General features: G+C 72.5%; 56 protein-coding genes and 1 pseudogene (2 of these 57 running past the window's edge). 28 read left to right on the top strand and 29 right to left on the bottom strand.

Going from position 1 to position 55,525, the window contains the following annotated elements; translation table 11 throughout:
* On the bottom strand, window positions 1-473 hold the 5' portion of the coding sequence (locus tag OG370_RS20090; protein WP_328466207.1) for a helix-turn-helix transcriptional regulator. 394 nt of this gene lie to the left of the window's left edge; only the first 473 of its 867 coding nucleotides appear in the window; the start codon lies at window positions 471-473; its stop codon lies beyond the left edge, outside the window.
* 228 nt (window positions 474-701) lie between these two features.
* Between OG370_RS20090 and OG370_RS20085 the strand changes: the two genes are divergently transcribed.
* Both OG370_RS20085 and OG370_RS20080 read left to right on the top strand, forming a co-directional pair.
* Complete coding sequence (locus tag OG370_RS20085) at window positions 702-1,754, top strand: aldo/keto reductase (RefSeq protein WP_328466205.1); 1,053 nt, start codon at window positions 702-704, stop codon at window positions 1,752-1,754.
* Between the two features lie 93 nt (window positions 1,755-1,847).
* Window positions 1,848-3,329: an MFS transporter gene (locus OG370_RS20080; protein WP_328466203.1), complete on the top strand. Its 1,482-nt coding sequence runs from the start codon at window positions 1,848-1,850 to the stop codon at window positions 3,327-3,329.
* A 77-nt stretch (window positions 3,330-3,406) separates the two neighbouring features.
* Here OG370_RS20080 and OG370_RS20075 read toward each other — a convergent pair whose 3' ends face one another.
* From OG370_RS20075 to OG370_RS20055, 5 genes are all read right to left on the bottom strand, one after another.
* Entirely contained in the window at window positions 3,407-3,916 is a 510-nt protein-coding gene (locus OG370_RS20075; RefSeq protein ID WP_328466201.1) for a hypothetical protein, read from the bottom strand.
* A 244-nt stretch (window positions 3,917-4,160) separates the two neighbouring features.
* A complete protein-coding gene (locus tag OG370_RS20070) occupies window positions 4,161-4,493 on the bottom strand; it encodes a helix-turn-helix domain-containing protein (RefSeq protein WP_328466199.1) in 333 nt (110 codons plus the stop codon).
* A gap of 36 nt (window positions 4,494-4,529) precedes the next feature.
* On the bottom strand, window positions 4,530-4,745 hold the full coding sequence (locus tag OG370_RS20065; protein WP_443060711.1) for a DNA-binding protein: 216 nt from the start codon (window positions 4,743-4,745) through the stop codon (window positions 4,530-4,532).
* Between the two features lie 61 nt (window positions 4,746-4,806).
* Window positions 4,807-5,406, bottom strand: a complete 600-nt coding sequence (locus OG370_RS20060) for an HdeD family acid-resistance protein (protein ID WP_328466197.1) — start codon at window positions 5,404-5,406, stop codon at window positions 4,807-4,809.
* Between the two features lie 115 nt (window positions 5,407-5,521).
* Window positions 5,522-5,890 carry a DUF4267 domain-containing protein gene (locus OG370_RS20055; RefSeq protein WP_328466195.1) on the bottom strand — a complete coding sequence of 123 codons (369 nt, stop codon included), beginning with the start codon at window positions 5,888-5,890 and terminating at the stop codon, window positions 5,522-5,524.
* A 95-nt stretch (window positions 5,891-5,985) separates the two neighbouring features.
* Here OG370_RS20055 and OG370_RS20050 point away from each other — a divergent pair, with 95 nt between their 5' ends.
* Window positions 5,986-6,567 (top strand): TetR/AcrR family transcriptional regulator, encoded by a 582-nt coding sequence (locus tag OG370_RS20050; RefSeq protein ID WP_328466193.1) that lies wholly within the window; start codon window positions 5,986-5,988, stop codon window positions 6,565-6,567.
* 37 nt (window positions 6,568-6,604) lie between these two features.
* Here the strand turns inward: OG370_RS20050 and OG370_RS20045 are convergent, their stop codons facing one another.
* Window positions 6,605-8,206 (bottom strand): PE-PGRS family protein, encoded by a 1,602-nt coding sequence (locus tag OG370_RS20045; protein WP_328466191.1) that lies wholly within the window; start codon window positions 8,204-8,206, stop codon window positions 6,605-6,607.
* A 342-nt stretch (window positions 8,207-8,548) separates the two neighbouring features.
* Between OG370_RS20045 and OG370_RS20040 the strand changes: the two genes are divergently transcribed.
* Window positions 8,549-9,523 (top strand): phosphotransferase family protein, encoded by a 975-nt coding sequence (locus OG370_RS20040; protein ID WP_328474260.1) that lies wholly within the window; start codon window positions 8,549-8,551, stop codon window positions 9,521-9,523.
* 607 nt (window positions 9,524-10,130) lie between these two features.
* On the opposite strand, the gene OG370_RS20035 is transcribed toward OG370_RS20040, so the two are convergent.
* Both OG370_RS20035 and OG370_RS20030 read right to left on the bottom strand, forming a co-directional pair.
* A complete protein-coding gene (locus OG370_RS20035) occupies window positions 10,131-10,796 on the bottom strand; it encodes a nitroreductase (protein WP_328466189.1) in 666 nt (221 codons plus the stop codon).
* Between the two features lie 120 nt (window positions 10,797-10,916).
* On the bottom strand, window positions 10,917-13,070 hold the full coding sequence (locus tag OG370_RS20030; protein ID WP_328466187.1) for an acyltransferase family protein: 2,154 nt from the start codon (window positions 13,068-13,070) through the stop codon (window positions 10,917-10,919).
* Window positions 13,071-13,344: 274 nt separating this feature from the next.
* Here OG370_RS20030 and OG370_RS20025 point away from each other — a divergent pair, with 274 nt between their 5' ends.
* The 8 genes from OG370_RS20025 to OG370_RS19990 all read left to right on the top strand — a co-directional run bounded on the left by OG370_RS20025 (window position 13,345) and on the right by OG370_RS19990 (window position 20,900).
* Complete coding sequence (locus OG370_RS20025) at window positions 13,345-14,313, top strand: S8 family peptidase (RefSeq protein ID WP_328466185.1); 969 nt, start codon at window positions 13,345-13,347, stop codon at window positions 14,311-14,313.
* On the top strand, window positions 14,310-15,059 hold the full coding sequence (locus OG370_RS20020; protein WP_328466183.1) for a GAF domain-containing protein: 750 nt from the start codon (window positions 14,310-14,312) through the stop codon (window positions 15,057-15,059). Before OG370_RS20025 ends, OG370_RS20020 begins: the two co-directional genes overlap by 4 nt.
* Window positions 15,060-15,114: 55 nt before the next feature.
* Entirely contained in the window at window positions 15,115-15,258 is a 144-nt protein-coding gene (locus tag OG370_RS20015; RefSeq protein WP_328466181.1) for a hypothetical protein, read from the top strand.
* Between the two features lie 279 nt (window positions 15,259-15,537).
* Window positions 15,538-15,702, top strand: coding sequence for a hypothetical protein (locus tag OG370_RS20010; protein ID WP_328466179.1), 165 nt, complete (start codon window positions 15,538-15,540; stop codon window positions 15,700-15,702).
* Window positions 15,703-15,930: 228 nt separating this feature from the next.
* A complete protein-coding gene (locus OG370_RS20005) occupies window positions 15,931-17,172 on the top strand; it encodes a radical SAM protein (protein ID WP_328466177.1) in 1,242 nt (413 codons plus the stop codon).
* Complete coding sequence (locus OG370_RS20000) at window positions 17,169-18,362, top strand: glycosyltransferase (RefSeq protein ID WP_328466175.1); 1,194 nt, start codon at window positions 17,169-17,171, stop codon at window positions 18,360-18,362. Before OG370_RS20005 ends, OG370_RS20000 begins: the two co-directional genes overlap by 4 nt.
* A gap of 100 nt (window positions 18,363-18,462) precedes the next feature.
* On the top strand, window positions 18,463-19,269 hold the full coding sequence (locus tag OG370_RS19995; RefSeq protein ID WP_328466173.1) for a class I SAM-dependent DNA methyltransferase: 807 nt from the start codon (window positions 18,463-18,465) through the stop codon (window positions 19,267-19,269).
* A 131-nt stretch (window positions 19,270-19,400) separates the two neighbouring features.
* Window positions 19,401-20,900, top strand: a complete 1,500-nt coding sequence (locus OG370_RS19990; protein WP_328466171.1) for an MFS transporter — start codon at window positions 19,401-19,403, stop codon at window positions 20,898-20,900.
* An 80-nt stretch (window positions 20,901-20,980) separates the two neighbouring features.
* Here OG370_RS19990 and OG370_RS19985 read toward each other — a convergent pair whose 3' ends face one another.
* The 6 genes from OG370_RS19985 to OG370_RS19960 form a co-directional block, all read right to left on the bottom strand.
* Window positions 20,981-22,051: an SIS domain-containing protein gene (locus OG370_RS19985; protein WP_328466169.1), complete on the bottom strand. Its 1,071-nt coding sequence runs from the start codon at window positions 22,049-22,051 to the stop codon at window positions 20,981-20,983.
* Entirely contained in the window at window positions 22,048-23,316 is a 1,269-nt protein-coding gene (locus tag OG370_RS19980; protein ID WP_328466167.1) for a Gfo/Idh/MocA family protein, read from the bottom strand. The genes OG370_RS19985 and OG370_RS19980 overlap by 4 nt, the downstream gene beginning before the upstream one ends.
* Window positions 23,317-23,421: 105 nt before the next feature.
* A complete protein-coding gene (locus OG370_RS19975) occupies window positions 23,422-24,258 on the bottom strand; it encodes a carbohydrate ABC transporter permease (protein ID WP_328466165.1) in 837 nt (278 codons plus the stop codon).
* Window positions 24,255-25,142, bottom strand: a complete 888-nt coding sequence (locus OG370_RS19970) for a carbohydrate ABC transporter permease (protein ID WP_402444500.1) — start codon at window positions 25,140-25,142, stop codon at window positions 24,255-24,257. Before OG370_RS19970 ends, OG370_RS19975 begins: the two co-directional genes overlap by 4 nt.
* A gap of 141 nt (window positions 25,143-25,283) precedes the next feature.
* Window positions 25,284-26,669 (bottom strand): extracellular solute-binding protein, encoded by a 1,386-nt coding sequence (locus OG370_RS19965; RefSeq protein ID WP_328466161.1) that lies wholly within the window; start codon window positions 26,667-26,669, stop codon window positions 25,284-25,286.
* Window positions 26,670-27,090: 421 nt separating this feature from the next.
* Window positions 27,091-28,305, bottom strand: a complete 1,215-nt coding sequence (locus tag OG370_RS19960) for an ROK family transcriptional regulator (protein ID WP_328466159.1) — start codon at window positions 28,303-28,305, stop codon at window positions 27,091-27,093.
* A 230-nt stretch (window positions 28,306-28,535) separates the two neighbouring features.
* On the opposite strand from OG370_RS19960, the gene OG370_RS19955 reads away from it, so the two are divergent.
* The 3 genes from OG370_RS19955 (at window position 28,536) to OG370_RS19945 (ending at window position 31,732) form a co-directional block, all read left to right on the top strand.
* Window positions 28,536-29,636: a Gfo/Idh/MocA family protein gene (locus OG370_RS19955; protein ID WP_328466157.1), complete on the top strand. Its 1,101-nt coding sequence runs from the start codon at window positions 28,536-28,538 to the stop codon at window positions 29,634-29,636.
* Between the two features lie 137 nt (window positions 29,637-29,773).
* Window positions 29,774-30,772, top strand: a complete 999-nt coding sequence (locus OG370_RS19950) for a Gfo/Idh/MocA family protein (RefSeq protein ID WP_328466155.1) — start codon at window positions 29,774-29,776, stop codon at window positions 30,770-30,772.
* Between the two features lie 60 nt (window positions 30,773-30,832).
* On the top strand, window positions 30,833-31,732 hold the full coding sequence (locus OG370_RS19945; RefSeq protein WP_328466153.1) for an N-acetylglucosamine kinase: 900 nt from the start codon (window positions 30,833-30,835) through the stop codon (window positions 31,730-31,732).
* Between the two features lie 133 nt (window positions 31,733-31,865).
* Here OG370_RS19945 and OG370_RS19940 read toward each other — a convergent pair whose 3' ends face one another.
* Complete coding sequence (locus OG370_RS19940; RefSeq protein WP_328466151.1) at window positions 31,866-32,390, bottom strand: flavoprotein; 525 nt, start codon at window positions 32,388-32,390, stop codon at window positions 31,866-31,868.
* Window positions 32,387-33,592 carry a helix-turn-helix domain-containing protein gene (locus tag OG370_RS19935; RefSeq protein ID WP_328466149.1) on the bottom strand — a complete coding sequence of 402 codons (1,206 nt, stop codon included), beginning with the start codon at window positions 33,590-33,592 and terminating at the stop codon, window positions 32,387-32,389. The genes OG370_RS19940 and OG370_RS19935 overlap by 4 nt, the downstream gene beginning before the upstream one ends.
* A gap of 650 nt (window positions 33,593-34,242) precedes the next feature.
* Between OG370_RS19935 and OG370_RS19930 the strand changes: the two genes are divergently transcribed.
* Genes OG370_RS19930 through OG370_RS19920 form a run of 3 tightly spaced genes read left to right on the top strand, consistent with a single transcriptional unit; the run spans window position 34,243 to window position 35,716 of the window.
* Window positions 34,243-34,686, top strand: a complete 444-nt coding sequence (locus OG370_RS19930; RefSeq protein ID WP_328466147.1) for a DUF6907 domain-containing protein — start codon at window positions 34,243-34,245, stop codon at window positions 34,684-34,686.
* Window positions 34,683-35,594: a helix-turn-helix domain-containing protein gene (locus OG370_RS19925; protein ID WP_328466145.1), complete on the top strand. Its 912-nt coding sequence runs from the start codon at window positions 34,683-34,685 to the stop codon at window positions 35,592-35,594. The genes OG370_RS19930 and OG370_RS19925 overlap by 4 nt, the downstream gene beginning before the upstream one ends.
* Window positions 35,591-35,716 carry a hypothetical protein gene (locus OG370_RS19920; protein WP_328474902.1) on the top strand — a complete coding sequence of 42 codons (126 nt, stop codon included), beginning with the start codon at window positions 35,591-35,593 and terminating at the stop codon, window positions 35,714-35,716. The genes OG370_RS19925 and OG370_RS19920 overlap by 4 nt, the downstream gene beginning before the upstream one ends.
* A 235-nt stretch (window positions 35,717-35,951) precedes the next feature.
* On the opposite strand, the gene OG370_RS19915 is transcribed toward OG370_RS19920, so the two are convergent.
* Both OG370_RS19915 and OG370_RS19910 read right to left on the bottom strand, forming a co-directional pair.
* The gene (locus tag OG370_RS19915) at window positions 35,952-36,683 is read right to left on the bottom strand and encodes a DUF4232 domain-containing protein (protein ID WP_328466143.1); all 732 of its coding nucleotides are present in this window, start codon (window positions 36,681-36,683) and stop codon (window positions 35,952-35,954) included.
* Between the two features lie 190 nt (window positions 36,684-36,873).
* On the bottom strand, window positions 36,874-38,385 hold the full coding sequence (locus OG370_RS19910) for a hypothetical protein (RefSeq protein ID WP_328466141.1): 1,512 nt from the start codon (window positions 38,383-38,385) through the stop codon (window positions 36,874-36,876).
* A 219-nt stretch (window positions 38,386-38,604) separates the two neighbouring features.
* Between OG370_RS19910 and OG370_RS19905 the strand changes: the two genes are divergently transcribed.
* The 3 genes from OG370_RS19905 to OG370_RS19895 all read left to right on the top strand — a co-directional run bounded on the left by OG370_RS19905 (window position 38,605) and on the right by OG370_RS19895 (window position 40,780).
* Window positions 38,605-39,195, top strand: coding sequence for a snapalysin family zinc-dependent metalloprotease (locus OG370_RS19905; RefSeq protein WP_328466139.1), 591 nt, complete (start codon window positions 38,605-38,607; stop codon window positions 39,193-39,195).
* Window positions 39,196-39,875: 680 nt separating this feature from the next.
* A complete protein-coding gene (locus OG370_RS19900; protein WP_328466137.1) occupies window positions 39,876-40,058 on the top strand; it encodes a hypothetical protein in 183 nt (60 codons plus the stop codon).
* On the top strand, window positions 40,055-40,780 hold the full coding sequence (locus tag OG370_RS19895) for an alpha/beta fold hydrolase (protein WP_328466135.1): 726 nt from the start codon (window positions 40,055-40,057) through the stop codon (window positions 40,778-40,780). Before OG370_RS19900 ends, OG370_RS19895 begins: the two co-directional genes overlap by 4 nt.
* Before the next feature lie 30 nt (window positions 40,781-40,810).
* Here the strand turns inward: OG370_RS19895 and OG370_RS19890 are convergent, their stop codons facing one another.
* Entirely contained in the window at window positions 40,811-41,323 is a 513-nt protein-coding gene (locus OG370_RS19890; protein ID WP_328466133.1) for an HAD domain-containing protein, read from the bottom strand.
* 126 nt (window positions 41,324-41,449) lie between these two features.
* Between OG370_RS19890 and OG370_RS19885 the strand changes: the two are divergent.
* From OG370_RS19885 to OG370_RS19875, 3 genes and pseudogenes are all read left to right on the top strand, one after another.
* Window positions 41,450-41,992: pseudogene (locus OG370_RS19885) on the top strand (SigE family RNA polymerase sigma factor); the annotation flags it as partial.
* 317 nt (window positions 41,993-42,309) lie between these two features.
* Window positions 42,310-43,563, top strand: coding sequence for a hypothetical protein (locus OG370_RS19880; protein ID WP_328466131.1), 1,254 nt, complete (start codon window positions 42,310-42,312; stop codon window positions 43,561-43,563).
* A gap of 74 nt (window positions 43,564-43,637) precedes the next feature.
* Window positions 43,638-44,258: a hypothetical protein gene (locus OG370_RS19875; protein WP_328466129.1), complete on the top strand. Its 621-nt coding sequence runs from the start codon at window positions 43,638-43,640 to the stop codon at window positions 44,256-44,258.
* A 78-nt stretch (window positions 44,259-44,336) separates the two neighbouring features.
* Here OG370_RS19875 and OG370_RS19870 read toward each other — a convergent pair whose 3' ends face one another.
* Entirely contained in the window at window positions 44,337-45,695 is a 1,359-nt protein-coding gene (locus tag OG370_RS19870) for a metallophosphoesterase (protein WP_328466127.1), read from the bottom strand.
* Window positions 45,696-45,800: 105 nt separating this feature from the next.
* On the bottom strand, window positions 45,801-46,259 hold the full coding sequence (locus OG370_RS19865) for an ACT domain-containing protein (RefSeq protein ID WP_328466125.1): 459 nt from the start codon (window positions 46,257-46,259) through the stop codon (window positions 45,801-45,803).
* 716 nt (window positions 46,260-46,975) lie between these two features.
* Here OG370_RS19865 and OG370_RS19860 point away from each other — a divergent pair.
* The 4 genes from OG370_RS19860 to OG370_RS19845 all read left to right on the top strand — a co-directional run bounded on the left by OG370_RS19860 (window position 46,976) and on the right by OG370_RS19845 (window position 50,708).
* Window positions 46,976-47,344, top strand: a complete 369-nt coding sequence (locus OG370_RS19860; protein WP_328466123.1) for a hypothetical protein — start codon at window positions 46,976-46,978, stop codon at window positions 47,342-47,344.
* A gap of 140 nt (window positions 47,345-47,484) precedes the next feature.
* The gene (locus OG370_RS19855) at window positions 47,485-48,882 is read left to right on the top strand and encodes a DUF4331 domain-containing protein (protein ID WP_328466121.1); all 1,398 of its coding nucleotides are present in this window, start codon (window positions 47,485-47,487) and stop codon (window positions 48,880-48,882) included.
* A 64-nt stretch (window positions 48,883-48,946) separates the two neighbouring features.
* Entirely contained in the window at window positions 48,947-49,264 is a 318-nt protein-coding gene (locus OG370_RS19850) for a hypothetical protein (RefSeq protein ID WP_328466119.1), read from the top strand.
* 169 nt (window positions 49,265-49,433) lie between these two features.
* Window positions 49,434-50,708, top strand: coding sequence for a chitinase (locus tag OG370_RS19845; RefSeq protein ID WP_328466117.1), 1,275 nt, complete (start codon window positions 49,434-49,436; stop codon window positions 50,706-50,708).
* A gap of 117 nt (window positions 50,709-50,825) precedes the next feature.
* On the opposite strand, the gene OG370_RS19840 is transcribed toward OG370_RS19845, so the two are convergent.
* The 7 genes from OG370_RS19840 to OG370_RS19810 all read right to left on the bottom strand — a co-directional run.
* Window positions 50,826-51,353 carry a hypothetical protein gene (locus OG370_RS19840; protein WP_328466115.1) on the bottom strand — a complete coding sequence of 176 codons (528 nt, stop codon included), beginning with the start codon at window positions 51,351-51,353 and terminating at the stop codon, window positions 50,826-50,828.
* Window positions 51,337-51,828: an RNA polymerase sigma factor gene (locus OG370_RS19835; RefSeq protein WP_328466113.1), complete on the bottom strand. Its 492-nt coding sequence runs from the start codon at window positions 51,826-51,828 to the stop codon at window positions 51,337-51,339. Before OG370_RS19835 ends, OG370_RS19840 begins: the two co-directional genes overlap by 17 nt.
* A 110-nt stretch (window positions 51,829-51,938) precedes the next feature.
* Window positions 51,939-52,568, bottom strand: coding sequence for a class F sortase (locus OG370_RS19830; RefSeq protein ID WP_328466111.1), 630 nt, complete (start codon window positions 52,566-52,568; stop codon window positions 51,939-51,941).
* Window positions 52,565-52,915: a sortase-dependent protein gene (locus tag OG370_RS19825; RefSeq protein ID WP_328466109.1), complete on the bottom strand. Its 351-nt coding sequence runs from the start codon at window positions 52,913-52,915 to the stop codon at window positions 52,565-52,567. The genes OG370_RS19830 and OG370_RS19825 overlap by 4 nt, the downstream gene beginning before the upstream one ends.
* Window positions 52,916-53,105: 190 nt before the next feature.
* On the bottom strand, window positions 53,106-54,290 hold the full coding sequence (locus OG370_RS19820) for an outer membrane protein assembly factor BamB family protein (protein ID WP_328466107.1): 1,185 nt from the start codon (window positions 54,288-54,290) through the stop codon (window positions 53,106-53,108).
* 279 nt (window positions 54,291-54,569) lie between these two features.
* Entirely contained in the window at window positions 54,570-55,223 is a 654-nt protein-coding gene (locus OG370_RS19815) for a hypothetical protein (protein WP_328466105.1), read from the bottom strand.
* Window positions 55,220-55,525: the 3' portion of an RNA polymerase sigma factor gene (locus OG370_RS19810; protein ID WP_328466103.1), read on the bottom strand. Its footprint extends 273 nt past the window's final position; the window shows 306 of its 579 coding nt (coding positions 274-579); the start codon falls outside the window, past its right edge — the gene reads right to left on this strand; it ends in the stop codon at window positions 55,220-55,222. The genes OG370_RS19815 and OG370_RS19810 overlap by 4 nt, the downstream gene beginning before the upstream one ends.

Raw genomic sequence — 55,525 nt, 5'->3', positions numbered from 1 at the left:
CGCTCGCCCGGGGGCAGCCGGGCGAAGTCGCAGCCGATCAGCCCGCCCAGCCGGTTCCACGCCAGGACGTCCATGGCCCGGCCGTAGACCACGGCCGCGACGCCGTCCATCGCGTCGATCATGACCTGCAGCCCGAGCCGTACGACCTGTGGGGTCTCTTCCCCGACCTGGCAGCGGGTGGTCGCGGTGTGCGCCGCGCGGTGGGCGACGTTCCGCAGGTATTCGTGCTCGGCCGCGGTCAGCCGCAGCCCGCGGGCGAGGGAGTCGAGCACCTCGGGCGAGACGTTGCCGCCGCGGCCCTGCTCGATGCGGGTGTAGTACTCCACGCTGATCCCCGCCAGGTGGGCGGCCTCGTCACGGCGCAGCCCGCGCACCCTGCGGCGGGTCCCGCCGGGCGGCAGGCCGAGCCCGGCCGGGTCGAGAGCCGCCCGGCGGGCCTTGAGGAACGCGTTGATCTCCGGCTCGGCGTGCATGGCCCCATTCTCCGGCATGCCCGGTCCGGCCCGCCCAGCCAGGCCCTGCGGGTACCAGCCTCGGCCCGGTCTGGTCGCCGCCCGGCCCGACCGGCAGGGTCGAACCCGGCTCCGGTGCAACGGAGTTCGCCACCCGGCCCACCCGGCCCACCTGAACACCGGACCCACCTGAACACCGGACCCACCCGAACACCCCGACCACCCGAACCCCCCGAAGGCAGGCACCCCATGGATCGCAGGACACTCGGCGGCACCGGCATCTCCGTCAGCGAGTTCACCCTCGGCACGATGATGCTCGGCGCGTGGGGCACCAAGGACCACGAGGAGGCCGTCCGGATCGTGCACACCGCGCTCGACGCGGGCGTCAACACCATCGACACCGCCGACATGTACTCCGACGGCGAGTCCGAGGTGATCGTCGGGAAGGCGCTCAGAGGCCGCCGGGACGACGTGGTGCTCGCCACCAAGTTCCACTACGGGATGGGCCAGGACGCCAACCACCGCGGCAACTCCCGCCGTTGGATCGTCCGCGCGGTCGAGGACAGCCTGCGCCGGCTCGGCACCGACTGGATCGACCTGTACCAGGTGCATCGCCCCGACCCGGACACCGACATCGACGAGACCCTGTCGGCACTGTCCGACCTGGTGCGTTCCGGCAAGGTCCGGGCGATCGGCTCGTCCACCTTCCCGGCCGCGGAGATCGTGGAGGCCCAGTGGGTCGCCGAGAAGCGCGGCCACCTCCGCTTCCGCGCCGAGCAGCCGCCGTACTCGATGCTGGCCCGCGCGGTCGAGCGGGACGTGCTGCCCGCCGCGCGGAAGTACGGCATGGGCGTCCTCACCTGGAGCCCGCTCGCGGGCGGTTGGCTGTCGGGCAAGTACGGCGGACCCGACGGCGCGGACCCCGCCGGGGCCACCCGCTCCGGCTTCCTGCCGCAGCTCTTCGACACCGGGCTGCCCGGCAACGCGGCCAAGCTCGCCGCGGTCACCGAGCTGCGGAAGGTGGCCGCCGACGCCGGGCTGACCCTGCCCGCCCTCGCCACCGGCTTCGTGCTCGCGCACCCCGCGATCACCTCGGTGATCATCGGCCCGCGCACCCGCGACCAGCTCACCTCGCTGCTGGACACCGCGGGGACGGTGCTGAGCGGCGATGTCCTCGACCGTATCGACGAGATCGTGCCGCCCGGCACCGACCTCAACCACGACGTCACCCACTACGACCCGCCCGCGCTCACGGACAAGGAGCTGCGGCGCCGGTCACCCGCACGAATCTCGATCGGGTGACTTCGGCCGCTGCGCCTGACGGGACCGCCACCGATGGCGGTCCACCATGGTGACAGCACGCCACATTTCAGCCGAACGAGGAGAAAACGACCGATGCGACAGGGTCCCCTGGCCGGCCGCTATCCCGCGGTGGCGGCGATGGTCGTGTTCGCCCTGGTGCCGTACCTGGCGCTCTCGGCGGCGCTGAGCAGCATCACGCCGCTGATCGCCAAGGACCTGCACATGAGTGCCGAGGCGCTCAGCGTGACGACCGGCATGGCCAACGCCGGGTACGCGGTCGGCACGGTGCTGGCCGTCCAGTTCGCCCAACTGCTGCCGCAGCGGCGGATGCTGCTGGTCTACGGCAGCGCGCTGGTGATCGGCTCGGTGCTCGCCGCGGCGGCGACCGCCCCGGCGATGTTCGTCGTCGGGCACGTCCTGCAGGGCCTGTGCACCAGCCTGCTGCTGATCGCCGCCGTGCCGCCGCTGATCATCGGGTATCCGGCGGCCCGGCTGCGCACGACCGCCGTCGTGATGAACATGTGCATCTTCGGCGCGGTCGCGCTCGGGCCGGTGCTCGGCGGCGTCCAGGCGTCCGCGCACGGCTGGCGGCCGCTGTTCTGGGCGATCGCCGGCGTCGCGGTGGCGGCGCTGGTGCTGTCGTTGCTGACCTACCAGGAGGTCCCGCCGGCCGCGCCGGACGCACCCATCGACTACATCGCCCTGTGCCTGGCCACCGTCGGATGCGTCTCCGCGTTCTTCGGCGCCTCGGAGCTGACCGCCCACCGCTTCGCCGAAGCCCGTACCTGGGGGCCGCTGATCGGCGGGCTGCTGCTGATCGTCGTCCTCTTCGTCCACGAATACACGAGCAGGCATCCGCTGCTGTGCGTGGAGAGCCTGCTCAGTACGCTCCCGGTGGCCGGGATCGTGGCCGCGATCTGCGCGGCGGCCGCGTCGGTGTCGGCGATCTCGCTGACCCAGATCTCGCTCGCGCACCGGATCACGCCGCTGCACCTGGGGCTGGTCTACCTCCCCGAGTTCGGCGGCGCGGTGCTCGCGGCGGTGTTCTTCGGCGCCGCGTTCCGTACCCGCCTGCTGCACTACTTCGTCCTCGCCGGCCTGCTCTTCCTGGGCGCCGGCGTCCTGGTCATGAACGCCGCCGCCCCGCCGACCTCCACCCTCGTCGCGGTGGGCTCGGGCCTGGTCGGTGTCGGGGTCGGCGCCTCGGTCGTCCCCGCGCTGTTCATCGCGGGCTTCTCGCTACGCTCCAGCAACGTGCAGCGGGTCTTCGCGATCGTCGAACTCGTCCGCGCGGTCGCCGCGTTCCTGATCGCCCCGGTGCTGCTCTACGTCGCCGCCACCATCGGGGCGAACGCGGGCTCGGGCACCAGGACGGCGCTGTGGATCTGCTTCGGGATCTCCCTCGCGGGCGCGCTGATCGGTGTCGCCCTCTACTACCTCGGGCGGGTCCGCCCGCCGACCCCCTCGGTCGACGGCTGGCTCAGCGGCGAGCGCACCGGCTGGGACTCCCCGCCCCTGCTCGCCCGCTTCTCCCGCTTCGCCCGTGCCGGCGGGGACGACGACCCCTGCCCGTAGCCCTCGGCGACCGTGGCTTTCGGCGCCCCCGGGGGCCGCGTGCGTACGATGCCGCGGCACCCGGGCGCCCGTGCTGCCTACGGGTGGTAGATCTCCTCCATGGCGGTGACCTGGTTCTTGCTGTTGACACGGTAGTAGAAGTCCGCGTTGGTCAGCTTGTGGGAGACCAGCCAGCGCGGGGCGACCTTGTGCGGGGACGTGTCGACGTTGAGGTTGAGGACCTTGACGGAGGCGGTGGAGGGGACGACGAGGGAGCGGGCCGCGCCGCTCGGCGTGTAGACGACGTCCTCGTCGTTGTGCGTGTTCACCTTGCAGGTCTCCGGGGTGACGCGGACCGTGACCTTGCCCTTGACGAGCTTGGCGGAGTGGTACGCGAAGAAGTGGTCGTAGCCCTTCGGCTTGTAGCACGCCTTCCAGTTGCCGCCCGCCGTCGCGGACACCTGCGCGGACGCCTTCGCCACGGTGCCGACCGCCTTGGCGCCGCCCGACGGCGTGCCCGAAGCGGCATAGGACGACCCGCACGCGGTGCCGAGGAGCACGGCGGCTGAGCCCAGGACGACGGTGGTGAGCGCGGTACGGCGGTTCATGTTTTTCCCCTATGCGACGATCTGGTCATGTGCGTCGACTGACACCCATGAGGAGGGTGAGCCGTCGCAAGGGGTTTCCGCGGTGCGTTCCCTGTGACGAGACGGTGACAGCTGTCATACGACCGCGACGAACACCCGCGCGAGCCCGCGCGAGCCCGCGCGAGCCCGCGCGAAACCGCTCCCGCCGCGAACCCGTTCCGGCCGTGCTGCCGGACGATTCCGAGCGGGACGTCAACCGCCCGACTCAAGCGGCATGTGCCGTGAAGACGACGGACGAGGTGTCGCCGTCGACGGCGATGTTGAGAGACGCGTCGAGGGCATTGGCGAGGCGCGCCAGGAGCGGGAGCGTGGGAACCGTGCCGCCCAGCTCGAGCTTGGAGACCTGCGGCTGGGTCCTGCTCGCTCGCCTGACGAGTTCGCTCTGGGAGACGCCCAGCTCGGTCCGGCGGTCGTGGACGGCCTGTCCGAGGTCGAACGCCATGCGGATCTCGGTGCGCATCGCTTCGACCTCAGGCGCGTCCGTACCGCCCTGCGCGATGGCGCGCTCGCGCGCGAGCTTCCACCGACTGTGGTTCATCGGCCCTCTCCCTTGGTGATCTCGCGACTGAACTCGTCATGCGCGGAGTGGCGCTCCGCCTCGCACACTTTCATTGCTTGCTTGCTTGCTTGCTTGCTTGGCGCGGGCGACCTCGGCATCTTCGCGCATCCTCGTCTTGCGGAACACGGTCAGGAGGACGATACGGCGGTTGTCTGCGAGCCAGTAGGTCAGGCGGATGGCGTTGGCGTCGTGCCCCAACCCGAAGCGCAGTTCCCGTAATCCGTCGCCCAAGTAACGGGAGTAGGGCTCGCCGAGGGTGGTCGGGGCATCGAGAAGGCGCTCTGCCGCGTGCTCAGGCGGGGGTGGGGGCGGGCGGGCGGGGGTGGGTGGTCAGGGAACGGAGGCTGATCGCGTGGACGACCTCGGCCACGCCCAGGACGATCAGCCAGACGCCGGAGACGATCGTGAGGGCGGTCAGCGAGCCGAAGGGGGAGACGATCAGCACGATGCCCGCCACGAGCGTGATCGCGCCGAAGAACACCTGCCAGCCGCGGGCCGGCAGGTCCTCGGTGGAGACCGCGACGGCGATCATCATGATCCCGCGCAGCAGCCAGCCGAAGCCGATCCACAGCGCCAGCAGCAGCAGTGACTCCGCGGCGCCGCGGAAGCAGATCAACCCGAGCAGCACGCTCAGCGCCCCGGTGACGAAGGACAGCGCCCGCATGCCGCCGGGCACGTGCGGGCCGAAGGCGCCGGCCAGTTGGAGGATGCCGCTCGCCACCAGGTAGACGCCGAACAGGATGCCCACCACCAGCAGCGTCGAGTGGGGCCAGGCGAGGACGATGACGCCCAGGACGATCGCGGCGATCCCGGCGGTGAGCAGCACCTGCCAGGCGGATCGGGCGAGCGCGCCGAGCGCGCCTCCTGGGACATCGCCGGAGAGATGGGTCATGGCACTCCGCCTTTCGCGCACCGGCCGTGACGGGCCAGGGGTCGTTCCACCGTCGCACGACCGCCGGAAGTCCGCAGGTCGAGGCGGTGGGGGGGGGCGTACGGCGGCGGCCGGCTCAGACGGCGAAGAGCAGGCCGGCGCTGATCAGGAGGGTGACGGCGGTGGCGAAGTGGATGCCGAACGCGACCGCCCGGGTGCCGCCGTGGCGCAGCACTATCAGGGTGTCGGCGAGCGGCAGCAGCGCCACCACCAGCATGAACCAGGCTTCGGCGCGGGCGCCCACCAGGATCAGCAGCACCAGGCCGAGCACGCCGTACGTGCCGTCCCGAACGCCCTTGACGGTGAGGAAGGCGGCATCGCCGTCCGGCTTGGCGGGCACGCCGTAACCGGCGGCGGAGGGCCGGGGCTGGAGCAGGAACCGGGCCCCGATGAAGAGCACGAAGAGGTTGAGGACGACGGCGAGGGTGTACGCGGTGGCGGTCATGGCGAATCTCCGTTCCAGCGATTCTAGCGGTGCTAGCGACAGGAACGAAGCTAGCAGATCGACGGCACGAATTCTAGCGATGCTAGAATCGGGTCATGTCGATCCAGACGCGCCGGGAGCGCGAACGAGCGGAGCGCGAGCAGTTGATTGTCACGACCGCGCGGGAACTCGCGGAGGCGGAGGGCTGGGACGCCGTCACCACCCGGCGGCTCGCCACCGAGATCGAGTACAGCCAGCCCGTCCTGTACAGCCACTTCAAGGGCAAGGGCGCCATCATGGCCGCCGTCGCCGTACAGGGCAGCGCCGAACTCGCCACCGAGCTACGGGCGGCGCGCACCGCGGCCCACGGCGCCCGTGCGGCCCTCACCGCGGTGGGGGCGGCGTACACCTCCTTCTCGCGGCAGCGCCCGGCGCTCTACGACGCGATGTTCACCCATGCCGTCGAACTGCCCTTCGCCACCCCGGAAGCCCCCGCCGCCCTGCACGACGCCTTCGGTGAGATCCTCCGGGCCGTCCGGCCGCTCGCCGCCGGCGACGACCCGGGCGTCCTCACCGAGACCTTCTGGGCCGGACTGCACGGCCTGGTCACCCTCACCCGCAGCGGCCGCCTCCCCGAACCCGCCCGCGCCCACCGGCTTTCCCTGCTGATCGCCCGCTTCGCCCCCGCACCGGACTGAGCCCGCCTCTGACCGCCCGCGGGACGCGGAACGCGGTTCAGCCCCGCTCCACCCGCGGCCGCCGATCCAGAAGACGGTGCATCACGGCCTCGGGTATGCCGGGATTCGCGGCGGCCTGGGCCGCGGTCGCGGTGTCGCACAGCAACTCGGCGACGGCACGCGCGGGCAGCCGCGGATCGGCGGCTGCCGCACTCCTGATGCCGCGTTCCGGATCGTCGAGCAGGCGGATCACCGACGCGGCGGACAGTCGCGGATCGTGCAGAGCCCGTCGGCGGACATCCGGGTCCGGGTCCCGGCCGAACCGCTCCACCAGTTCGGCCGGCGCCTCGGGATCGAGGAGCGCGAGTGCGCGCTTGAGCGGGTCGGGGTCGTCCGCAAGGCGAAGAACCTGCCCGCGGGGGAAGTTGGGGTGCGCGACCGTCCGCGCGGCCGAGTAGCCGTTCCAGCTCTGCACCAGCTCCAGCAGGACCTCGGCCGGGGCCTGGGCGCAGTGTTCGGCCAGGAAGAGCCGTACGACCCAGTCCTCGTCGTGGGTCAGCAGGTCGATCACGTCGGGTGGCAGGTCCTTGATGCACGCGGCGCTGCGACGCAGCATCACGTGCGCGGAGGTGGTGCAGCGGCGTACGGCGTCGTCGTCGCCTCTCAGCTTCAGCACCCAGGGGAGCGGGTTGCAGCGTGCTCTCGGGTCGAACTCGACGGTGACGGAGGCGCGTTCGGCCTCGGTGAGGTCCGGCCGGAGGGAGACCGCCCAGCGGATGCCCGGATCGTCGTCCCGGCCGAGGAGCGCGACCAGGTCGGGGTCCAGGTGCGGGTTGCGCGCGGTGGCATGCCGCAGCCGGGTGTCAGCGCCGTGGACCAGTCGCTCGGCCAGTTCACGGGCGAGCACGCAGCTCTCGGCGGCACGTTCCCGGTGGCTGTCGTGGGGGAGCGCGGCGAAGCCGGCCGTCGGCAGCGGTGCGGAGCGGTGGTGCCGCAGGACGGCCTCGGCCCGCACGCCGTCGTCGGGGTCGGCGAGGAGGGCCGCCCGGGCCGGGGCGTCCAGGTGCGGCCAGGCACGCGGCGCGGCCCGCACCCGGACCTCGGTGTCCGGGTCGGCCGCGAGCGCGGTGAGATGCCGGACCGGCAGGTCGCCGTGGAGTGCCAGCTCGGCGCGCACCCGCGGGCTGGGGTCGTCGGCGAGCCGGGCGTACGCCGCGTCGGTGAGCGCCGATCGGCCGTCCACGGCACAGGTGAGGATGATCCAACGGTGCTGGGGGTCCGGATCGCGCAGCAGTCGGGATCGCTGTTCGGCGTCGAGCTGCCAGCGCTCGGCCAGCCCCTTGCGCACGCGCCACTCGGGATGCGCGAGCCAGGACGCGATCACCTCCTCCGGGAGCTCGCGGTGGATCAGCCAGCTCTGGAACCGTTCGTCGGGTGCGACGTCGAGCAGGCGATGCAGCACGGACGCGGGTGCCGCGGTGTTCCTGGCGAGCCCGTCGCGCCAGGACCCGCGCAACTCGTCCAGGGCGTCGGGCCGTTCGGGAATGGTGTCCCAGCCGGTCCCGTGCCCGTCCGGGCGTTCCACGGCCGGGCCCTGTGCGGGCGTGTCCGGACCGGCGCGGCCGAGCAGATCGTCCCGTGCGCTGTTCTCCTCCGTCATGGCGGTCATCCTCGTCCATGGCCGCCACCATGGGCCGTTCCCGGCAAGTCCGGCATCCGCGCCCGGGTCCGCCCCCTCCTCACCAACCAGCTCGCCGCTGACCTTGGCTCGGGTGCGGCCACCTCGCGCTGCACCCGCACCACGCCCGTCACCAGGTGTACGGGGTGCCCAACTCGACCGCCACGAGTTCCCCGCGGGCAGTCCACGAGTCCCTGTCCGTGAGTGATCCTGGCTCGCGGGGACCCGGATGCGGTTGAAGTCAGTCGCCTCCTCGCTGGTGCTCCCGTAAGGTTCGCGGGTTGTCGTGATGGAGAGGTGGTTCGGGACGTGGCACCCAGGGCAGTGACTCGGGAGCAGTTGGCGGGGGCGGCGCGCGCCGCGCTGGGTGGCGGGCGGCGGTTGGAGGGGGTCGAGCGGGTCGCAGGCGGCAGCAAGAAGGGTGTGTACCGCCTGGTGATGGACGACGGGAGCACGGCGATTGCCTATTTGTGGGACGACACCGAGAACTACTGGCCGGCGGTCGAGGGCGACGACGACCTCACTGACCCGTTCTCACCCGGCCTCGGGCTCGATCTGTTCCAGGCCGCGCACGCGCGGCTGGACGGGCTCGGCGTCCGCGTCCCAGCAATACGTCTCCTCGACCGCGACGGTGCCTACTGCCAAGCGGACCTTGCGATCGTCGAGGACCTTCCGGGGGCGAGCCTTGAGAAGTTGATCGCGCGCGACCCGGGCGCGGCGGCTGTGGTCATGGTCCGGCTTGCGGAGTCGCTGGAGGCGATGCGAGGTTACCGGGCATCGGCGTACGGCAAGGTGGCCGTGGTCGATGGTGGAGGAACGTCGCGCGGTACGTCGTGCGAGGGTGTGGTTCTTGACCGTGCGCTGCGGGACCTTGCCGAGGCGGCCTCGCGCGATCCGCGGATCATGGGTGTCCGCGGCCGACTGGAAGAGCGGCTGCTGGGCCTGGCGGCGGCGGTGCGGCCGCGCACGGAGTACGCGGTCGTGCACGGCGAGTTGGGGCCCGACCATGTGCTGGTGGACGCGGACGGGAACCCCGTGGTGATCGACATCGAGGGATTGATGTACTTCGATGTCGAGTGGGAGCACGTTTTTCTACGAATCCGTCTGCCTGGCGTCTACCAGCCGCTGGAGGTGGACGGCTTGGACCAGGACCGGATCGCGCTCTACATGCTCGCACAGCGACTTTCGCTGACGGCGGGTCCGTTGCGGCTACTCGACGGGGACTTCCCCGACGGGGCCTTCATGGCGGGCATCGCCGAGTACAACCTGAAGCAGGCACTGAAACTGGTCAGCGCCTGAGCTTACCCATGCGTCTCAGTTCTCAGCGGGGGCCAGGGGCTCGCGGCGGGTGACGTGCGGGCCACGGGTGGGGGCGCTGAAGGCGAACTTGGCGTGTTTCAGGGCTGGAAGAGCGACCGGAGGGCCACTGCGCGTTCGTGGGCGCGCGAGCCTTTGACCGCGGTGACAGCATCGGTGATGTCGGGCGGCTGGTAGAGGAAGCGGCCCGGCGCCGCATCGTTCACAACAGCCCTGCTGGTCAGCGTATTTGCCACGCCAGTGCGTACAGGCGTCGCCTACTTGGCGCCGGCTCCATGAAAGGCAGTGCACAGCAACCTCGGAGACCTCGTAGTCGAGATCCGGGGCCGACAGCCCGGTCTTGTTCAGGACCGTGGTCACGCTGACGCGCCGGTAAGGCAGTGCGTCGGGGATGGCCGCGTCGACCTGGTCCTGTCCGGCGGCGTCGCGGGCGGCCACGCGCTACTTCAGCACTCGGGGGAACCCGCGCGTACTCCAGTGGGGAGTTACTTCCCCCGGTCGCGCCGTTCGCCGGTCGGCCCGTGCGGCGTTCGCCGGTGCGGCGAACTCCCCTGGCCCGCATGGCCGTTCACGGCCGCCGCGCCGGCTGTCACGGGCCGATGAAGCGGACCGTCTCCGTCATGTCCGCGCGGTCCGTGCGCAACGGCGGGACGCGGTCCCGCTCGTGGCCCACGGCGAGGCCGCACAGCAGGACGAGGCCGTCGCCGGCGCCGGTGGTCTCGCCGACCGTCCTGCGGTACATCGTCCACATCACCTGGGGGCAGCTGTGCAGGCCCTCCGCCCGCAGCAGGAGCATGACCGTCTGCAGGTACATCCCGGCGTCGGCCCACTGTCCGGGGCCCATGGTCCGGTCGAGATAGCAGAACAGGACGACCGGGGCGCCGAAGGCCGCGGAGTTCAGGGCGGCGATCTTCGCGGGGCGGTCCGCGTCGTCCCGCGCGACGCCGAGCGCCTGGTACCGCTGGGCGGCCGCGGCGGCGAAGCGGTCGCGGTAGGGCGGGACGAGCTCGGCCGGGTACATCGGGTACTCCCGGTCGTCGCCGGGGTCGCCCGCCCGGGCCCGGGCCGTCGCGCGCCGCTTGAGCGCGGCCAGCGGCTCGCCGGTCACGACGTACACGCGCCAGGGCTGGAGGTTCCCGCTCGACGGCGCCCGCGTCGCCGCGGCCAGCACGCGTTCGAGCACGTCCCGGGCCACCGGTTCGTCGCTGAACGCCCGCACGGCCCGGCGGCTGTCCACGGCTTCGTACACGTCCACGTCCGCACGTCCTCCCGCTCGGTGACGGGTGTCCCCGTATCCCGTCCGGTGCGCGACCGTATACGCCCGCGCACGAGGGGACTTCAGCGGGCGGGCGGGCGCGCTCCCAGGTCCGCGCGTTCACGGGCCGGTGCGCAGCGGCGTGGCGAGCAGGGACGACAGGCGGCGCCCGAGCGCGGGGGTCAGCGCCTGGGAGTAGCCCTCGGCCATGTGGCTGTCGTCGCGGTAGACGAACGTGTCGGCGGCGACGACCGGGCAGGTGCCGGCGCTCGGGCACAGCCAGGGGCGCGGGTCGATGACGCCGACGTCCTGGGCGCCGGCCGCCGCCCGGGCCGCGGCCGCGACCACCGGCTGCTTCGCCGAGCCCGCCACGGTGTTCGCGCACCGCCGAAGGTCCAGCGGGTGGGCCGCCGCGCAGTCCACCGGGTCGCCCTTCGGCCAGGGCGTGTCCAGCAGGGCCACCACGCGGGCCCCGGTGGCGCGCAACGTCCGGAAGGTGCGGGCGTACCCGTCGGTCCACTGCCGCAGCGGGTCCTTCGCGCGGGCGGCGGGCGTGGCCGAGTCGGAGGACGAGGTGACCACCAGCCAGGGGTGCGACTGCGCGATCCTGGCCAGCGCGTGGGCGCGCCAGGTGTCGCAGGAGGTGTACGTCCCGCTGCCCCGCTTGACGGGCACGTCGGCCACCTTGCAGGACGCCTTGGTCAGCGACACCAGCTTCCAGTGGTTCGCGCGCGCCAGCCGGTCCATCGGCTCGAACCACTGCGCCGCGTGCGAGTCGCCGAACAGCACGACCACCTTCGTCGAGTCGAGGTCCCCGTACGCGCACTCCGGCGATTCGGTCGCGTCGTACCCGACATGGCAGTCGTCCTGGTAGACGGGCGACCGGACCGAGGTGACCTGCTCCAACCGCGGCGTGAGGTTGCTCGGCAGCGCGTCGTTCGGCGCGGCCAGCAGCCGCGCCAGGCTCGCCTCGGGGTCCGGCGCCGCCGCCAGCGTGCCGGCGAGCGAGGGCGCGTGCCCGCGGGTGGCGATCGCCGGCGGGAAGAGCTGCGCCACCAGCGACACCGCCACGGTGCCCGCGGTGATCCCGAGCCCGACCGCCAGCGACCGGCGGGGGCGGGCGCGCAGTGCCCGGTGGAAGCGCACCGGGTTCTCCACCAGCCGCATCGTCACCCAGGCCAGGAGCAGCGCGACCGCCGACAGCGCCAGCGCCAGGCGGACGGACCCGGATCGGTGCAGCGCGGCGGGGCCGATCACCAGCAGCGGCCAGTGCCACAGGTACCAGCCGTACGAGAGACCGCCCAGCCACGTCGCCGGGCGCAGCCCCAGCAGCGCCCCCGCGCCGGCCCGTCCCGCCGCGCACCCGCCGCCGACCACCGCGACGGCGGCCAGCACCGGCAACAGGGCGCGGCTGCCGGGGAAGACCGTCGCGTCGTCGAACCGGACGGCCGCGTAGCCGATTCCCGCCAGGCCCGCCCACGACGCCGGCGCCGCCACCCACCACGGCAGCCGCTCCAGCCGGCCGGTCGTAAGCGCCACCAGGGCGCCCGCGCCGAGCTCCCAACCCCGCGTCTGCGGGCCGAAGTACGCCCACGACGGCGAGTCCGCGGTGGTCGTCGCGCTCCACCACAGCGACACCAGGCAGAGCGCCCCCAGGGGTATCGCCAGCACGGCCGGCGGCAGCGCGAACCGGCGGGCCAGCTTCCAGCCGGCCAGCAGCAGGAGCGGCCACACCAGGTAGAACTGCTCCTCCACGGCCAGCGACCAGAAGTGCTGGAACGGCGAGGGCGGGCTGTTCTGCGCCAGGTAGTCCGTGCCGGTCGCCGCCATCCGGATGTTCACCGCGTACAGCGAACTGCTCAGCGCGTCCGCGACGTACTGCCCGAACCGGGCCTTGTACAGGTAGAGCCGGCTCCCGGCGAGGGTGGCGACCACCACGAGCGAGGAGGCGGGCAGCAGCCGCGTCATCCGGCGCCCGTAGAACGCGGGTATGGACAGGCCGCCGGTCGAGGACAGTTCGCGCAGCAGCGCCGAGGTGATCACGAAGCCCGACACCACGAAGAAGACGTCCACGCCGACGTATCCGCCCGCGACGTGCCGCACTCCGGCGTGCGAGAGCACCACGAGCACGACGGCGACGGCCCGCAGCCCCTGGATGTCCCCGCGCAGGGCCTTCCGCGCGGGTGGGGTGCCGCTGGGGGAGCCGTTTCGGGAGTCGCTCCGGGTCTCGCGCGCTCGGCGCCGCTGCTCGGTGGCCGGGGAAAAGTTGCTCACGGGTGTACGACCGCCCGGCCGCCCCTTCGTTGCCCCGATCGCCAAAGCGTCACCGGCCCGCCGTTCCCCGTACATCCGGCGCGGGCGAGGCGCGGAGCTGCGGGTTAACCGGATGTGAACCGGATACCAGCCACCGCCGAACCGCGGCCGCGAAGACTGGGCCTCCGGGATGCGCACGACCCGAACGACCCGCACGACGCACACACCGCACACGGCACACGGCACACACAGGACACGCAGGAGCACCGTCGAGGCGCTGTGGAAGGGGCGGCCCATGGCTTCCGAGCCTGGTGAAGCGGGCGGGCCGCCGCATGGGACGACCCCGGGCAAGCCGCCGGCCGGAGTGCCTGAAGCGGCGCGCGAAGGGGCTGCCGACGCGTCGCCCGCGGAGCTATCGGCCCACGCGCGGGTGGTGGCCCGGCAGCGGATTCGCTTCGCGCACGCCTCGGTGGGCGGCGCGATGGACGTGTCCCGGGTGGCCGCGGCGCAGCCGGTGGAGCGCGGCTGGGCCTGGGGCGGCGCGACCGGGCGCGGGGTGCGGGTGTGCGTGATCGACAGCGGCGTGGACAGCTCGCATCCGGCGATCGGCGGCAGCGCCGAGTCGTACGTGGCAGAGCCCGACACGCCTGCGCCGGGGGCGCGTTGGGACGTGGTCCCGGACACCGCGGGTGACCTGGCCGGCCACGGTACGGCCTGCGCCGGCATCATCCGCTCGCTGGCGCCGGAGTGCGAGCTGACCAGCGTCCGCATCCTCGGGTCGGGTCTGCGGGGCAGCGGCGAGGCGCTGGTCCGGGCGCTGGAATGGGCGGTGGAACGGCGGTTCGCCGTCGTCAACGTCAGCCTGTCCACGCGCCGCGAGGAGCACAAGGAGCGGCTGCACGACCTGGCGGACGCGGCGTACTTCGCGGGCGTGACGCTGGTGTCGGCCGCGCACAACAGCCCGGTGGACAGCTATCCGTGGCGCTTCCCCTCGGTGCTGTCCGTGGGCGCGCACGCCGAGCCGGACCCGGAGTACGTGGAGGCCAACCCGGACCCGCCGGTCGACCTGTTCGCGCGGGGCGTGGCCGTCGAGGCGCCCTGGCCGGGCGGCGGCAAGCGGGTGGTGTCCGGCAACAGCTTCGCCGCCCCGCACGTGACGGGCCTGTGCGCGCGCATCCTGGAGCGCCATCCGCGCTTCCGCACACCCGAGTTGCGCCACGTCCTGACCGCCACCGCGGGGAATCTGAGGAGGAGCCAGGGATGAGCGGTCCGCAGCGCGCAGCACAGTCGCCGTCGTACGACGAGATCCTGCGGTCGACGGTACGGCTGGCCCGGCTGTCCTTCTCCGCCGCCGCGGCCTCGGTCTTCCTGCGCGACGAGGACCAGGGCCTGCTGGTCTTCGAGGCGTCCTCGGGCGTGGGCGAGGACCGGCTGGTGGGCGCGGCGATCCCCGCGGGGCAGGGCATCGCGGGCTGGGTGGCGGCCACGGGCGAGACCGTGATCGTACGAGGCGTCGCCGACGACGACCGGTTCGACCGCGACTTCGCGCTCAGCACGGGCCTGGTGCCCGACGTCCTGATGGCCGTCCCGATGGAGCACGCGGGCGAGATCATCGGGGTGCTCGAAGTGCTCGACCCGAAGACCGACGGCGTCGGCGACCTGGACGCCATGGACCTGCTCTCCGAACTCGCCCACCAGAGCACGGCCGCGCTGGCGCTGCTGCTGACCCACCGGCGCACGGCCGGTACGGGGCTTACGGGGGACGCCGGTTCGGCCACGGGGGCCGGTACGGACACCGGCCGGGCCACGGAGTCCCGGCCCACCGCCGAACCCCTCGACCGGATCAGGTCCGCCCTCGCCGGAGCCACCGGCGGGCGTGCCGACGCCGGCCACGCGCTGCTCGCCGCGCTCGCCGACCTCCTGGACCCGACGGCCGGTCCGCCCCGTGGCCCGACCCCTGGCCCGACCCCGGACCCGACCCCGGACCCGGAAACCGGCCGGGCACCGTAGGAACCCTGTTCGGCACACGCACCTCCACGCACCCCACAGCTACGAGGAGGAATTCATGCAGGATGATCCGGAGCGGTTCGACGGTATGTCGTCCGCGCTGTGCCCGCTCTATGTCGACCCCGTTCTGATGGAGGTCGAGGCGCATTCCGCGGACGTCGGCGCCGACGATCCCGGCGAATCGGGAGAAGCCGCGGAATAGCTCCGCAGAAAGCGGATCGTCACTCGCGGAGTACTCGGGAAGTGGGCTCTTTGCTGGCTCTGGCCTGCTCTTTTGCCGTTTCCTCGGGAAATTCACATCACATTTCACGGTGGGATGTTCGGAGTCGGAATTCCTCTTGCTGTTTTACGGCGGGAGGTCGGAAAATGCGGCGAAGCACAAGGGGAATCGACTTATTGACACCGTGGTGGGGCTGCCGTAATCTCGGAAATCGGGGGCGCTCAGCACCCCGAAAACACCTTTACTTCCCTGGAGGAATTCATGTCTGGTGGGGCCGAGAAATTCGAGGGCGTCGAGGTCATCTGCGGCGTGTACGACAAGGACGCCGCGCCCGCGCTCTTGGGCAACGACGTCGAGGGCCACTCCGCCGAGCAGCTGCCGTCGGACGGCGTCATCTGTGGCGTGTACGACAAGGAAAACGCCTGAGCCACAGGGGAGCGGGCGCCGGCGCGCCCGCACCGCCGTTGACGCACCGCCGTTGACGGCACCGGTCCCGGAGGGCCCGGACCGGCGCGTCGCCGCGAGGCCGCGCGCCCGGTCCGGGACCCCTCACGTCGGCCCCCTCGTCAGGCCCCTCGGCCCCTCGTCCGGGACCTTCGTCCCGCCCGTCAGCCCCGCCCGTCACGCCCCTCGACAGGAAGCCCACGGCGAACGATGAGAGTCCTCGAAGGAAAGTCCGGTGTCTGGTACCTCGGTCCCGGCTCCACCGTGCTCATGCCGAAGCGGTTCCACGACGGCGGGCGGCTGACCGCCGAAGGACAGGCCGAGTTGGAGCGGTTCGGCGTCGAGCAGCCCAAGCCGACCGCCCGCTACAGCCTCACCGTGGTCACCTCGACCGCCTGCAACCTCGGTTGCCCGTACTGCTTCCAGAACACCGAGGCCGCCCGGCCCGGCCGCTTCGACCCGCCGCGCATCCCGCGCGAGGTGCTCGACGGCCCGATGATCGACAAGATCGTGGCCTTCACCGAACCCCGCCTGCGCGCCACCGGACTCGACCGGCTGTTCGTGCTGCTGTTCGGCGGCGAGCCGCTGCTCAACCGCTGGGGGTGCACCGAACTGCTCACCCGGCTCTCCCGGTTGGCCCCGCTGACCGCCTCCATGGTCAGCAACGGCGTCCTGCTGACGCCCCGGACCGCGCGCCGGCTGGAGGAGGCCGGGCTGCGTTCGGCTCAGATCACCCTGGACGGGCCGCGCGAGCTGCACGACAGCACCCGCTTCACCCGGTCCGGACGCGGCACCTTCGACAAGGTGCTGGACAACTGCGCCGCCGTGCAGGAGGCCACCGGCCTGCGGCTGTCGCTGCGCCTCAACACCACCGCCGAGGGGCTGCCGTTGCTCGGCGGCCTCGTCGCCGACCTCGTCGGCCGGATCGACCCGGCGCGCTGCACCTTCGACATCGCCCCGGTGCTCAACTACGAGGGCATGTTCGACCCGGTGATGAAGCGCTCGGCGGACGACGTCGAGGTGCTGCTGCGCGCCTACGCGGACGCCCTGGAGCTCGGGTTCACCGTGGGCTGGCCGGGCGGCAGCGCCTGCGGCTTCTGCGGCGAACGCGACGGCGGCACCGGCGCGGTGATCAACGCCGACGGCACGCTGTACAGCTGCTGGGAGACGATCGGCAAGCCGGGATACGAAGTCGGCAGCGTGGACGACGGCTACCGGGAGTACCCGGCCGACCGGTGGGTGAGCTGCGGCGAGTTCGCGGTCAGCGCCACGACGGCCGCGCAGTCGCGGGCGTTCGACGACGCGCTGACGGTCGGCCTGCTGGAACTGCTGCGCGACCACAGGCGCCGAACCGCCGCGGCGGCGGCGACCGCCGCACCGACAACGTCCCCGGCCGCGAACGGAGTCGGCGCACGGTCCGGGCCCGGGTCCCTGGCGGTGACCGGCTCGTGAAGGTCCTGCTGTGCCCGCTGAGCAGCGGCGGCTTCCTGCACCCGGCGACGGCGGCGGCCCTGGAGCTGCACCGTCGCGGGCACGACGTCACGCTGTTCGCCGCGGGCGCGGCGGGACGAGCGGCTGCCGCCGCCGGGATCGCGGTCCTGCCCGCGGCGACGGAGCGGGAGCCGTACGCCTTCGACGTGAGCCGCTGGTTCCGGGACGGCGAGTCCCAGTACCGGGTGGTGCGGGACGCGGCGCGGGCGCTGCGGCCCGATGTCGTGGTGACCTCCGTGCTGTGTCCCGGTGCGCTGCTGGCCGCCGAGGTCCTGGACCTGCCGGTGGTCGTGCTCGGCCTGACCTGCCACCTGTGGCCGTACGCGGGCCCGGCGGTGAACGGGGACGCGGCCGACTCGGACGCCGACTCGGACGCGGAGGATCGGCGTTGGCGGCTGGCCGAGACCCTCAAGCACCACCAGGCGCTGCGCGACCGGTTGGGGCTGCGCACACCGCAACCCAACGACCGCGCAGGGCAGTTGATCGGCCGGGCGTTCCTGCTGCGCGGGCACCCCGGCCTCGAACTGCCGGGAGCGGTGCTGCCGCGGGGCGTACGGCACGTCGGCCCGCTGTGGTGGGAGCCGTCCTCCGACGACGACCCACCCTCCGCCGGCGCCTCGCCGCACTCCGCCGACGACGCCCTCGCGGACCACCTGGACCGGGTCGGAAAGCCGCTGGTCTACGTCCACTTGGGGCGCACGTTCGGCGGCGAGAGCCTGTGGCGCTGGATCGACGCCGCCTTCACCGGCACCGGCCACCAGGCCGTCGTGGAGCTGGCCCGCACCAGCACGCGTGCGCCCGCGCCCGGGTCCGATGTCGTCACGGTCCGCCGGCCGCGGATGGGCGATCTGCTGGCGCGGGCCGAGGCCGTCGTCAGCAACGGGACCAGCGCTCCGGTGCTCGGCGCGCTGCTGCACGCACGGCCGTTGCTGCTGCGGCCGAACGGCGGTGAGCAGCGGCTGCTCGGCGCGGCGTGCCTGCGCGCCGGGGTCGCGGCGGAACTGCCCGTGCACCCGGCGCCCGGCGACGCGGTGAGCCGCGCGGTCGGCGACGTGCGGTTGCGCGCCGCGGCCCGCACCCTCGGGACCGCGCTGGCCCAGGCCAAGAGCGCCACGGCCGCGGCCCAGGAGATCGAGGAGGCCGCCAGCTGACCACGCCACGGCCTCGCCCGACGGGGCGCCGACGCACCTAGCCCACAAGCCCTTTAGCCCGCCTGAGCCCCGCCCCGTCCCGCCGGACCGAGGAGCGCACGTGACCTCCACCATCCCCACCGACCACGCCGCCGTCGCCTACGACGCCACCGCCCCGTTCTACGACCTGCTGTCCCAGGGCGACGACTACACCGTCTTCGGGAACATCCTGGAGACGCTGATCAAACGCGCGGACCCGCCGGGGAACAGACTGCTGGACGCCGGTTGCGGCACCGGCCGCAGCACCGTCGCCTTCGCCGAGCGCGGCTTCGACCCGGTGGGCGTGGACATCAGCGCGGGGATGATCGGTGTCGCCCTCGACAAGTACGCGGACCGCGGCATCGAGTTCCATGTCCACGACCTGCGGCTGCCGTTCACCGCGAGCGGCAGCTACGACGTGGTGCTGTGCATGAGCGACATCGCCAACTACCTCGCCGACAGCGCCCATTTGACCGACGCGCTGGCGAGCATCGGCAGCGTGCTGCGGCCCGGCGGCGTGCTCGTCTTCGACGCCAACACCAGCCGCGGCTACACGCTGATGACGTCCACCCACGTCTACGAGTACGACGGCCTGTACGCCACCATGAGCGGGCGCTTCCTGACCCGGGGAGGCGACCCGAAGCGGTTCCGCATGGTCATGAACGCCTTCCGCAGCATCCCCGGGCAGCCGGACACCTGGCACCGGGAGCGCGTCGAGCACCTCCAACGGCACCACAGCCGCGCGGAGTTCGCCGCCGCGCTGGATGCCGGCGGGCTCGACCTGGTGGCCGCCCACGGCCTGGAGCGCGACGGCTCCCTCTCCGACGGCGTGGACGAGGAAGCGCACACCAAGGGCCTGTACGTCGCCAAGCGCCGCTCCGGCGCGTGACCCGGCGCCCGACCCGCCCGACCCGCCCGACCCGCCAGGTCGTGTGATCCGACCACCGGACCACGCGCCCAGACCCGCTCGACCCGCTGTCCGACGCATGGACGATCCGGCTCACGCCCCGGGGGCATGACGTGATCAACCGCAGTTTCACCCTGATCTGGGTCAGCCAGGCGCTGTCCGACGTGGCCAGCGAGATGACGTCCCTCGCGCTGCCGCTGGCCGTCCTGGCGGCGACCCGCTCCGCCGTGGACGCGGCGCTGGTCGCCACCGTCGTCGGCATCGCCCAGCTCCTGGCGAAGCTGCCCAGCGGGCTGATCGCGGACACGTACAACCGCAAGGCGCTGATGCTGCTGTGCGACGCGGGGCGGGCGGCCGTCGCGCTGCTGCTCGCGTGCGCGCTCGCCACCGGGAACCTCACCACCATCGTGGCGGTCGCCTCGGCGGCGACGATCGCGCTCTTCTCCTCGGTGTTCGGCCCGGCCGAGTCCGGGGTGCTGCGCCAGGCCGTGCCGTTGGAGCGGCGCCGGGAGGCGATCACCCGGAACATCGTGCGCAGCAACATCGCCATCGCGGTCGGTCCGCCGCTCGGCGGTCTGCTGCTCGCCGTCGGGGCGCCGATGGCGTTCGTCGCGGACGGCTGCTCGTACCTGCTGTCGCTGGTGCTGGTGACGCGCGTCGCCTACCGGCACATCCCGCGCCCCCGGGCCGCCTCGCGAACGGGAACGGGAACGGGCAAGGGCGCGGGCGCCGCGGCGGCGAGTCCGCTGCGCAGCACCGCCACCGAGCTGACGCTGGGCTTCGGCTGGGTGTTCCGCCGCAGCGGTCTGGTGGTGCTGGTCGTCTTCGCCGCGTACGTCAACCTGCTCGGCCGCTCCATCGAGTTGCTGGCCGCGTTCGGTGTCTCGCACGACGGCGCGCACCCGGTCTCGGCCGGGCTGGTGCTGACCGCGGCGGGCGTCGGCGGCATCGCCGGCGGCCTGTGCGCGGGGTGGATACTGAAGCGGCTGAAGCCGACCACGATCGTCGCCGCGGCGTCGGTCGCGTGGCTGCTGATGATGCCGTGCGCATCCACCGGCGACGAGTTGACCAGCGCGGTGGCCGTCGGCCTCGTGGTGTTCTCGCTGCCGTCGGTCGGCTCCCTGGTGGGCCTGACGATCAGCGTGGAGGCCCCGACGCATCTGCAGGGCCGGGTCGGCGGCGCGGTCACCCTGCTCGCCATCAGCATCGCGTGGGCCGGGCCCGGCCTCACCGGCTTCCTCATCGCCGGCCAGGGGCCGTTGACGGCGTCCGTGGTGCTCGCGGCGCCGATGGTGGTGCCGCTGATCGTGCTGGCGGCAAGTCCCCGGCTGCGGGCGGCCGTTCGCAAGATCGGCACCGTCGCGGCCCCGGACCCGGAACCGTCCTCCGCTGACGCGGGCGACACGGGAGACGGCGCGGACGGCGCGCCCGGCGCGGCTCCCGTCGAGGAGGACGTCATGGCGCACGCCTACGCGTCCGCCGACGACGCCGGAGGCACCCCCTCGCCGTCCCCGGCAGCCGCCGCCCGCACGCGACTTGACGAACTCCCGGACGCCCTCGGCCCGTTCACCATGCTCGCCCTCGGTCTCGGCCGGGCCCGCCCCCTGCCGTGACCCACCGGCACCCACCCGCCCGGCACGTCGAAGGACCCCAAGAACCCGTTGGACTCTCGGGGCCCCTCGCGCGCGGCGGCCTACAGTTCCGCCAGCGCCGCGATCTTCGTGTCCTCCCGGGCGAACGCCACCTCGTCCACCGGGTTGCCGCGCACCGCCGCCGTGGCCGCGACCAACTCCTGGAGCACGCACACCTCCACCAACGCCCGCTGCGGAGCGGTCAGACGGGCCGGGACCGTCACCGGTCGCACGCCCGCCGGGACGGGCGCCGAGCCGTCCGTCACCGCCAGCACACCGGTGGGCTTCTGCGTCAACTGGCGGGCGAGGGACAGTTCCCGCGCGCCGCCCACCACCACATGGCTGGTGTGCTCGCTCGCGCAGTCCATCGGCCCGTGCAGGTACGCCCGGGTGCCGTACGCCGCCGACGGCACGAGCGGCCCCTCGCGCAGCAGCAGCGCGACGGCCTCGGCCGTGGTGAGCTGCGGCGCCGCCGCCACGATGTCGGCCGAGCCGCGGGCGAGCGGTCCTGCCGCGAACTCGCCGAGCACCTCCCCGTTGCGTGCCACCGACTCCTCGATCAGGTCGGGGAGTTCACGCCAGCGGCCGTCCACCGCACCGTCCACCGAGCCGCTCGCCGCGACCTCGGCGAGCATCGCGATCGCCGCGTACGTGACGACGAAACCGACGGTCGAGACCCGGCTGTCCGGCTGCGCGCCGAGCGTCAGGGCGGCGCCGGCGGCCTCCCGCAGCGGGCTGTCGTCGGCGTTCGTCACGGCCAGTGTGGGCACCCCCGCCCGGCGGAACCGGGTCACCAGGTCCGCGGTCTCCCTGCTGCGCCCGCTCTGGGACAGGGCGACGACCACGTCCGGCCGGCCGGCCGCCGCCGGGTAGTCCGAGCAGTCCGTGCGCCAGGCATCAACCCCGGCCGCGCGCAGCGCGTACAGCGGCGACGCCAGCGCGGCGGAACTCGCCCCGATCCCTGCGAACAGCACGCGCCGCCACTCGGGCCGCCAGACGCCGTCGGCGAGCCGCGCGGGGAGCGTGGCCACGGTCTCCCGCAGCGCGGCGACCTCGGCCAGCCGCCCTTCGTCGTAAGTGCGGCCGTACACGGGGCCGTTCGAGGCGGTGGGTCCGGCCGGGGCGGCGGTCATGCCTGCGCCCCCTTCTCCTCGCGCGGGTGCCAGGCGCGCCGAGCGATCGCGGGCACGTAGTCGCTCAGGTCGACGGGGAAGCGCACCACGGTCTCGGTCTCCGCCGCGTAGTAGGCGGCCATCAGCAGCTCGGTCACCGCGACCCCGCTGTCCAGCGACTCCAGCGGCGTGCGCCCGTCGGCGAACGCGCGGGTGATGTGCGTGTTCTCCGCGGTGTAGCCGTACGCGGCGGGCTCGTCGGCGATCACCGGCATCAGGCCCTGCTCGGCGTTCTGCTTCTCCAGCATGTCCTCGCCCGCGGCCTGTTGGAGCGCCCGCGAGAAGAACACGTTCGCGTCGCCGCTCAGCGAGTTGGCGTTCATCGAGTACTCGGGGCCGAGCAGCTCGAACGACAGCCGCATGCCCGCCCCGACATACCCCCAGGACGTCATGGCCTCCACGATGACCGGCTCGCCGTCGCCGTTGACGAAGGTGAACGTCGCGTTGGCGTAGTCCTCGGACGGGGTGGTCCGGTAGTCCTGCACCCCCGGGTGGGTCTGCTCCAGTTGCGCCGCGTACCGGTCGCGGCCCCAGCGCAGCGAGGCGACGGTGGCGGTCACCGACACCGGCCGCAGCCAGTCCGAGGGGTCCTTGCCGGGCGGGGTCAGCAGGAAGCGGCCGGCCTCCAGGGAGTGGCACATCAGGTCGTTGAGGACGCCGCCGCCCTGGGCCTCGCTGTCCCAGAACCACGCGGAGTGCGGGCCCGAGTGCTCCTCGGTGCAGCGGGCCAGGTACGGGGTCCCGGAGCGTTCGGCGCCGCGCGCCCACATCAGGTCGCGGGTGCGGGTCAGCCGCGGCGAGTAGACCTGGTTCTCCAGGTAGGCGTGCGGGATGCCCGCTTCGTGCACCAGCGCGGCGACCTGCCGGGCCTCGGCGAGGTTGCGGCCGAGCGGCTTCTCCACGGCGATGCCGCGCAGCGACGCCCGCCCGGCGACGACCTCGTCGCAGATCGCCTTGACCACCTGGACCCGGGTGTGGTTGGGGGTGAGCACCCACACCGCGTCGACCCGCTCGTCCCGCACCAGGGCGGCGATGTCGTCGTACGGCGTGACGTCCTCGCCGACGCGCAACTCCTCCGCGTAGGAGGCGAGTTCGCGGGCCCTTTCCAGGTCGCGGGACTGGGTCGCGACGATGTCGGAACCGCGGATCGCCTGCCAGGACCGTACGTGGAAGTGGGCGATGAAGCCGGAACCGATGATGCCGATCCCGAGGGTCTTTCCGTTCATGGACTGTCCTTCATGCGTCGTGCGTGGTGGTGCGTGGTCCGTGTGCGGACGTGCGCTGCTGTGTGCTGCCGCGAGGTGGCGCGGGGGTGGGTGCGGGTCGGCGCCTCACCCCTTCACGCCGGTCAGCGTGATGCCCTCGACGAAGGTGCGCTGGGCGAGGAAGAAGACGAGGACCACCGGGAGCGTGGCGAGGGTGGTGACCGCCATGATCACGCCCCAGTCGGTGGAGTGGGAGCCGTGGAAGGAGGCCAGGCCGTAGGAGACCGTCCACAGGTCCGGGTTCTCCGAGGTGTACAGCAGCGGCCCGTAGTAGTCGTTCCAGCACTGGAAGAACATGAAGATCGAGGCCGCGGCGATCCCGGGCTTCGCCATCGGCACCATGACGCGGGTGAGGATGCCCCACTCGCCGTTGCCGTCCATCCGCGCCGCGTCGATGTACTCGGTCGGGATGGACAGGAAGAACTGGCGCAGCAGGAAGATGGAGAAGGCGTTGCCGAACAGGTGCGGCAGGATCAGCGGCCACATGGTGCCGACCACCCGGAACTGCGCCCACATCACGTAGATCGGCACCTGCGTGACCTGCGGCGGCAGCAGCATCGCGATGATCACCGCGAAGAAGATCGCCCCGGCGAAGCGGATGCGCACCTTGGCCAGCACGTAGGCCATCGGCACCGACGAGATCAGCATGAAGAGCGTCGAGGCGCCCGCGTAGAGCAGGGAGTTGCCGAACCAGCGCAGCAGGGGCGCGGTGTGGAACGCGGTGGAGTAGTTGGACCACTGCCAGGGATGGGGCCACAGCGCGCCGGTCAGGGTCTGGTGTCCGCCCATGAAGGAGGTGAGGACCACGAAGGCGACCGGGACGAGGAAGATCAGGCCGAGCGCGATGAGTAGCGCGTGCTCGGCGACGTACGCGAGTGTTCTTCTGACGGGCACGGTGCTCATACCCCCTTCCGCCGGAAGAGTCCGGCCTTGCGCAGGAGGACCGCCATCACGGCCGCGGCCACGACGAACAGCACGACGGCCATGGCGGCCGCGTAGCCGAGTTGGAAGCTGCTGAAGCCCTGCACGTACATCCACTGGGTGTAGGTGAGCAGCGAGTCGTTCGGATAGCCGAGGAGCTGGTCGGCGCCCGCGTCGATGCCGGTCTTGCCGTTGGCGACGCTGGAGGCGACGGCGGCCTCGGTGAAGTACTGGAGCGCGGCGATCACACCGGTGACGGCCGAGAACAGCAGCACCGGGGAGATGTTGGGCAGGGTGATGTACCAGAGCTTCTGCCGGCCGCCGGCGCCGTCCAGCTCCGCCGCCTCGTACTGGTCCTTCGGTACGTCGAGCAGCGCGGCCAGGAAGATCACCATGACGTCGCCCATCATCCAGACGCCGAGCAGCAGCAGCGACGGCTTGGACAGGGACGGGTCGTTGAACCAGAGCGGCCCCTTGATCCCGAAGGTCTTCAGCAGCGTGTTCACCGGCCCGGTACCGGGGTTGAAGAGGAACACGAAGCCGACGACGGACGCGACCGGCGGCACCAGCGCCGGCACGTAGAACAGGGTGCGCCAGAAGCCGGAGGCGCGCTTGCGCCGGGTCAGCAGCAGGGCGATGCCGAGCGAGCAGACCATCCGCACCGGCACGAGGATGACCACGAACCAGAGGGTGTTGCGGGCGGCGTGCCACACCCGCGGGTCCTGGGTGAACAGGTAGGTGTAGTTGCGCAGCCCGATCCACTTGGGGGAGCTGGCCAGGTCGTAGTTGGTGAAGGACAGGTAGACGTTGGCGCAGAGCGGATAGAGGAAGAAGACCAGCAGCCCGATGGTGGCCAGCGCCATCATCGACCAGATGGCCATCCTGCCGCGCAGCGCGCGGTACCGTCGGGCGCGCGCGGCGCCGGTTCCGTACCCGCTGTCGGGGGTGCCCGCACCGGCCGGCCGCGGGTGGGCGGCGGTGCCGAAGGCTTTCACATCACTCATGGGTCACTTCGCCCGTCGCAAGCTGAGCGCGTTGTTGATGTCGCGGTCGACCTTCTTGAGGCCGCCGGTGAGGTCGCCGCCGGAGCCCTCCTGGTAGGTGGTCCAGAAGTTGTCCATCGTGGCGGTGAGGGTGGAGCCGATCTCGGTGACCGGACTGGTGGCGCTGGCCGGGCTGCCGGACGCGTCGATGAACGTCTGGTACTGGACCGGGGCCTGGAGCTTCGGAGAGGCGGCGGCGCTCTTCAGGGTCGGGATGTTCTTCACGCCGTTGGCGAGCTTCACGGCCGCGTCGGTGTCGGCGGCGATGTACTTCACCAGCGCCCACGCGGCCTCCTTGTGCCGGGAGCGCTTGTCGATGCCGATGTCGGCGGCCGAGACGAAGCCGCCGCCGTACTTCTGGCCGCTGCCGTCGAGGACCGGGAACGGCGCGGTGCCGTACCGCAGCTTCTTGGCCTGGTCCTGGATGAAGGCGACCCGCCACTCGCCGTCGAGCGTCATGGCGATCCGGCCGGTCTGGAAGGCGTTGTTCGCGGACCACTCGTCGCCGAGCCCCGCGGTGAACGTCTTGAGCTTCCCGTAGCCGATCTTCTTGACGAACGCGCGCTGCCAGGCGATGAGCCGGCGCCACTGCGGGGACGAGGCGACGGCCGAGTCGCCGTCCTTCATCCAGGTCACCCCGGCGGTGCCGCCGAAGGTGGCGGAGGTGTTCTGCTGGAAGCCCACCAGCGGGTTGAAGCCGAGGGTTTTGATCGAGCCGTCGCTGTTGTACGTGGTGAGCTTCAGCGCCATGTCCTCCAACTGCGCCAGCGTGCGCGGCGGCTGGGTGTAGCCGGCCTTGGCGAGCAGCGCGGTGTTGAAGTACAGCCCGTACACGTCGGAGGTGGTCGGCAGCGAGCAGCGGCGCCCGTCGAACGCGGTGGCCTGGGCGAAGATGCCCTGGAAGTCGGCGGTGCTGACGCCGTCGCGCCGCATGTACGGCGTGAGGTCCGCCATGGTCTTGCAGGCCGTGCCGAGCGTGGCGTTGACATTGGTGATCATCGCGTCGACGTCTCCGCCGGACGAGACCACCTGGGTGATCTTGGTGTCCTGCTGCCCGCTGTGGACGTGCACCTTGACGTCCGGGTACTTCTTCTCGAAGTCGTCCACCACGGACTGGATCACCTCGGCCTCGCGGCCCGAGTAGTGGTGCCAGAGCTGCACGGTGCCGGACAGATGGGCGGGCGGGGTGGACGCGACGGGGCCGTCCCCGCCGCCGACCGCGCAGCCGGTCAGGCTGAGGGCCGCGGTGGCCGACAGCGCGGCGAGCGCGGTGCCGAGGCGAGGTGGCCGCCCTGGCCGGTGTGGCCGCGGCGGCCGCCGTACGGGGCGGGGTGATATCGCCGATTTCATCGCAGAGCCTTCCTGCCGAAGTGCGCGACGTGTCGTCGAGTGCGCTCCTCCGATACGGGCGCGGGTCACGGGCGTGGGCGCCGGACGTTGACACGGGAACGGGTCGGGCACGGGATACGGGTTGCGGGCATGGGGACAGGGACAACGGGGGTACGGGGCGGGGCCGGGCGCGGGTCCTGGCGCGGGTCCGGTGCGTCGGGGACGACGCGGCCGGGGAGGCGGATACGGACGCGGGCGCGGGCACGGGTGGGAACGGGGCGGCGGGGCCGGCCCGGTGACGAGTCGCGGGGTGCGGGTGCCGGCGGTGACCGGCGGTGTGGAGAGGTGGTGAGGTGGAGACGCGGAGGAGGAGCGGTGGGGCGGTGGGTGCCTTACGGGTGGTGGGGCGCGGGCTGCCGGCGGGCGGTTCCCGGGCCGGCGGTCAGCTGATGTCGCGGAGCTTGGCCGCGATGATCCGCGACCTGTCCTGCTCGGAGGTGGCGCCGCCCGCGCGGGCGATGAGCGCCTCGCGCAGCCGCTCGCCGAGTACGGCCCGCGCGCCGCCGAGCACGGCGTCGTCCTCGACCTGGGTCACCTGTACCGCCGGGTCCCAGCGGGTGTGGTTGCGGATGGCCGTACGGGTCAGTTCGGCCAATCGCGCGCCGCCCGACCGCCCCACCGGGCCGCCGAGCACGACGAGTTCGGGATCGAGCACCCCGAGCACCGGGATGACGCCCAGCGCCAGCCGGGGCGCGTACACCTCCAGCACCGGTCCCGGCAGCGGCGCGCCGCCGAGCACCTGCTCGAAGACGTGGTCGGAGCAGCCGGTCTCGCGGCCGACCCGGTCCAGTCCGGCGGCCCCGAGCAGGGTTTCGAGGTCCACCGCGTCGGTGTCCGGGTCGAGCACGCCGCGCGGCACCGGCAGGTTGCCGATCTCGCCGGCGCCGCCGGACGCGCCGTGCAGGACCCGGCCCGCGACGTCGACCGCGAGGCCGATGCCGTAGCCGACCCACAACAGCGCGACGGTGGCGTCCGGTTCGAAGGCGGCGGCCCGGCGTTCGGCCACCGCCGCGAGGTTCACGTCGTTGTCGACCTGCACCTCGCAGCCGAGCGCCGCCTCCAGCTGGTGCCGGATGCTCTTGCGCGACCACCCCGGCAGCGCCTGCACGGAGCTGAGTTCGTCCGAGCGGGGATCGACGCTGCTGGGTACGCCGACGCAGACGTGCCGGATGGCGGCGAGGTCGACGCCGGCCGACTCGCAGGCGCTGAGCACCGCGCCCGCCACGTCGCGGGCCGCGCTGCGGTCGGCGGACATGCCGGCGGCGGCCTCGCTCGCGACCGGATGGTCCGAGCCCTTCAGGTCGACGAGCGTCGAACGCACGCCGTCCTGGTCGACGTTGACCGCGACACCGTAGGCGAGGTCGTTCTGCACGCCGTAGAGCGCGGCGCTCGGGCCCCGGCCGATCGACTCCTCCCCGACGACCTCGATGAGGCCCTTCTCCTCCAGCCGGGCGATCATCTGGGCCGCGGTCGGCTTGGACAGTCCACTGCGCTCCCCGATGCCGTTCCGGCTGAGGGGGCCGTGGTCGAGCAGCAGGCGCATGGCCGTGGCGGCGTTCTGGTCCCCGAGCCAGGACGGGGTTCCTCTGACGGCCATGAGTGCTCTCTCTCGCCCTGCGGTGTGGTTGCCAGGAACGTATCAGAAACCTTCTTTATAGAAAGGGGTCGCGCAGCCTGTGATCGTTTCGTTATGAGCGACGCCGATCCGGGGGTGACCAATCGTGCATAGAGGAAAGTTGGGGCAATCGACGCCACCCTCTGGTGTGAGCGGGGGTGGCGTGCCTAATATCCGAAAACAAAGTTGTCAGTAACGGAGATGAGGGTGAGATGACGGACGTCCTGCGCGTCGGTGTCCTCGGCAGCGGCGGCATAGCCACCGCGCCGTACGGAGTACTGCCGAACATCCACCACTACGCGGGGCGCGTCGAGGTCACGGCGATCGCCGACACCGCCCACGACCAGGCCCGCGCGGTCGCCGACCGGTTCGCGATCCCGGCCGCCTACGACTCGCTCGACGCGATGCTCGACGGCGCCGAACTCGACGCGGTCGTGAACCTCACCCCGATCCCGGTGCACGCCGAGACCTCCCGCCGCATCCTGGAGAGCGGGAAGCACCTGGCGAGCGAGAAGCCGCTCGCCGCGACCCTCGCCGAGGCCGACGAGCTGATCGAGCTGGCCCGCGCACGCGACCGCGTCATCGTGTGCGCACCGCCCGACCTGCTCTACGAGCCGTACGAGCGCGCGGCCCGGCTGGTCGGCGAGGGCGCCCTGGGCAAGGTCGCCTTCGCCCGGGTGCGCAGCTCGCACGCCGGCCCCGGCGGCGGGCCGGACGGCTGGCCGTCCGACCCCAGCTGGTTCTACCGGGCCGGCTCGGGCCCGCTGCTCGACATGGGCGTGTACGGCATCCACGAGATCACCGGCATCCTCGGCCCGGCCCGGCGGGTCGTCGCGTTCGCCGGGATCACCGAGCCGGTCCGCACTGTGCGCGGCGGCCCGTTCCGCGGCCTGGAGATGCCGGTGACCGCGCCGGACAACTGCCTGTTCATGCTGGACTTCGGCGAATCCACGTACGCCGTGGTCGACGGCACCTTCAACGTCCACGCCGCAAAGAGCCCCAAGGTGGAGATCTTCGGCCGCCGGGGAGTGCTCAACATCCTCCGCCCGGACGGCCCCGACCTGGAGTTCTACCGGACCGACATCGCGGACGGCGTGGACGGCTGGGTGCAGCCGACGGCGCCGCTCGCCCGCAACGACCGCCGCGCCACGTACGGCAGGGCGCTGCTGGTCGGCCACCTCGCCGACGTGGTGCTCGACGGCGCCACCCCCGTCCTGACCGCGGAGCACGCCCGGCACGCGCTGGAGATCATGATCGGCGTCGAGGTGTCCGCCCGCGAGCAGCGCTTCGTGGACCTGACGACGACGTTCTGACGGCAGCACGTCCGCGATCCGTCCTGACGGGGACGCGCGCTGCGGCGTGTGCCCGATCCGTCCTGGCCGCGACGCCCGTTGACGTCCGTACGACGCTCCGCCCCCCAACTCCCTACCGAACCAGGGGAACCAGCAGCATGACCACGCCCATCCGCATCGGCATCATCGGCTTCGACCACTGGTACGCGGGAATCCCCTTCGCCCGCAAGGTCGCCGCCGAACCGATCGTCTCCCTGCACGCCCTCGTGGACCGCGACCCGGCCCGCGTGGCGCACGTCGCCGAACTCACCGGCTGCGCCCGCACGTCGACCGACCCGGCCTTCGTCCTCGACGACCCCGACGTGGACGCGATCGCCTGCTTCACCAGCGTCGACCAGAGCCCCGAGCTGTGCGTGGCGGCGGCCCGCGCGGGCAAGCACATCGTCTCGGTGAAGCCGCTGGCCATGACGCTGCCGGAGGCGGACCGGGTGGTCGAGGCGGTCGAGGCGGCGGGCGTCGTGTTCGTGCCGAGCGAGTCGCGCCACACCTCGCCGCTGGCCAGGCGGCTGTCCGAACTCGTGGGATCGGGGCGGCTCGGGGAACTGCGCGCCGGCACCTTCGCCATGGACAGCGGCCTGCCCACCGCGTGGCCCGGCTCCACCGCCGGCCCCGGCTGGTGGGCCGACCCCGCGCGGACCGCGGGCGGCGGATGGATCGACCACGCCGTCTACCAACTGGACCGGATGCAGGCGCTGTTCGGCTCACCCGTCGCCGAGGTCCGCGGGACCGTCGCGAACATCGCGCACCCGGACCTCCCCGTGGAGGACTACGGGCACGCCGTGTTCACCCTGGACAGCGGCGCGGTGGTGACCGTGGAGGACACCTGGATCGCGCCCGCCGGCGCGTCCAGCACGCGCGCGCACCTCGTCGGATCGCGGGGCGCCGTCTTCCACGACACGGCGACGGGCACCTTCGGCTTCGCCGAGCAGGGCGGCGAGTGGACGTTCGCCAAGCTGCCCGCGGACACCTTCGACACCCTGGAGGTGCTCCTCGCGGCGGTCCGCGACGGCGTGCCGCCGCAGTCCACAGTGCGCACCGCCCGCGCCACCCTCGCCACCTGCCTCGACTTCTACGAGGCGGCGCGGCGCGGCCGTTGACGGGCGCGGCGGCGAACAGGGTCGGCGGACAACGGACGTTACGGAAAGCTCCGGGCACACGTGGAAACCAAGTACATCGTCGGCGTGGACGCGGGCGGGTCGAAGACCCGGCTGCGCTTCGCGGCAACGGACGGCGGCACCGTCAAGGACGTCACGCACCCCGCGGGCGACTGGACCAACGAGGACGCACGCGGCAAGGCGCTGCTGATCGCGGCGCGGATCAGGGAGGTGACGGGCCTGCCCCCGGCCGCCGTGGGCATCGGGGCGCACGGCTGCGACTCGGACGCGGAGTGCGCCGAGCTGCGGGCCGCCACCGAGGCCGAACTCGGCGTGCCCGTAAGGGTGGTGAACGACGCGTTCCTGCTCGCGGAGGCCGTTCCCGACGGCGGGCCGTGCGCGGCCCTCGTCGTCGGCACCGGCTCGATCGCGGTGGCCCGGCACGCGGCCGGCGGGCACTCGCTGTACGCGGGCGGCTGGGGGTGGTTGATCGGTGACCCCGGCTCGGCCTGGGGCACCGTGCGCTGCGCCGTGCGGGCGCTGTCCGAGACGGAGAACCGTACCGGCTCGACGGGCGGGGACCCGCTGCTGCCCGCGCTGCTCGCCGCGTCCGGCGCCCGCTCGCTGCGCGAGGTGGTCGGGCTGATGCAGCGAACTCCCGGGCGGCACTGGGCCGGTTGGGCGCCCGCGGTCTTCGACGCCGCCGAGGCCGGGTCCCCGGCGGCGCTCGCGGCCCTCCGCCAGGGCGCGGCCGATCTCGTCTCCCTGGTGGGCGACCTGCTCGCGCGGGGCGCCTACGCGCGGCGCGTGGTGGCGGGCGGCAGCGTGATCGCGGGCCGGCCGTCACTCGCGACGCGGGTGGCTTCGGGACTGCTGGCCCGGCACGGCCTGCCGTTGACGGTGTTCGCCGGGGAACCGGTGGCGGGAGCGGTGCTGCTGGCCCGCAGAACCGCCGCGCCGTGACCGGCCGATCCGCCGCCCCTCGGTTCGCGGGCGGAAGCCCCAGGGCGCCGAATCGGCCGGGCCGGCCCGGTACGGCCTGACCGGGCCCCGGTGAGTGGGCGGTCGCGACCAGGACCGCGGCCGCCCGGCGACGTCATCCGAGCGCCGCTACCGCTCGCTCCCACGGGAACGCCTTCGGGTTTCCCTGCTTCGGCGGGTGCGACTCGTACCCTTCCGAGCCGTCCAGGTACACCACACCCTGCCCGCGGAGCCGGGCGATGCTCTCCGCCACCGCCGGCTGCGCGCCCTGCGCCTGGTTGAAGTACGGCATCGCGAACACCGGTACGCCAATGTGAACGCCCTCCGACGGAAGGCCGATCGCCAGGGTGTCGCTGATGCCCTGCCCCCACTTGTTCAGCGTCGTGCACGAGATCGGCGCCACCAACATGCTGTCTGCTTTCGGCAGAGCGTCCCGCTCCCACGGCAGCTTGTACCGGCTGCGCACCGGATGCCCGGTCAACTCGACCAGTTCCGGCATCCGCGGCTCCCACCACCGCGCGGCCGACGGAGTCAGCACCAGGCATACGTCCCACCCCGCGCCCTGCGCCACCCGGACCCCCTCGTCCACATACTGGGCGGGGCCGGCGGCACACGCGATCAGGTAGAGCACACGGGTCATGCCCGGATTCCACACCGAGCCGCGAGCCTCCGCAACTCCCCGGACGGCACGGGGCTCGCGCCCACCAGATCCGCAACCAGCGCCCGTGTCGACCGTCGCCCCCGAACCTCCTCCGGCGCCAGTCGCTCGGCCTCCAACAGCGCTTGCGCGGCAGGTTCCTTGTGACGTGTCAGGAGCTGAGCGTGTGCCATCGTGATGAGGTGCTGGGCGCGCCGTTCACGTGCGATGCCGGCGAGCGCCGACGCGTCCAGGTCTTCGGCGACCTCGATTGCCGACCACCCGTCCTCGAACCGGGCGAGGACGTCGATCCGATGCATCAGCACGTTCGTCGGGCCGAACGCGGTCCAGTCCTCGTTGAGGTCTGCGCCCTGCCGGTCCGCAACCTCGGCAGCTTCGTCCACGTGTCCCGTCGCAGCACGCACCGCATCCGTGGATCGCTCTTCCGCAGCCGCGGCAATGGCGGCGTTCAGATGCAACATCCCCAACGTGGAAAGACCCGCCGGCCCCGCAGCCACCAGCTCGTCGTGCAGCGTGCGTGCCGCGTCCACCGCGAAGGCAACAGCTGCGGCGGGACGCCCCTGGTACGCGAGGGATTTGGTGACCCGCCGCGAGGCAGCGCCGATTGCGACCGGGTCCCCGGAACACTGCGCTGCAGCGAGCGACCGGTCAGCAACGACCGCAGCCTGCACGGCGGTCGCCGGTCCGTACTTGTGGAGGAACGACGCGGCCAGTTGAAGCACACGGGAGTTCAACACGTGCATCTCTGCACCGCTCGTGCTCGTAGCGGCCTGCTGCGCGGCGACCACCAGCCCGGGTAGATCCCGGCCGAGCGACGTGTAATGGCACGCTTGGAATGCCTCGCAGCAATACGTCAACCGGCGCCGCAACTCTCCGATCGGTGGCGGCTCAGCATCGGCGGTACCGCGGTACAGCACATCGATCACGGTGAGCGCCTCGGTGGGAGGCGAGGTGGCAGGCGGCGATGCCGCGGGCCCGTCGGTCAACAGGGTCTCCAGGGGGATGCGCAGTACCTCGGCCGCGCGCACCAGCACCGACAGGCGCGGGTCCTGCTGCCGCTGGCCCCCCTCCAGCGACTGCACCCACCGCCTCGTCTGGCCCATGAGCCGCCCGAAGTCGTCCTGGGTGAAAGCCCTGCGCTCCCGCCAGTAGGCGATGCGTCGGCCGATGCGAGCAGTCTCCATGCAGACCCTCCGGAACAAGGCACACACACTGTGTGCCCCTTCTCGTTGTACCGCGCCCTACCGTGCATTTGCTGTCGAGCAGCGCAGGACAAACCTGGAGGAGTGGCAATGGACAGATCCGCATCCAGTCACCCGGCGCCACCCGCCTGGGACCTGACAGATGCACAGGCAGCATGCCTGCAGGTCAGGGACGCACTTCGGAGCCTCGGCGCGCAGCCTGATCTTGTGCGTGGCGTTGTCCCGCGCAGCGATCTCGGTGACCGCGGGTACGTCCACGTGCCTTCGTTGCCCGTCGAACTGGCTCTCCATGTCGCGGCCGTGCTGATGTCCGCTGTTCGCGGGCAATACGGTGCCCGGCGGTGAGCGCGTGGTGTACGCCTGGCCGGCACAGCGTGTCGGACCGTGACGCGCAGCAGATCCGCACGGACACGCTGCCGGACGGCACGGAATTACCGGTGTATGCCTGCCGGGCCGATGTGCAGCGACTCGGCCTGGTGCCGCGGTTGCCGTCGGGCGCCAGGTTCGTCGGCAGCCCGGATGCACCGCCGATTCCACCGACCCGTCACGAACAGGAACCCCACACCATGAAAGCGGTCCCCGAGCCCTCCGCCTTACCCGCCTCCACACACTTGCAGAAGGCACGGCGGTGGGTGATCACCACGACGACCGGTGAGACGGCCACCGGCCACCTCCCCTCTTGGGCTGAAGTCGACCCCAGCGAACAGGAGGTGCCCCCAGAGGAGTTGGCCGTACGCCTGGCCGACATCAACCACTCCCTCAAGCTCCCCGGGCAGGTCCTGCGCGCGTACTCGCCGGCCAACCCCACCGGGCGCCCGACGCCGGTGGAGGTCCTGCACGGCAGTATCGACTGCACCCCGTACGCGACGGCCCCCGAACTCACCACTCCGGTGGTCAACCTTCTCCTGGCCGGCGAGCACTGGCTCACCGACCTCGGCCCCACGGACCTGACCCAGCTCGCGGGCGGACTGCGCGCGCTGGCCGCCCGCCTCGAAGACGACGTCGTCCCCGCCCTGATCGAGGCCCGCACGGAGTGGACCACCTACCACCCCCACACCGCAGGCGTCCGCCAGTGAAGGCGCCCGCGACCAAGCCGAGCGAGCCCACGGCGCCGATGCAGACGTTCCTCAGCGGCGAGGTGACCGCTCGCGCCCTGTACGCCCACCACCTCGCCGAACTGCGCAGGAAGGCCGGACTCACCCTCGTCGAACTGTCCGACCGATGCCACTACGAGCAGTCGTACCTGCACCGGTTGGAGACTGGAGGCCGACTCGGCACCCTGGAGGTCGCCACCGCCCTGGACCGCATATACGCCACCGACGGCCTCCTGGTCCAGCTATGGCATCTGGCCAAACGCGAAGGCAGTCAACTCACAGCCGGCGGCATCGCCGCACTGGAAACCACTGCGGCCGGCATCCAGGAATACGCCCTCAGCACCGTGCCCGACCTCCTCCAGACCCCCGCCTACGCCGAGGAGCGGCTCACCACCACCGGCCCCCGACCGCCCAATGCCCTGACCGCGCAGATCGAAGCACTCCGACGACGGCAAACCCGCCTGACCAACCACCACACACCCCCCACCCACTACCGCGCCATCCTCGATGAGGTCGTCCTCCACCGCGCCGCCCGCAGCCCCGCCACCTGGCTCGACCAGCTCGACCACCTGATCGACGCCGCCCACCACCCCGCCATCGCCGTACAGATCCTGCCCCTGCACACCGGTCCCCACCTCCTGCACGGCCCGCTCCAAGTCCTCACCTATCGCGACGGCCGCACCCTCGCCTACGCCCACAGCACCACCAGCGGCCACTTCATCGATGACCCAGACGACATCCAGCAACTCCGCCACACCTACGACGCCCTCCGCGACCTCGCCCTCACCCCCACCCAATCCCTCTCCCATCTCCAAGCCCTGCGCACCGCCTATGACCCGAACGACCGCGCGAGGAGCGACACCGATGTGAATGCGGGGGATGTCCCGTGATCCGCCGCTGGAAGATCGCCCTCATCGCCGGCTGGACCGGAATCGTGCTGATCGCACTCCTGGCCCTGGGCTGCGGCCTCGCGATCGGCCTGGTTATCGCCAGCGAGCCCCCCGTTCCGTAGCGCGATGGGCACCCCAGGGCACCCGAGCCGCACCGAAGCCGTTCGCTCCGCCTTCCACGACGCAGCGGGCAAGAAGCAGACGACCGGTCTCGGTCAGGGGTGCATTACGGTGTGGCGTGTGGGTCTTTCGGGCCGATGGGACGTCGCAATCCACACCGAACCCGGCGGGCCCACACTTGTTCAAGATCCCCACACAGTGATCATGGCCACTGTCCACAACCCCCGGACAGAACACCTAGCCGATCGGGCCGACGTACGTGCCGGGGTGCGTCGCGCCGTCCTGGAGGAGGACCGGGCCCCACGGCCATGCAAGGGTCACGCTGGTGGTCTCGTTGGGGGGCGTGACGGTCACCGACTTCGGGGTCCACTTGCCCTTGGGCTCGGGCAGGAAGGTGATCTGGAAGTCGGTGTTGTCGCCGGGGGCGAGCGTGATCGCGCTGTAGTGCTTGCTCTGGCGGGTCAGCGACCAGTGCGTGGAGCCGCTGTTGAGGTCCAGGCCCGGGAAGCCGCCGACCTGGCAGGCGTGGCTGCTGCGGTTGTGCACCGATATCCCGGCGGTCTGCTGGGCGTCCGAGGTCGTGTCGGGCGCCGCGTCCCCGCCCGTCTCGAACGAGAGCGTCAGGTCCGAGGTGTGGCAGCGGGACGTCCCCGACTTTCCGGCGGGGGCGCCGGCGGGCGCCGTGGTGGGCGCCGTCCCCGGTGCCGTGGTGGCCCCCGCCGGGTCCTGGGTGGCGCCGCTGCCGTCGTTGCCGGAAGGCGAGAGGGAGGTCCCGTCGCCGGGTGCGCCCTGCTGGCTCGCGGAGTTCGACGCCGAGGCGTGCGACGTCCCGTCGGACGACCCGCACGCGGAGAGCGTGACGGCGCAGGCCGCGGCGAGGACGGCGGCGGCGACGGCGGAACGTCGGGGGCTGATCGGCATGAGGACCTCAAGTCGCTTGCACTGCTGGGTGTATCGGGCAGTCATCATCCTTCCAGCGGAGTTTCACCGAACGGTGACAGGAACTTCCCGGCCAGGCGACAGGGTCCCCGGCGGCCGGGGCCGCCCTGTCCTGTGTCCGACCGGTGAAAACGCCGGCGGGGCACGGCCGTCCAGGCCGTGCCCCGCCGACGCGAACCGCATGTGCGTGCCGTGTCCGCGACGGTCGCCGCGGCGAACGTCAGCTCACCGTGTACGCGTTGACGACGGTGGTGGTCGTCGTGTCGCCGTGGCTGTCGTCGACCGTCGAACGCAGCGAGACCGTACCGGACTTGGGGTCGTGGACGGCCGTGGTCCAGGCGCTGCCCGCGTGCTTGACGGTCTCCGCGTGCCAGGTCCTGCCGCCGTCGAAGGAGGCCCAGACCCTTACCTTCTTGGCCGTGTCGGAGAGTTGGCGCACCTCGGGGTCGGACGGCTTGTTCCGCAGCATCCCCAGGTCGACGGTGGTGGTGGCGCCCGGCCGGGCCCGGTCGGACGAGTCGAGGGCCACCGGCGTGAACCGGGTCAGATAGCCCCGCACCTGGTCGGTCGCCTTGGGGTTGGCGTAGAAGTGCATGCTCACCGTCGCCTTGCTGGACGAGGCGCCGGCCGCGAGCTTGTGGAGGGGGTGCCGGGTGGCCGCCTCGGTCAGCGTGTACCAGCCGGCGCTCTTGATCACCGGCTGGTGCGACTTCGTGGACAGGGACTTGCCGGCCTTGGTGAGCTTGTAGGTCGTCGTCGCCCTGCCGGGGACCCCGAGCACGGGGTCCGTGAACATCCCGATGTCCCCGAAGTACAGCCGGTGTCCGGAGCCCCACGTGTACGGCAGGTCGCCGCTCGGACCCCACACCGCGCGGTTGAGCGTGATGCCGTAGCTCTTGCCGGCGCTGTACTGGTGCGTCGGGCCGTAGACGTAGTCGTTGGCGGTCTCGGAGACCTGCCAGGACCCGCCGGTCAGGTGCGCGGTGAAGCCGTACGGCAGCGTGGCTTCGGTGTCCACCCGCGCGGAGGATGCCTGGCAGATGTCGCTGCTGTTCCGGGTGATCTCGACGCGCGAGCGGCCGGTCTGGGGGCCGCCGCGGGCGGTCACCTTGAGCGAGGCCAGCGAGGACTGGTGGAAGGTGGCGGAAAGCCCGCTCGGCAGGCCCTTCTTGTGCACGCCCGTGCCCACGTAGACGGGACCGCGGCCGTCGCCGCTGTCGGGCGTCCAGGTCGAGCCGTAGGCCAACTCGACCGTGGACAGCGACGACGGGATCACGAACAGGCCGCCCGTGCCCGCCCAGGCGCTGACCTCGCCGGACCCCGCCGTGCACAGGTTGACGGTGAGGAGCTGGTCGTAGCCGCTGGGCGCGGCCGGGCTCAGCGCTTCCTTCACCGCGTGGCCCTGCCGGGCGTCGATGGTCGTCTTCGAACCGCCCGACACCGTCACCCGCTTGGCGCCGAGCGTGTCGGTGTCGTCCCGGGTGTTGAAGACGTCCACGATCACGTCGTAACTGCCCTTGGGCAGCTTCGTCGCCTTGCCGCTGGTCAGGTAGTACAGGTCGTGCGTCTTGACGTTGACCGCCTGCGGGCCGCTGGACACGGACTTGCCGTCCCGGCCGATGGTGCTGACGGTCAGCGAACTGCTCGCCGCGGCGGACGCGGAGCCGGCGTTCATCAGGAGGAGCGGCGTCAGCACGGCAGCGGTGCCGGCGAACGCGGTGATGCGTCGCATTTCAAGAACCCCCCAGTCATTGAAGAAAAGCAGGCGAATCTAGCACGGGCGCGCAGCCTGCTCCACCGCCGGGGAGGCGGAGTGCCGTGGGCCGCCGACCCGCCCGGATCGGACGGGGGTTCGGGAACTGCCGGGTGCCGGGTACTTGTGGAGGTTGTCGTGCTCATGATGCTCTGGTGACTTCTGGTGCAACTGATGCCAAGGAGGCGCACGAGTCTCATGATCAAGCGAACAGTCGCCATGGCGGCGCTCATCCCGGCCATGTTGGGTACGACGTGCGGGGTCGCCTCGGCGCACTCCGCACCGAAGGCGACCACGGCGGTGGTCACGCTGACGTACGACGCCAGCCAGGCGGGGCAGTGGGCGAGCGCGATCACGCAGGGCGTGCAGAACTGGAACGACGCGGTGCACAACGTGCGGCTGGTGCCGGCGAGTTCGCCCGGCGCGGCCGACTACGTCTACGTGGCGACGGACGGCTGGCCCGAGACCACGCTGGGGCCGATCTTCCCGGGCGGCAGCGGTGAGGTGGAGCTGGGACAGGAAGCGGTGGACGAGGGCTACGACGTGACCCGGATCGCGGCGCACGAGACCGGCCACATCCTCGGGCTGCTCGACGACTACAGCGGCCCCTGCTCGGAGCTCATGTCCGGCCACGGCCCCGGCACTTCGTGCACCGACGCCACGCCGGACGCGGCCGAGGCGGCACAGGTCGACCAGAACTACGCCGACGGAGCGGCGGCGGCGCGCCCGCACCACCGGCAGGTCGTGGTCGACGTCTGGTCGGCGCCCGCGCTCGCCGGCGCACGCTGACCGTCGCCACACCGTCCTACGGTCGAAGGGTCCTGCGGCGGTCTGCGGGACCCTTCGTACGGCCTGTTCGCCGGTGAGTTGGCCGGTCCTGCCGTGAATTCGACTTCTCTGCCGGGTTCTTGTGGGGTGTGCGACACCCTCGGCGGTCCGCTCCGCCCGGCTACGGTCGCCCGGCGCAGATCCTCATGTGCCCTGACACAGGCGCGCGTTGACACCCCGGCACGGCACAGAATCGGCCATCCCGGCATCCCGCACGGGAGGGGAACGCGAAGTGCCGGGCGAACACCCCTGCGACCAGGAGACGTTGGCGAATCCGGCCCGGGAGACGTCCGCCCGAAGGACCCGCCGCCCGGGTGTCCGCGGCGCGCCCAAGTGCACCGGAACCGTCGCGGAGGGCGTGGCCGCAGGGCTTGGACGCATGGGTCCGTTCCGACGCCTTCCGTAGACTGCCCGTGTCCCGGGCCGCCTCGCCGAAGCGCCCGGAGCGGTCCACGGTCACCAGGCTTTCTGCCAGGCGCCGTTGCGGAATCCCCGATGAGCCCGACGCGTTCGATGCGATCCCGATGAGGAAAGGCCCCGCCATGAACGTGGAGCCCGGCGCGACCACCCGGCGAGCCGCCGCACCGGCGGATGTACCGGGGGGCGCCGATCGAGGGAGAGTGCCGGGGAGCAGGCCGGCCGTGGCGGACGCGGTGGTCTTCTCGCCGGCCTTCCCGGCCACCGCCTGGGCCCTGGGGGGCATGGGCCCCTGGACGGTGACCACCGTGCGCGCCGTACTGGCCGCGCTGATCGCGGCGATCGCGGGTATCGCGGCGGTCGTGGCGCTGGTGTGCGGCGCCGTCACCCAGCGGGCCGGCCGATGAGCGAGGACGGGCTGCTCATGACCTTGGGCCGGCGCAGCGGTCCACTGGACACCGTGCTGATCCATCCCGCGGGCGGCGGGCTCGGCCAGTACGTCGGCCTCACGCTCCAACTGGCCCGGCACGGAACGGTCTACGGCATCCGCGCGGCGGGGCTGTTGCCCGGCGAGCGCCCGGAGCGGAGCGTCCCACGGATGACGGCTTCCTACCGGGAACTCCTCGACGCGCTTCCCCGACCGCCCGCCCTGCTCGCCGGCTGGTCGCTGGGCGGCATCCTCGCCCGGGAGTTGGCCGCGGAGGCCGCGGCCGTAGTCGCGGGGAACGCCGGGGGCACGCCGCCGCCCGCCGTCGTCATGATCGACAGCCACCCCGAACTGGAACCGGACAACGCGCTGCTGCGCTCCCATCCGCTCGACAGCATCGAACACTCCGCCGGCGGGCTGTCCTCGGGCTTCGAGCCGGCGCTGCTGCGCTCCACCGCCGCCGCCCATCTCGCCGCCGCACGAGCCCATCGTGTCCGGCAGCCCAGCGACACCCCCACACTCCTGCTCGCCTGCGCGAGCCCCGACCGCGAGGCGCAGATCGCCCGCTGGCGCTCGCTCGCCACCCGCCTCACCGTCCGGGACCTGGACTGCGGCCACTTCGACGTCTTCACCCCACCCCACCACGGACAACTGCTGCGCCACATAAAGGAGTTCGTCGACGGTCTCGCGGTGACGGCCTGAACGCGCCCCCGGAACCCCGCGGGCCTGACGTCAACGCGCCGCGCGCAGCCACGCGTCAACGGTGGCGAGGTCGGCGGCGGTGAGGCCGTGGCGGGGGTCGACCCGGTGCAGGAGGGCCGGGGCGGGGTGGTGTGCCCGCACCCAGGCGCGGTCGGCCTCGGTGATCTCGTCGTCGAGCCAGGCGAACGGCCGGCCGGCCGCCCAGTCCCGCAGGGGGCGGGTCTTCCAGTGCGGACCACGGAGTTCGCCCCGTTCGGAGGGCTCCGGCCAGGCGACCACGGGAAGCCGCGGCAGACCCAGGAGCGGCGCGAGGCACTCGTTGGCCTCCTCCTCCCACGTGGTGGCCCACACCAGGTCGCACGGCAGCGCCGACAGCCGGGGCCCGAGCGCGGGATCGACCCTGGCGAGCAGCGGATGCGAGCCGCTGTCCTGCGGGGTGTACGTCGGATAGCCGTTCGGGTACTCATCCCGGGTCGCCCCGAAGGGAATGAGCGGTCCGTCGACGTCCAGGAAGAGCAGGGGCCGTGCCGATGAACCGATCACGGTCGCACGATAGCGGGCGTACCGCGGGTGGTTCGGTGGGTGCACAGGGGAGGCATAGCCGGAGGCACCCGCGCGCGTCAGTAGCGGCAGGAGGGGGCAATCGGCCGCCGGAGAGCGAAGGTGACCATGGATGCGGAAGACCAGGACGGTTTCCAGGAGTTCGTGGCGAACCGATCCACCGCGCTGCTGAGAACCGCCGTGCTGCTCAGCGGGGGCGACCGGCACGCGGCCGAGGACCTGCTGCAGAACGCGCTGGTCAAAGTGGCCAACCGGTGGCGCCGGATCGACGAGCCGGAGGCGTACGTCCGGCAGGTCCTGTACCGGCAGCAGATCAGCAGGTGGCGGCTCAAGGGGCGCCGCAAGGAGGTGTCCGTCGCCGAGCCGCCGGACGGCGCGGCCGGGGGCGACGGCACCGGCGCCGCCGATCTGCGCCTGCTGATGCGGGGCGCCCTCGCCCGGCTGACCACCCGTCAGCGCACCGTTCTCGTGCTGCGCTACTTCGAGGACCTGCCCGAGGCCGAGGTCGCCCGCGCGCTCGGCTGCTCGGTCGGCACGGTGCGCTCCACCACCCACCGCTCGCTCGCGCGGCTGCGCGCCCTGGCACCCGAACTCGGTGACCTCGAAGGGTCCGCGGAACCGCGGCCGCCGCAGAGCGCCGCCCCGCGCGAGCCCGGCCACGGGCAGGCGCCGTACACCGGGACGGCCGGCAGCCTGGTCAGCGTCCCGGCCGGCGCTCCGGCGCCGTCCGACGGGTCCGACGCGTCCGAAGGGTCCACCGGCACGGAGGCCGCGCGAGCGACGGACGCGACGGACGCAATGGGCTCAGCGGACGCCGGGGACGCCGCGTCCCGCACCGCACCACCCGATCCGGCGCGGTCCCAGCGCCCCGCGGGTCAGGCCCGGCCCGCCGCTCCCACTCGCCTGTCCGACGTTCCCCGCGGCGCCGCCCGCCCGGCGTCCCCCGGCACCCCTTTGGAGGTACGACCGTGACCTTCGACGAACTCGTCCGCGACACGCTCCGCGAGCAAGCGGAGTCCGTCCGGCCCGCGCCCGCCGACCTGGCCGGGCGGGTCCTCGCACGCCGCGCCCGGCACAGGACGCGCGGCCTCACGGCGGCGACCGTCGTGACCGTGGTCGCCGTCGCCGCCGCGGTGGCCACGCCCACCGTGCTGGACTCGGGCCACGGGACGAACCGGCACGGCCGGCACGACGGTTCGGCGGACAGCCCCGCCGTCACCGGAGTCGAGAGCCATCCGTCGCAGTCCCCGCCCCGCGACCGTATCTCCGCAGGGGACCAGGTGCTGGCCGCCTACTACTCCACCCGCGACGTCCGCCAGTCCGACCACGACGTGGTCCAGACCCGCACCTACAGCCTGCTCAACCCGGCCACCGGCCGCTACGCGACGGACACGCGCTGGTCCGACGTGGTCGTCGCCCCCGGTCTGCGCACCGCGGCCGTGCTGGAACAGGCGCTCCCGGCCCGCCGGGTGGGCATCCTCGACCTCGGCACGGGCCGGGTGACCCACTGGATTCCGGTGCCGCAGGGCGCGGCCGCCCTGGACCTCTCGCCGGACGGCAGCAAGCTGGTGGTCACCACCTACGACCAGAACCCGAACCGCCTCTTCTGGGCCAAGCGGATACTCGTCACCGACGGTAAGGGGTCTTCGTACCAGCCGCAGCCGGAATACTCCCGTACCGGTTTCTCCGTCATCGACCTGCCGTCCGGAGCGGCGCGGTGGCACGCGCTGGCGCCCGACAAGTCGATGCCCCCCGGTATCGACATCTCCGGTGCCGCCCTGCGGTTCGACCACGACGGGACGCTCCTGACGGAGCTGCAGATGGCTGAGCCCCACCTCGTCTTCCTCAGCCTCGACGGCACCAAGGTGCCCGCACCGGCGAAGGAGAAGCACGAGGACCCCGATCTCGCCCCGGCCGGGCTGTCACCCGACGGCAAACTGATGGCGGGGGACTTCGCCGGCGAGGGGTCGAAGACCGCCACCGAACTGCTCGACCCGGTCACGGGCAAGCGGGCCGCGCTGCTGCGCGGGCAGAAGTTGCTGGCCTGGGTGGACGACCGCCACCTCATCGCCTGGGACATCGTGCCCGGCGGCAACGAGTTCGGCACCCGCCTGGTGATGGTCACGATCGGGAGCACCAAGGAGGTCCCGCTCTCCGGAGCGCGGCACACGAATCAGGAGGAGTCGCCCGCGCGCTGGGAAGCCGTCTTCGCCCATCGCTGACGCCGCGCGGGGCGGCTCCCGCTCTGGGAGGATGCGGTGTTGCGCACGGGGGAACGGGGGAACGGGGGACTCGCATGGGACTCGACTACAGCTACGAGATCTTCGTCCCCGCCCGGAACGTCGCCAGGACGCTGGCCGCGCTCGCGGAACTGGCGCCACGAACCGGCAGGGTGCCGCCACTTGACGTCACCCTGCCGGGCGGCGGGCAACTCGTCGTCCCGTTCACCTCGAACTTCGCGAGCGAGCCGGTCGACTGCTCGGCGGGCGGCACGCTGGACCTCGACACCACGATCATGTGCGGCGTCGACGACGCGGTGCGCGCGTACGTGGAGGGCGGTGGCCGCGCACCCGGACCCGCACCCGAACCCGAACCCGACGAGCTCGGGAGGGCCAGGATCGGGTATATCTACCTCACGGTCCGGTTCGCGTCCGCGCCGCACCCTCGCTACGCGTCAATGGAGTTCACCGCGGCCACGTCGCGGATGAGCGTGATGTTCGAGCGGTCCGCGAGCGTCAGAACGGTGTTCACCGGCCTGGCCGCCGCCGGCGGCGGAGCGTGCTGCGTACTCGACACCGAGAGCGACGCCCTCCAGGTCTGCTGGCTGAACGGCCGGACGCTCCGGGAGACGGTGCCCGGCCCCCGCTTCCCGAGCCTGAGCGACCTCGCGGCGACCTGGCCGGACCAGGACCCGTGAGGCCGCCCGGCCGCACCGCGAGGGGCGCGGGGCCGGAGCCCCGGCTGGTCGGCCCGGCTTGTCCGCCTGCCCGGCCGGTCAGTTGGCGTCGCCGGCCGGCCGCAGGGTGAGCAACGTGATCTCGCTCGGTGCGAAGACCCGGAAGGGCGGGCCCCAGAAGCCGCTGCCCCGGCTGGTGTAGAGCTGCGTCCGCTCGCCGTGCCGGCTCAGGCCGTGCACCACCGGCTGGTCGATCCGGACCAGGAAGTTGAACGGCCAGATCTGCCCGCCGTGGGTGTGTCCCGACACCTGCAGGTCGATGCCCGCGGCGGCGGCCTGCTCCACGTACTTGGGCTGGTGGGCGACGAGCAGGACCGGCCGGTCCGGGTCCGCTCCGGCCAGCGCGCCGGCCAGGTTCGCGCGGTGCCCGGCCAGGCCGGAGGACTCCGCGGTCACGTCGTCCACGCCCGCGAGCACCAGGTGGTCCCCGCCGCGCTCCACCTCGACATGGCGGTTGTGCAGCGGCTCCCAGCCGAGTTCCGCCATCCGGTCCAGCCAGCCCTGGGCCTCCCCGAAGTACTCGTGGTTCCCCGTGACGTAGACCTTCGCCAGCCGGGCGCGGATCGTGCCGAGCGGCGCGGACTGCTCACGGCGCTGGACGGGGGTGCCGTCGGCGATGTCGCCGGCGTGGACCACGACGTCCGCGTCGAGCGCGTTGACCGCCTCGGCGACCCGCGCCGACCAGCCGGCCCGGTCGATCGGCCCGTAGTGGGTGTCGGCCAGCACCACGACCCGGGTCCCGTCCAGGCCGTTGCCGAGCCGCGGGACCCGCACGTCCAGCCGCTTCACCCGGGGTACGCGCATGGCCTCGTAATGCCCCCAGGCCAGCAGGACGACGGAGACCGCGGCGACGGCCACGGCGACGACCCTGGCCCGGTCGGCGCCGCCGGTGCCGAGTCCCATCAGCACGAGGTGCACCAGACCGCCCAGCACCGACCAGGTGAACAGCACCCAGACCACCCCGAGGGTGCTGTCCGCGACGCGGGCCGCCCGGTCGGCCCGCCGGCGCCCGTGGCCCGCGACCATCAGGAAGGGGAACGCGACCAGCCCGCACGCGAAGACGACCGTGCCGGCCACGAAGACCGGGACCGGCCAGCCGGCGCCGGAGCCGAACAGCGTCCACCAGGGCAGGACGAACAGCAGCGCGAGGACGAGGAACACCACGCTCCCGCCCAGCCGCCGGCGCAGGGACCGCCGCGGACCCGCACCCCCGTCCCCGGCCTCGGCCTTGCTTCCGTCCTCGGCCCCGGCCTCCTTGCTCCCGTCCTCGGTCCCGGCACCCGCCACGGGCGCCGGACCGGCCTCGTCCTCGGGCCGGGCGACGGCCACGACGCTCTCCGGCCGCTCACCGGCCGCCCGAACGTCCGGCCCGGACCGGGTCGATTCACCGTCTGCCATTGCGCCGCCCTTCACACCCGCCGCCCCACCGTCAGCCCCCATCATCCGGCACCCGGCGCCGAGTCCGAAGGCCCCCACCAGTAGCCGCACGCGACAGCGTGGGGATCAGCGCCGCCGCCACGCCCTGATGACCTCGCGGCACGCGGCGACGTGCCGGTCCGCCACCAGGAGGACGAGGTTGCCGGCGTGATCGCTGTACTGGGCCTCGACGTTGACCTCGGCGTCGCCGAGCAGGCGGGCGAGCGCGCCGAGTTGCCCCGGTGTCCCCTGGTCCAGGCGGGTCATGACGACGTCGCGGGCGAGGCCGGGGCCGAGCCCCGCGGCGGCGACGGCGGCCAGGGCGGCGGGGCCGTCGTCGACGAGGTAGTGCGCGACGGCCTGTCCGTCGCGGGTGAAGACGCCGCCGCCCTCCAGGCTCACCCCGCGCTCACCCAGCGCCTGTCCGAGGCCGGCCAGCGCGCCGGGGCGGTCGGGCAGCCGGACCTCCAGGTCCTGCGGGTGGGCCGTCGCGACGTCCTGGCCGGTGGTTCGCGTCCGCACCGGCCGTTCTGTGGGTGTGTCCATGGCCGAACCATGCGCGCGCGACGCTTCGGCACCGACCGAAGCGTCCCCGCCCTACCGTCGCCCTCTTGCGCACCGCCCTCTTGCGCCCCCTTCTGCTGGCGGGCGCCGGCGTTGACGTACGGAACGCCGAGGGCCGGTGTCGGGATCGGGGGGTTTCCGGAACTCGCGTGACGGCGCTGGGCATTTCATGGCTGGGGAAAAGAGCGCACGGGAGAGAAGCGCTCATGGGGTAATCGAGAGCGCCTGAACCATGCGGGTGCACGTTTTCCGTGACGGGACGAGTGGTCCGATCCACCTCCTGAAGACGGCCTGCCGTATTCCCTTCGGCGCCGCGGGTGGCGCGGATTGGGCTGACGGCGCCCTGCCCGCGAGATTCACTCCGAAGCATCAACGGCCCGGTCCCGGCCTGCGGGAACGTCCGACTCGCGCTTCGTGGCAGTGGCGTCGGGCGGCGGACTGGATCTTGACGGGAGGGCACCTGGCCGCTTCACTCCGAAACGGTCGCGACTTTCCCTGCCGAGGATCGCGGTTGCCGATATCCGTCACCGTGCCACCGAGTCCTTCTCCCTGCCGCGGAATCCGGGAGATCCGGTTCCTGACGACCTCGCGACCGGCCTTTTCCCGGGTCCCGCATTCGGTGGCGCCGAGCTGTTCCGCTGTCGCACGACCCGAACCGCGAAGGCCGTCGCGCTTTTCCACCGAGCCAAGGAGCGAGCATGTCCGCACAGCACCCGCAGCTTCCGCAACCCCCGCAGCACCCGCGGGAAGAGAGCCCGTCCGGGCCGGGCGTCGACCGGCGGGGCCTGATGAAGAACGCCGGGATGATCGGCGCCGCCGGGCTCGCCGCCGGAGTGGTCCTCGGCGCCGGTACGGCCGGAGCGACCGCGGCCGCGGCCGCCGAGCCCGCCGCGGCGAAGGCCGCGCCCGAGCCGGCGGTCGCCGAGGAGCCCGAGGTGTCCCAGGAGCCGTTGATGGTCCGGGTCGGTGACGCGGCCCGCGGAGAGCTGGACTTCTTCCACGGCGAGCAGCACCACCGGGTCGTCGACCGGGATCTGACCCGCGCCCTGTTGCGGCACGCCCGCTGACGGCAGAGCCCCCGTGCGGTCCGACTCCCTTCTCCGCCAAGGGAGTCCGCACCCCGATCCGCCCGTGTCCCCGCCCCCGCGTTCCCCGCACCCGCCCCGCGTTCCCGTATCCGTACCCCCGAACCAGTGAGGCCCGCTGAATGTCCTCCCACCGCGAAGCCCCGGAGATCTCCAAGGACCCCGTGGCCGACAGCACGGACGTGTACGCGTTCGTCAGCCCGGACCGCCCCGACGCGGTCACCCTGATCGCCAACTACATCCCGCTGCAGAACCCGGCCGGCGGCCCGAACTTCTACGAGTTCGGCGACGACGTGCTCTACGAGATCCACGTCGACAACGACGGCGACGGCCGCGCCGACGTCACGTACCAGTTCCGCTTCACCACCAGGATGCGTACGCCGGGCAGCTTCCTGTACAACACCGGCCCGATCCTGGCGCTGGACTCGCCGAACTGGAACCGCTTCCAGACCTACACGCTGACCCGCGTGGACGGTCAGGGCCGCAGCACCGTGCTGGGCCGCGACCTGACCTGCCCGCCGTGCAACATCGGCCCGCTGTCGACACCGCACTACGACAAGCTGGCGCAAGCCGCGGTGCACACCGTCGGCAAGACCTGCAAGGTCTTCGCCGGGCAGCGCGCCGAGGGCTTCTACGTGGACCTCGGGTCGATCTTCGACCTGGGCAACCTGCGCCCGTTCCAGGAACTGCACAACCAGTACGGCATGAGCGTGTTCACCCAGCCCGCCCCGGGCGTGAACACCACCAAGGAGCTGAACGTCCACAGTCTCGCCGTGCAGGTGCCGATCGCGGACCTGACCCGGGACGGCTGGCACGGCAAGGACGCGTCCGACCCGCGCGCCACCATCGGCGTATGGACCTCGGCGAGCCGCCGCCAGGCGCGCGTGATCGAGGAGGGCCGCGGCCAGGAGCAGGAGTCCGGGCCGTTCGTGCAGGTCTCGCGACTGGGCAACCCGCTCTTCAACGAGGTGCTGGTGGCGCTCGGCGAGAAGGACGAGTGGAACGCGCTGCCGCCCAGCGACGACAAGCGCTTCGCCCACTACGTCGCCCACCCGGAACTGGCGAAGCTGCTGCCCGGCCTCTATCCGGGGGTGTTCCCGAACCTCGACGCGTACAACAAGTCGGGCAAGTCCCGCGCCGACCTGCTGGCGATCCTGCTGACCGGCATCCCCGAGGGCGTCGTGCCCGGGTTCGAGAACTTCACCGGCACCACCCAGGCCGACATGCTCCGCCTGAACACCTCGGTCCCGCCGGCCGCCCATCCGGACATCCTCGGTCTGGTCGCGGGCGACGCCGCCGGATTCCCCAACGGCCGCCGGGTCTTCGACGACGTGGTCACCGTGGAACTGCGGGCCATCGCCGGCGCCACGCTCCCGCTGGTCGACACGTCGTACACGCCTGACGCCGCGGCCGGCCAGATCACCGACGGGCTCACCCCGGCCGACGTGACCAACCCGTACCTGGACCACTTCCCCTACCTGGGCGTGCCGTACGACGGCTACCACCACCCGGCGTCCTGACCCCACCGCGTCATCCACCCGGCGGCGGGGCGACGCCCCGCCGCCGGACCCGAGGAGCCCCGCCATGCACGATCACCACCACACCGCCGCGCCCTCCTTGGCGGGCAGCGTCGTCCTGGACATCGGCGAGCGGACCGGTGCGGTCATCATCCACACCGGCCCCGACGAGGAGGGCCTGGAGATCGAGGTCAGCCCGACCACCGATCCCACCCGCCGCACCCACGCCGCGGTCCGCCCGCGCCATCTGCCGGATCGCACCCTGCACTGCCTGGTCCTCTCGTCCCTGGAGGAGGGCGAGTACACCGTCTGGAGAAGCCCCGGTATCCCGCACGGCACCGTCACCGTGTCCGGCGGCGCGGTCAGCGAGTACCACTGGCGGTGAACGAGGTGCGGGGGACAGGAGGGGGAACGGGAAAGGGCCGCGGAAAGTTGGTCTAGTCCTCTTGACGCGGCGGGCGTCCGCGCGGTTTGGTACGTACCAATCAGGCTTGAGACGCACGCTCCCCCCAACCCGCAGGCTCCCCCCACCACTTCACGCTTGAGGTGCTTCCATGCGCTTTGCGAAATGGGCGGCTTCCGCCGCCGCGCTCTCGCTCGCGACCGCCGGTGCGGTCATGGCCCTGGCCCCCACGGGCAACGCCGCGGTGGCGCCGGCCGCCGACGCCTACTCCGTGGCTCCCTACGTCGACATGTCGAACAGCCAGGAGGGCATGCTCGACACCGCCATCACCGGACACGGGCTCAAGGCGTACACCGCGGCCTTCGTGCTCGGCAGCGGCTGCAACCAGATCTGGGGCGACACCCTGCCGATCGGTGCCGACTCCTTCACCGACCCGCTGATCGCCAAGGCGAAGTCCGAGGGCGCCTCCGTCATCATCTCGTCCGGCGGTGCGAGCGGCCTGCCGCTCGCCTGGACCTGCTCCACGCAGAGCTCCATCGACGCCGGCTACCAGGCCCTCGTCAACGACTACGGCGTCACCCAGCTGGACTTCGACATCGAAGGCGCCGCGATCGCCGACACCGCCTCCGTGGCACGGCAGATGCAGGCGATGAAGGACCTCAAGGCGTCCAACCCCAGCCTCAAGTTCTCCGTCACGCTGCCGGTGCTGGCCAGCGGGCTGACCGGCGACGGCGTGAACATCATCAAGGCCGCCAAGGACGCGGGCGTCAAGATCGACGTGGTCAACATCATGACCATGGACTTCTACTCGGGCACCGGCACCGAGATGGGCCAGGGCTCGGTCTCCGCGGCCGAGGCCACGCTGGCCCAGATGCAGTCCGTCGACTCCAGCTACGGCTACGGCAATCTGGGCATCACCCCGATGATCGGCAAGAACGACGACGGGTCCACGTTCACCCTCGCCGACGCCCAGACCGTGGAGAGCTTCGCCGCGCAACACGGCGTCGCCCGGCTGGCGTTCTGGTCGATCAACCGCGACCAGCCGTGCAGCGGCAGCGCCAACTCCCTTCCCACCTGCACCGAGATCAGCCAGAGCAGCCTGGCGTTCACCGACGCGTTCCTGCCGTTCGCGGGCAACTCGGGCGGGACCACGACCGGTGGCACGACGACGGGCGGGACCACCACGGGCGGGACCACGACCGGCGGCAGCACCACGGGTGGGACGACGACCGGCGGGACCACCACCGGCGGGAGCACCGGAGGCGCGACCTGCACCGCGGGCTCCTGGAGCTCCTCGCAGGTCTACACCGGCGGTGAGACGGTCGCGTGGAACGGCCACACCTGGCAGGCGAAGTGGTGGACGCAGGGGGAAGAGCCCGGCACCACCGGCGAATGGGGTGTCTGGCAGGACCTCGGCGCCTGCTGAGCCGCTGAGCCGATCGCTGAGCCACTGGTCCAGGAACTCTCCAATGCACCATCCAGGAACCCGCGACGGCCTGGCCCCGGTTCGGGGCCGGGCCGTCCGTCGTCCGGCTCCCCCGGCTCAGCGGCGCAGTTCCGTCGGGAGGGGCGACGGCTGATTGCCGGACTGCCGGGGAGAGGCGTCGGTGGGGTCGGGTGCCGGCGGCGCCTCGGACGTGCTCGGTGTGGCCGGTACGGCCTGGGTGGCGGAGGCGTTGGCGCCGGACGGGACCTGCTGCGTGCGCGGGGTCTTCGCGGTGGGCGGGCCGCTGGTGGGGACGTCCGTGGGCGGCCTGGTGGCGGGCGACGGCACCGGCGACGAGGTGGGCCCGGCCGAAGGACTGCTCGCGGGCGGCGGGCCGAGCGGGACCGTCGGGGCGGCGGGCTCGACGGGCCCCGTCATGCGCAGCGGCACCACGACGAGGGCGGCGACGGCACCGGACAGGCCGACCCCGACGGCGATCCGCAGCATCCGGCGGCGGGCCGCGCCGCGGCGGATCTTCTCGTACCGGCCCGGGGGCAGGCCGAGCGGGGCGGGGGTGGGGCGCAGGATGACGGTGAGCGGGTCGTCGGGGTCGAAGTCCTGACCGTCGTCAGACTGTGTGATCAAGGCTTCTCCTCAGATGGGCGCGCAGCAGTTCCCTGGCCGTGTGGAGGTCGGACATGACGGTCCCCTCCTTCCGGCCGGTGAGCAGGGATATCTCCCGGATCGGGAGGTCGGCGTAGTAGTGCAGCAGGATCGGCACCCGCAGCCGTTCCGGCAGCGACTGCACGAGCAGGCGCAACGACGGGTCGGCCGCTTCGGTCGGCGGCCGGACGGCGGCCTCCGCGGTGGCCCGGCGGACGGCCCGGCGTTCGCGCTCCAGTTTGCGCCAGTGGTCCCGGACGAGGTTGGTCGCGGTGACGTAGAGGAATCCGCGCGGCTCCGCCACGGCCGTCCAGCGGGCCCACAGCCGGGTGAACGCCTCCGAGGCGATCTCGTGGGCCGTCTCGTCGTCGTCGACCAGACGGCGGCACCAGCCGGCGAGGCGCGGGTAGAAGGCGGCGAACAGCTCGGACGCTGCCTTCTCGCGGGACCGTTTCAACGCTCTCCATGTCGTGGTGGCACTGGTCGGACACGTGGGGCCCTCTCGGGAGGACGGTCCCGGGCCGCCGGCGTACGGAACGGCGGCGGCCCGGGACCCGTTGCGGCGCGTCAGGAGCCCGTCGAGGTCAGCGCGGCGAAGACGATCACGTTGTCGAGGTAGCCGTCACCGCTGCGCGGGCCGCCGCACGTGATCAGCCGCAGCTCGGGCCGGTCCACGTTCCCGTAGACCGCGCTCGTCGGAAAATCCGACTTGGCGACCGTACGGACGTCGGTGACGGTGAACTGCGGTGCCGTGCCGTTCTTCCGGCGCGTCACGATCCGGTCGCCCGGACGCAGCCGCGCGAGGTGGCGGAAGACCCCGTCCCCGTAGGCGCCGACCGTGACATGGGCCAGGATCACCGACGGTCCGGTCTGCCCGGGTGTCGGCGAGTTCCGGTACCAGCCGGCCCGGTCGTGCGCCGCGATCGGCGGGACCTGCACGCTGCCGTCCGCGGCCAACCCCAGCTGGATGAGCGGGGTGTCGACGCCGATGGCGGGGACCTCCAGCCTGACCGGGACCGAACGCCCCAGCGCACGTACCGACTTCGCGGCGGGCCGCGAGGACGGCGGCGTGCTCGGGGGCCGGGTGCCCGGGGGGCGGGTGGTCGCGGCGCCGCCGCCCACCCGGTGGCCGCCGCAGCCCGTGAGCAGCGATGCCGTCACCGCGGTGGCGAACGCGCGCCTGGAGAGCGAGGTCACGCCCCGGTCGCCCGCCGGCGCCGCACGAGGAGGAAGGCCCCGCCGCCGAGGGCCAGCGCCGCGGCGGCGCCCCCGCCGATCAGCCCGCCGTCGGCTCCGGAGTGCGACGCCACCGGCGCCACACCGGTGTCCGGTGCTCCCTTCGGCACGGCGGCGACCTGGCTCGGCTGCGCCACCTTGGTCGGTGCGGGCGAGGCGGCCGGCGGCGCGGTCGAGGGCCTGGCCGACGGGGACTGCGCGGAGGTCGGGCTCGGGGACGGTGTGGCCCCATCGGCGAACGCGGGCACGGTGCTCGCCAGGACGGCGGTGCACGCCAGGGCCACGGCGCTCAGGACGGTTCGGCGCATGGAATCGCTCTCTTTCGTCGGTCCGCCCGCGCTGTCACGCGGCGGGCTGTGGTGCGGATCGACTGAAAAGACGAGGCGGCGCTGGAGTCGATTGTAAAGACCCGGCAAAGTCGCCGGGGCCGATCGTACGAGGGAGGTGCAGGGGCAGGGACCAGGGGTGGCCGCCGGAACCGGCGACCACCCCTGCCGCTCACTGCCCGTACGCCACCAGCAGGTTGGTGGCCGGAACCACCACGAGCCCGTCGCCCGCGCCGAGCCCGGTCAGCGGCTGGGACACGTTCTGCTCGTCGGGGGCGTCGATCGGCGCGCCGACATCGGTGGACCAGACCGACTGGCCGGTCGCGCCGTTGACCGCCCACAACTGGCCGCTCAGGGAGCCGACGTAGACATAGCCGTTGACGACGATCGGCGCCGTGCTGATCCGGCCGTCGCCCTGGAACGTCCAGCGCGTGTCCAGGGTGGGGGTGTACCGCTCCTGGAGGACGCCGCCGTCCACGAAATAGCCCTGGTGGCCGTCGATGGCCGGTGCCGGCGAGGTTCCGGCGGCGTCGTACGTGCTGCTGACCTCCCCGGTGCCGGCATCGAGGACCGAGGAGGCCATCCCGTTGTCCCGGACCCAGACTCCGCCGTCGGCGAGGACCGGCGTACGGCCGCCGCCCCCGGAACAGCCCGTCTGGTGGTGCCAGATCGGGCTGCCGGACTTGGGGTCGAAGGCGTACGTCTGCTCGCAGGCGTAGGAGACGTAGACCCCGGCGGCATCGACGGCCGGCGAGCTGTCGTCCCCGTTGGCGACCGGCTGGCTCCACAGCAGCGCGCCGCTGGCGGCGTCCACCGCGTACAGGGTGCCGCCCGAACCGGCCCCGCCCGTGTACACCACACCGTCGGCGAACGTGGGCGGCGAGGTGAACGAGTACTGCCCGGGCAGCGTGACGGTCCAGAGCTTCGCCCCGGTGGCCGGGTCGAACGCGGTCAGCACGCCGTCGTAGTTCTGGGCGTAGAGCCGGCCGCCCCCGTAGGCGAGCGCGGACCACCAGTAGGTGCCGCCGAGGTCGACCGGCGCCCAGGCGTTCTCGCCCGTGGCCGCGTCGACGGCGTAGAGCGTGGTGCCGTACCCCGTCGGCGAGGCGGCGGTGGCGAAGACCCGCCCGCCGGCCACGACGGGGTAGGAGACGCTCCCGCCCAGGTCGCGCGACCACTTCTGGCTGAGCGGTGGGGCGCCGACGCCGGAGTCGACGACGGTGCCGTTGTGCCGCGCGTTGATCTGGTAGGTGGTCGAGACTCCGGTCTGCGCCGGCTGCGCGCCGGCCGGTGTGACGAGCGCGACGATCGACAGTGCCGCGCCTAACAGGACGGCGACAGCTCTTCGGGTCTTCACTCAGGTACCCCCTCGTCCGGCATCGCCCTGGCGATGCGCGCGGAGCGGGCCCGCCCCCTGGTGCGGCGGCCCGCCTTCCACGTTCCATGGTCGTTGATGGCCGTCCCGACCGGCGGGTTTTTTCAAACGGTTGAACATATTCACCGCCGCGTTCCGTCATCCGCCGCGGGGCGCGCGGGACGCGGGACGGCGCGTTCCGTCATGGCAACGGGCCGCACCAGCCGGTCGGCGGGTACGGCCTGTTGGGTTCCGTTCCTCAGGCGCGCGGGCCCTGCGGGGCTAGTTCGCCGGGACGCAGGTGGGGAGTTGGCGCACCAGGGTGATGGCCAGCGAGGTCACCGGGCCGCTCTTCGAGGCCGGGACGAACAGCAGGTGGTCGCCCGGGACGATGGCCCCGGGATCGATGTCGCGGACCCCGTTGCTGTGGAAGCCGGACGGCGGCGCCACCTTGAGGAGGCTGCCGTGCGGGCTGTCGTGGGTGTGGCCGGTGGCGGAGCAGGAGGCCGAGGGCGCCATCACCTTCGCGGGGATGCCGGCCTTGTCCAGGGTGGCCTGCAGCCCCGGGACACCCTTCAGGTCGAACAGCTGGACGGAGACCATGCCGCCCGGCTTGGACCGCACGGAGTAGTTGGCGTTGACGATGTTCAGGCCGCTGGTGCCCGAGCTGACCGAGGCGCCCGAAGTGCCGGAGCTGCCCGGGGCGCTCTGCCGGGCGGGCGCGGCCTGCTGGTCGCTGTGTGACGCGGACGTCGACGGCAGGGCGACCGCCACAGCGGCGGCGGCCGCCGCGGCGACGCCGACGACCAGGGCCACCCGGCGGCGCGGCACGTGGAGCCGCAGCAGGGTCCGGTGGCCGGCCGGGGCGGACAGGGCCGCCGCGTGGGCGTTCAACTCGTCGGCGAGCTGCTGCTTGAAGTGCGCGGGGACGTTCACTGGGCGGCCTCCAGAAGGGTTTCGTAACCGGCGATGTGGGTCTGGCCCGCGCTGCGCAGGGCCTTGCGGGCGCGGTGCAGCCGGACCCGGGCGGTGGGCGAGCTGACGCCCAGCGCCTGCGCCGCCTCGCGGACCGTGAGCCCGTCGAGGACGACCAGGTCGAGCACCTGGCGCAGCGGGTCGGAGAGCGCGGCGTGGGCGGCGGCGAGTTGCCGGACGGCGCGGTCGGCGTCGATCCGCGCCTCGATGGCGCTGACGTCCTGGTCGTCCAGCAGCCGCCGCCCGCTGATCCGGGCGACCGC

Source organism: Streptomyces sp. NBC_00448 (genome assembly GCF_036014115.1).
Lineage (GTDB): Bacteria > Actinomycetota > Actinomycetes > Streptomycetales > Streptomycetaceae > Actinacidiphila.
This window is presented reverse-complemented; position numbering and strand designations above follow the sequence as displayed.

What these genes read in the sequence shown, in the direction of transcription:
- OG370_RS20085 (WP_328466205.1), top strand. Translation starts at nt 702, where the DNA reads ATGGATCGCAGGACACTCGGCGGCACCGGCATCTCCGTCAGCGAGTTC.
- OG370_RS20080 (WP_328466203.1), top strand. Translation starts at nt 1,848, where the DNA reads ATGCGACAGGGTCCCCTGGCCGGCCGCTATCCCGCGGTGGCGGCGATG.
- OG370_RS20075 (WP_328466201.1), bottom strand. Translation starts at nt 3,916, where the DNA reads ATGAACCGCCGTACCGCGCTCACCACCGTCGTCCTGGGCTCAGCCGCC.
- OG370_RS20070 (WP_328466199.1), bottom strand. Translation starts at nt 4,493, where the DNA reads ATGAACCACAGTCGGTGGAAGCTCGCGCGCGAGCGCGCCATCGCGCAG.
- OG370_RS20060 (WP_328466197.1), bottom strand. Translation starts at nt 5,406, where the DNA reads ATGACCCATCTCTCCGGCGATGTCCCAGGAGGCGCGCTCGGCGCGCTC.
- OG370_RS20055 (WP_328466195.1), bottom strand. Translation starts at nt 5,890, where the DNA reads ATGACCGCCACCGCGTACACCCTCGCCGTCGTCCTCAACCTCTTCGTG.
- OG370_RS20050 (WP_328466193.1), top strand. Translation starts at nt 5,986, where the DNA reads ATGTCGATCCAGACGCGCCGGGAGCGCGAACGAGCGGAGCGCGAGCAG.
- OG370_RS20045 (WP_328466191.1), bottom strand. Translation starts at nt 8,206, where the DNA reads ATGACGGAGGAGAACAGCGCACGGGACGATCTGCTCGGCCGCGCCGGT.
- OG370_RS20025 (WP_328466185.1), top strand. Translation starts at nt 13,345, where the DNA reads ATGGCTTCCGAGCCTGGTGAAGCGGGCGGGCCGCCGCATGGGACGACC.
- OG370_RS20020 (WP_328466183.1), top strand. Translation starts at nt 14,310, where the DNA reads ATGAGCGGTCCGCAGCGCGCAGCACAGTCGCCGTCGTACGACGAGATC.
- OG370_RS20015 (WP_328466181.1), top strand. Translation starts at nt 15,115, where the DNA reads ATGCAGGATGATCCGGAGCGGTTCGACGGTATGTCGTCCGCGCTGTGC.
- OG370_RS20010 (WP_328466179.1), top strand. Translation starts at nt 15,538, where the DNA reads ATGTCTGGTGGGGCCGAGAAATTCGAGGGCGTCGAGGTCATCTGCGGC.
- OG370_RS20005 (WP_328466177.1), top strand. Translation starts at nt 15,931, where the DNA reads ATGAGAGTCCTCGAAGGAAAGTCCGGTGTCTGGTACCTCGGTCCCGGC.
- OG370_RS19985 (WP_328466169.1), bottom strand. Translation starts at nt 22,051, where the DNA reads ATGACCGCCGCCCCGGCCGGACCCACCGCCTCGAACGGCCCCGTGTAC.
- OG370_RS19980 (WP_328466167.1), bottom strand. Translation starts at nt 23,316, where the DNA reads ATGAACGGAAAGACCCTCGGGATCGGCATCATCGGTTCCGGCTTCATC.
- OG370_RS19975 (WP_328466165.1), bottom strand. Translation starts at nt 24,258, where the DNA reads ATGAGCACCGTGCCCGTCAGAAGAACACTCGCGTACGTCGCCGAGCAC.
- OG370_RS19970 (WP_402444500.1), bottom strand. Translation starts at nt 25,142, where the DNA reads ATGATGGCGCTGGCCACCATCGGGCTGCTGGTCTTCTTCCTCTATCCG.
- OG370_RS19965 (WP_328466161.1), bottom strand. Translation starts at nt 26,669, where the DNA reads ATGAAATCGGCGATATCACCCCGCCCCGTACGGCGGCCGCCGCGGCCA.
- OG370_RS19960 (WP_328466159.1), bottom strand. Translation starts at nt 28,305, where the DNA reads ATGGCCGTCAGAGGAACCCCGTCCTGGCTCGGGGACCAGAACGCCGCC.
- OG370_RS19955 (WP_328466157.1), top strand. Translation starts at nt 28,536, where the DNA reads ATGACGGACGTCCTGCGCGTCGGTGTCCTCGGCAGCGGCGGCATAGCC.
- OG370_RS19950 (WP_328466155.1), top strand. Translation starts at nt 29,774, where the DNA reads ATGACCACGCCCATCCGCATCGGCATCATCGGCTTCGACCACTGGTAC.
- OG370_RS19940 (WP_328466151.1), bottom strand. Translation starts at nt 32,390, where the DNA reads ATGACCCGTGTGCTCTACCTGATCGCGTGTGCCGCCGGCCCCGCCCAG.
- OG370_RS19935 (WP_328466149.1), bottom strand. Translation starts at nt 33,592, where the DNA reads ATGGAGACTGCTCGCATCGGCCGACGCATCGCCTACTGGCGGGAGCGC.
- OG370_RS19915 (WP_328466143.1), bottom strand. Translation starts at nt 36,683, where the DNA reads ATGATGACTGCCCGATACACCCAGCAGTGCAAGCGACTTGAGGTCCTC.
- OG370_RS19910 (WP_328466141.1), bottom strand. Translation starts at nt 38,385, where the DNA reads ATGCGACGCATCACCGCGTTCGCCGGCACCGCTGCCGTGCTGACGCCG.
- OG370_RS19905 (WP_328466139.1), top strand. Translation starts at nt 38,605, where the DNA reads ATGATCAAGCGAACAGTCGCCATGGCGGCGCTCATCCCGGCCATGTTG.
- OG370_RS19895 (WP_328466135.1), top strand. Translation starts at nt 40,055, where the DNA reads ATGAGCGAGGACGGGCTGCTCATGACCTTGGGCCGGCGCAGCGGTCCA.
- OG370_RS19875 (WP_328466129.1), top strand. Translation starts at nt 43,638, where the DNA reads ATGGGACTCGACTACAGCTACGAGATCTTCGTCCCCGCCCGGAACGTC.
- OG370_RS19870 (WP_328466127.1), bottom strand. Translation starts at nt 45,695, where the DNA reads ATGGCAGACGGTGAATCGACCCGGTCCGGGCCGGACGTTCGGGCGGCC.
- OG370_RS19865 (WP_328466125.1), bottom strand. Translation starts at nt 46,259, where the DNA reads ATGGACACACCCACAGAACGGCCGGTGCGGACGCGAACCACCGGCCAG.
- OG370_RS19860 (WP_328466123.1), top strand. Translation starts at nt 46,976, where the DNA reads ATGTCCGCACAGCACCCGCAGCTTCCGCAACCCCCGCAGCACCCGCGG.
- OG370_RS19855 (WP_328466121.1), top strand. Translation starts at nt 47,485, where the DNA reads ATGTCCTCCCACCGCGAAGCCCCGGAGATCTCCAAGGACCCCGTGGCC.
- OG370_RS19850 (WP_328466119.1), top strand. Translation starts at nt 48,947, where the DNA reads ATGCACGATCACCACCACACCGCCGCGCCCTCCTTGGCGGGCAGCGTC.
- OG370_RS19845 (WP_328466117.1), top strand. Translation starts at nt 49,434, where the DNA reads ATGCGCTTTGCGAAATGGGCGGCTTCCGCCGCCGCGCTCTCGCTCGCG.
- OG370_RS19825 (WP_328466109.1), bottom strand. Translation starts at nt 52,915, where the DNA reads ATGCGCCGAACCGTCCTGAGCGCCGTGGCCCTGGCGTGCACCGCCGTC.